Source organism: Streptomyces sp. GbtcB7, from assembly GCF_019091445.1.
GTDB classification, from domain to species: domain Bacteria; phylum Actinomycetota; class Actinomycetes; order Streptomycetales; family Streptomycetaceae; genus Streptomyces; species Streptomyces mirabilis.
The window spans coordinates 1-57023 of the sequence record NZ_JAGXJM010000015.1 but is presented as its reverse complement, the minus strand read 5'-3'; the positions used below and the strand labels follow the sequence as shown (position 1 = coordinate 57023).

51 protein-coding genes and 2 pseudogenes (1 of these 53 running past the window's edge) are annotated in these 57023 nt (G+C 69.7%); 22 read left to right on the top strand and 31 right to left on the bottom strand.

Annotated features, from left to right (window positions below; genetic code table 11):
• Positions 1-112, top strand: the 3' portion of a protein-coding gene (locus KVT44_RS24460; RefSeq protein WP_217568541.1) for a LysR family transcriptional regulator. 821 nt of this gene lie to the left of the window's left edge; the window shows 112 of its 933 coding nt (coding positions 822-933); its start codon lies off the left edge, out of view; it ends in the stop codon at positions 110-112.
• A gap of 19 nt (positions 113-131) precedes the next feature.
• Here KVT44_RS24460 and KVT44_RS24455 read toward each other — a convergent pair whose 3' ends face one another.
• From KVT44_RS24455 to KVT44_RS24435, 5 genes are all read right to left on the bottom strand, one after another.
• The gene (locus tag KVT44_RS24455; protein WP_217568539.1) at positions 132-2480 is read right to left on the bottom strand and encodes an FdhF/YdeP family oxidoreductase; all 2349 of its coding nucleotides are present in this window, start codon (positions 2478-2480) and stop codon (positions 132-134) included.
• A 151-nt stretch (positions 2481-2631) separates the two neighbouring features.
• On the bottom strand, positions 2632-4356 hold the full coding sequence (locus KVT44_RS24450; protein ID WP_217568537.1) for an FUSC family protein: 1725 nt from the start codon (positions 4354-4356) through the stop codon (positions 2632-2634).
• A gap of 79 nt (positions 4357-4435) precedes the next feature.
• The gene (locus tag KVT44_RS24445; RefSeq protein ID WP_308314097.1) at positions 4436-5062 is read right to left on the bottom strand and encodes a DUF1345 domain-containing protein; all 627 of its coding nucleotides are present in this window, start codon (positions 5060-5062) and stop codon (positions 4436-4438) included.
• Between the two features lie 197 nt (positions 5063-5259).
• Positions 5260-5565 (bottom strand): hypothetical protein, encoded by a 306-nt coding sequence (locus KVT44_RS24440; RefSeq protein ID WP_217568535.1) that lies wholly within the window; start codon positions 5563-5565, stop codon positions 5260-5262.
• Positions 5566-5688: 123 nt separating this feature from the next.
• Complete coding sequence (locus tag KVT44_RS24435; RefSeq protein ID WP_217568533.1) at positions 5689-6069, bottom strand: NUDIX hydrolase; 381 nt, start codon at positions 6067-6069, stop codon at positions 5689-5691.
• Between the two features lie 173 nt (positions 6070-6242).
• Between KVT44_RS24435 and KVT44_RS24430 the strand changes: the two genes are divergently transcribed.
• Positions 6243-6386 carry a hypothetical protein gene (locus KVT44_RS24430; RefSeq protein WP_180292698.1) on the top strand — a complete coding sequence of 48 codons (144 nt, stop codon included), beginning with the start codon at positions 6243-6245 and terminating at the stop codon, positions 6384-6386.
• A gap of 53 nt (positions 6387-6439) precedes the next feature.
• Here the strand turns inward: KVT44_RS24430 and KVT44_RS24425 are convergent, their stop codons facing one another.
• The 6 genes and pseudogenes from KVT44_RS24425 to KVT44_RS24400 form a co-directional block, all read right to left on the bottom strand.
• Entirely contained in the window at positions 6440-7237 is a 798-nt protein-coding gene (locus tag KVT44_RS24425; RefSeq protein ID WP_190170667.1) for a family 1 encapsulin nanocompartment shell protein, read from the bottom strand.
• A 22-nt stretch (positions 7238-7259) separates the two neighbouring features.
• Complete coding sequence (locus KVT44_RS24420) at positions 7260-8243, bottom strand: Dyp-type peroxidase (RefSeq protein WP_217568531.1); 984 nt, start codon at positions 8241-8243, stop codon at positions 7260-7262.
• A gap of 278 nt (positions 8244-8521) precedes the next feature.
• A pseudogene (locus KVT44_RS24415) lies at positions 8522-9704 on the bottom strand (SMI1/KNR4 family protein).
• A 95-nt stretch (positions 9705-9799) separates the two neighbouring features.
• A complete protein-coding gene (locus KVT44_RS24410) occupies positions 9800-10558 on the bottom strand; it encodes an SDR family NAD(P)-dependent oxidoreductase (RefSeq protein ID WP_217568529.1) in 759 nt (252 codons plus the stop codon).
• Between the two features lie 125 nt (positions 10559-10683).
• Positions 10684-11652 (bottom strand): alpha/beta hydrolase, encoded by a 969-nt coding sequence (locus KVT44_RS24405; RefSeq protein WP_217568527.1) that lies wholly within the window; start codon positions 11650-11652, stop codon positions 10684-10686.
• Positions 11653-11745: 93 nt separating this feature from the next.
• Complete coding sequence (locus KVT44_RS24400) at positions 11746-12063, bottom strand: putative quinol monooxygenase (protein WP_099918661.1); 318 nt, start codon at positions 12061-12063, stop codon at positions 11746-11748.
• A gap of 197 nt (positions 12064-12260) precedes the next feature.
• On the opposite strand from KVT44_RS24400, the gene KVT44_RS24395 reads away from it, so the two are divergent.
• Positions 12261-13166, top strand: a complete 906-nt coding sequence (locus tag KVT44_RS24395) for an AraC family transcriptional regulator (protein ID WP_190170448.1) — start codon at positions 12261-12263, stop codon at positions 13164-13166.
• Positions 13167-13468: 302 nt separating this feature from the next.
• Here the strand turns inward: KVT44_RS24395 and KVT44_RS24390 are convergent, their stop codons facing one another.
• Positions 13469-14422 carry a DUF3152 domain-containing protein gene (locus KVT44_RS24390; protein WP_217568525.1) on the bottom strand — a complete coding sequence of 318 codons (954 nt, stop codon included), beginning with the start codon at positions 14420-14422 and terminating at the stop codon, positions 13469-13471.
• Positions 14423-14583: 161 nt separating this feature from the next.
• On the opposite strand from KVT44_RS24390, the gene KVT44_RS24385 reads away from it, so the two are divergent.
• Genes KVT44_RS24385 through KVT44_RS24375 form a run of 3 tightly spaced genes read left to right on the top strand, consistent with a single transcriptional unit; the run spans position 14584 to position 17281 of the window.
• A complete protein-coding gene (locus KVT44_RS24385) occupies positions 14584-15282 on the top strand; it encodes a response regulator transcription factor (RefSeq protein WP_217568522.1) in 699 nt (232 codons plus the stop codon).
• Positions 15279-16760 carry a cell wall metabolism sensor histidine kinase WalK gene (locus tag KVT44_RS24380; protein WP_217568520.1) on the top strand — a complete coding sequence of 494 codons (1482 nt, stop codon included), beginning with the start codon at positions 15279-15281 and terminating at the stop codon, positions 16758-16760. Before KVT44_RS24385 ends, KVT44_RS24380 begins: the two co-directional genes overlap by 4 nt.
• Positions 16757-17281 carry a hypothetical protein gene (locus KVT44_RS24375; RefSeq protein WP_217568518.1) on the top strand — a complete coding sequence of 175 codons (525 nt, stop codon included), beginning with the start codon at positions 16757-16759 and terminating at the stop codon, positions 17279-17281. Before KVT44_RS24380 ends, KVT44_RS24375 begins: the two co-directional genes overlap by 4 nt.
• A gap of 54 nt (positions 17282-17335) precedes the next feature.
• Here KVT44_RS24375 and KVT44_RS24370 read toward each other — a convergent pair whose 3' ends face one another.
• Together KVT44_RS24370 and KVT44_RS24365 are read right to left on the bottom strand one after the other, a co-directional pair.
• Complete coding sequence (locus tag KVT44_RS24370; protein ID WP_180292697.1) at positions 17336-17524, bottom strand: bleomycin resistance protein; 189 nt, start codon at positions 17522-17524, stop codon at positions 17336-17338.
• A 30-nt stretch (positions 17525-17554) separates the two neighbouring features.
• Positions 17555-18040: a VOC family protein gene (locus KVT44_RS24365; RefSeq protein WP_308314083.1), complete on the bottom strand. Its 486-nt coding sequence runs from the start codon at positions 18038-18040 to the stop codon at positions 17555-17557.
• A gap of 258 nt (positions 18041-18298) precedes the next feature.
• On the opposite strand from KVT44_RS24365, the gene KVT44_RS24360 reads away from it, so the two are divergent.
• From KVT44_RS24360 to KVT44_RS24335, 6 genes are all read left to right on the top strand, one after another.
• The gene (locus KVT44_RS24360) at positions 18299-19087 is read left to right on the top strand and encodes a metalloregulator ArsR/SmtB family transcription factor (protein ID WP_217568516.1); all 789 of its coding nucleotides are present in this window, start codon (positions 18299-18301) and stop codon (positions 19085-19087) included.
• Positions 19088-19170: 83 nt separating this feature from the next.
• A complete protein-coding gene (locus KVT44_RS24355; RefSeq protein WP_217568514.1) occupies positions 19171-19656 on the top strand; it encodes a hypothetical protein in 486 nt (161 codons plus the stop codon).
• Positions 19657-19783: 127 nt separating this feature from the next.
• Complete coding sequence (locus KVT44_RS24350) at positions 19784-20713, top strand: DMT family transporter (protein ID WP_217568512.1); 930 nt, start codon at positions 19784-19786, stop codon at positions 20711-20713.
• Entirely contained in the window at positions 20706-21695 is a 990-nt protein-coding gene (locus KVT44_RS24345) for a LysR family transcriptional regulator (protein ID WP_217568510.1), read from the top strand. Before KVT44_RS24350 ends, KVT44_RS24345 begins: the two co-directional genes overlap by 8 nt.
• 116 nt (positions 21696-21811) lie before the next feature.
• A complete protein-coding gene (locus KVT44_RS24340) occupies positions 21812-23917 on the top strand; it encodes a xanthine dehydrogenase family protein molybdopterin-binding subunit (RefSeq protein WP_217568800.1) in 2106 nt (701 codons plus the stop codon).
• A 21-nt stretch (positions 23918-23938) separates the two neighbouring features.
• Positions 23939-24424 carry a (2Fe-2S)-binding protein gene (locus KVT44_RS24335; protein WP_217568508.1) on the top strand — a complete coding sequence of 162 codons (486 nt, stop codon included), beginning with the start codon at positions 23939-23941 and terminating at the stop codon, positions 24422-24424.
• Between the two features lie 30 nt (positions 24425-24454).
• Here KVT44_RS24335 and KVT44_RS24330 read toward each other — a convergent pair whose 3' ends face one another.
• From KVT44_RS24330 to KVT44_RS24310, 5 genes are all read right to left on the bottom strand, one after another.
• The gene (locus tag KVT44_RS24330) at positions 24455-24895 is read right to left on the bottom strand and encodes an OsmC family protein (RefSeq protein WP_217568506.1); all 441 of its coding nucleotides are present in this window, start codon (positions 24893-24895) and stop codon (positions 24455-24457) included.
• 88 nt (positions 24896-24983) lie between these two features.
• On the bottom strand, positions 24984-25208 hold the full coding sequence (locus KVT44_RS24325; protein ID WP_099918648.1) for a hypothetical protein: 225 nt from the start codon (positions 25206-25208) through the stop codon (positions 24984-24986).
• The gene (locus KVT44_RS24320; protein ID WP_229889014.1) at positions 25205-25840 is read right to left on the bottom strand and encodes a ParA family protein; all 636 of its coding nucleotides are present in this window, start codon (positions 25838-25840) and stop codon (positions 25205-25207) included. The genes KVT44_RS24325 and KVT44_RS24320 overlap by 4 nt, the downstream gene beginning before the upstream one ends.
• A 120-nt stretch (positions 25841-25960) precedes the next feature.
• Positions 25961-26434 carry a hypothetical protein gene (locus KVT44_RS24315; RefSeq protein WP_099918647.1) on the bottom strand — a complete coding sequence of 158 codons (474 nt, stop codon included), beginning with the start codon at positions 26432-26434 and terminating at the stop codon, positions 25961-25963.
• Between the two features lie 65 nt (positions 26435-26499).
• Positions 26500-27003 (bottom strand): ATP-binding protein, encoded by a 504-nt coding sequence (locus KVT44_RS24310; RefSeq protein ID WP_217568504.1) that lies wholly within the window; start codon positions 27001-27003, stop codon positions 26500-26502.
• Between the two features lie 288 nt (positions 27004-27291).
• Here KVT44_RS24310 and KVT44_RS24305 point away from each other — a divergent pair, with 288 nt between their 5' ends.
• Positions 27292-27522, top strand: a complete 231-nt coding sequence (locus tag KVT44_RS24305) for a DUF397 domain-containing protein (protein ID WP_225900678.1) — start codon at positions 27292-27294, stop codon at positions 27520-27522.
• 98 nt (positions 27523-27620) lie between these two features.
• Positions 27621-28541 (top strand): helix-turn-helix transcriptional regulator, encoded by a 921-nt coding sequence (locus tag KVT44_RS24300; protein ID WP_099918645.1) that lies wholly within the window; start codon positions 27621-27623, stop codon positions 28539-28541.
• An 81-nt stretch (positions 28542-28622) separates the two neighbouring features.
• On the opposite strand, the gene KVT44_RS24295 is transcribed toward KVT44_RS24300, so the two are convergent.
• Entirely contained in the window at positions 28623-29441 is an 819-nt protein-coding gene (locus tag KVT44_RS24295; protein WP_099918644.1) for an SAM-dependent methyltransferase, read from the bottom strand.
• Positions 29442-29673: 232 nt separating this feature from the next.
• Here KVT44_RS24295 and pgm point away from each other — a divergent pair, with 232 nt between their 5' ends.
• The gene (gene pgm, locus KVT44_RS24290) at positions 29674-31314 is read left to right on the top strand and encodes a phosphoglucomutase (alpha-D-glucose-1,6-bisphosphate-dependent) (protein ID WP_217568502.1); all 1641 of its coding nucleotides are present in this window, start codon (positions 29674-29676) and stop codon (positions 31312-31314) included.
• Between the two features lie 95 nt (positions 31315-31409).
• Here pgm and KVT44_RS24285 read toward each other — a convergent pair whose 3' ends face one another.
• Entirely contained in the window at positions 31410-32621 is a 1212-nt protein-coding gene (locus KVT44_RS24285) for an NAD(P)/FAD-dependent oxidoreductase (protein ID WP_217568500.1), read from the bottom strand.
• 143 nt (positions 32622-32764) lie between these two features.
• Between KVT44_RS24285 and KVT44_RS24280 the strand changes: the two genes are divergently transcribed.
• From KVT44_RS24280 to KVT44_RS24270, 3 genes and pseudogenes are all read left to right on the top strand, one after another.
• Positions 32765-33343, top strand: a complete 579-nt coding sequence (locus KVT44_RS24280; protein ID WP_217568498.1) for a TetR/AcrR family transcriptional regulator — start codon at positions 32765-32767, stop codon at positions 33341-33343.
• Between the two features lie 111 nt (positions 33344-33454).
• Positions 33455-34771, top strand: coding sequence for a hypothetical protein (locus KVT44_RS24275; protein WP_217568798.1), 1317 nt, complete (start codon positions 33455-33457; stop codon positions 34769-34771).
• 44 nt (positions 34772-34815) lie between these two features.
• Positions 34816-35197: pseudogene (locus tag KVT44_RS24270) on the top strand (alpha/beta fold hydrolase); the annotation flags it as partial.
• Between the two features lie 31 nt (positions 35198-35228).
• Here the strand turns inward: KVT44_RS24270 and KVT44_RS24265 are convergent.
• Positions 35229-35828, bottom strand: coding sequence for a TetR family transcriptional regulator (locus tag KVT44_RS24265; protein ID WP_217568496.1), 600 nt, complete (start codon positions 35826-35828; stop codon positions 35229-35231).
• A 96-nt stretch (positions 35829-35924) separates the two neighbouring features.
• On the opposite strand from KVT44_RS24265, the gene KVT44_RS24260 reads away from it, so the two are divergent.
• Entirely contained in the window at positions 35925-36971 is a 1047-nt protein-coding gene (locus KVT44_RS24260; protein ID WP_217568494.1) for an NAD(P)-dependent alcohol dehydrogenase, read from the top strand.
• Between the two features lie 177 nt (positions 36972-37148).
• Entirely contained in the window at positions 37149-39239 is a 2091-nt protein-coding gene (locus KVT44_RS24255; RefSeq protein ID WP_217568492.1) for a SpoIIE family protein phosphatase, read from the top strand.
• A gap of 13 nt (positions 39240-39252) precedes the next feature.
• On the opposite strand, the gene KVT44_RS24250 is transcribed toward KVT44_RS24255, so the two are convergent.
• The 4 genes from KVT44_RS24250 to KVT44_RS24235 all read right to left on the bottom strand — a co-directional run bounded on the left by KVT44_RS24250 (position 39253) and on the right by KVT44_RS24235 (position 46203).
• Complete coding sequence (locus KVT44_RS24250) at positions 39253-40383, bottom strand: substrate-binding domain-containing protein (protein WP_217568796.1); 1131 nt, start codon at positions 40381-40383, stop codon at positions 39253-39255.
• Between the two features lie 103 nt (positions 40384-40486).
• A complete protein-coding gene (locus tag KVT44_RS24245) occupies positions 40487-41596 on the bottom strand; it encodes an ABC transporter permease (protein WP_217568490.1) in 1110 nt (369 codons plus the stop codon).
• Positions 41593-43140, bottom strand: a complete 1548-nt coding sequence (locus KVT44_RS24240) for a sugar ABC transporter ATP-binding protein (protein WP_217568794.1) — start codon at positions 43138-43140, stop codon at positions 41593-41595. Before KVT44_RS24240 ends, KVT44_RS24245 begins: the two co-directional genes overlap by 4 nt.
• A gap of 198 nt (positions 43141-43338) precedes the next feature.
• The gene (locus tag KVT44_RS24235) at positions 43339-46203 is read right to left on the bottom strand and encodes a SpoIIE family protein phosphatase (protein ID WP_217568488.1); all 2865 of its coding nucleotides are present in this window, start codon (positions 46201-46203) and stop codon (positions 43339-43341) included.
• A gap of 530 nt (positions 46204-46733) precedes the next feature.
• Between KVT44_RS24235 and KVT44_RS24230 the strand changes: the two genes are divergently transcribed.
• Positions 46734-47447 (top strand): SDR family NAD(P)-dependent oxidoreductase, encoded by a 714-nt coding sequence (locus KVT44_RS24230; RefSeq protein ID WP_217568486.1) that lies wholly within the window; start codon positions 46734-46736, stop codon positions 47445-47447.
• A gap of 382 nt (positions 47448-47829) precedes the next feature.
• On the top strand, positions 47830-49896 hold the full coding sequence (locus KVT44_RS24225; RefSeq protein WP_308314096.1) for an RICIN domain-containing protein: 2067 nt from the start codon (positions 47830-47832) through the stop codon (positions 49894-49896).
• A gap of 43 nt (positions 49897-49939) precedes the next feature.
• Here the strand turns inward: KVT44_RS24225 and KVT44_RS24220 are convergent, their stop codons facing one another.
• The 5 genes from KVT44_RS24220 to KVT44_RS24200 all read right to left on the bottom strand — a co-directional run bounded on the left by KVT44_RS24220 (position 49940) and on the right by KVT44_RS24200 (position 56751).
• A complete protein-coding gene (locus KVT44_RS24220) occupies positions 49940-50983 on the bottom strand; it encodes a LacI family DNA-binding transcriptional regulator (RefSeq protein ID WP_217568484.1) in 1044 nt (347 codons plus the stop codon).
• 132 nt (positions 50984-51115) lie between these two features.
• Positions 51116-53482, bottom strand: coding sequence for a glycoside hydrolase family 3 N-terminal domain-containing protein (locus KVT44_RS24215; protein ID WP_217568482.1), 2367 nt, complete (start codon positions 53480-53482; stop codon positions 51116-51118).
• Positions 53483-53597: 115 nt separating this feature from the next.
• Positions 53598-54527, bottom strand: a complete 930-nt coding sequence (locus KVT44_RS24210; RefSeq protein WP_308314081.1) for a carbohydrate ABC transporter permease — start codon at positions 54525-54527, stop codon at positions 53598-53600.
• On the bottom strand, positions 54524-55375 hold the full coding sequence (locus tag KVT44_RS24205) for a carbohydrate ABC transporter permease (protein ID WP_099925105.1): 852 nt from the start codon (positions 55373-55375) through the stop codon (positions 54524-54526). Before KVT44_RS24205 ends, KVT44_RS24210 begins: the two co-directional genes overlap by 4 nt.
• A gap of 74 nt (positions 55376-55449) precedes the next feature.
• Positions 55450-56751: an extracellular solute-binding protein gene (locus KVT44_RS24200; RefSeq protein ID WP_217568480.1), complete on the bottom strand. Its 1302-nt coding sequence runs from the start codon at positions 56749-56751 to the stop codon at positions 55450-55452.
• Between the last annotated feature and the right edge of the window lie 272 nt (positions 56752-57023).

Here is a 57023-nt window from a genome sequence, read left to right as displayed (position 1 = left end):
GCGTCTGTTCCTGGCCCGCCTTCCTCACCCGCCGAGCGAACCGATCACGCGCGTGGCAGCCGCCCTCCGTGCCGCGGCCCTCGACGGCGACCCACCGGGCTCAGACCCGTGACGATCTCGCTTCCCACATGTCACTGCCGGCTCGGGGCGACACGGACGTTGACGTTCTTCATCAGTGGCTGATCGCTTTGCGTGCTGTAGTCGGCCGCACCGATGAGGGCGTTCATCTCGGGCATGTACCCCGCCGCGCAGCCACGGGGCATGTCGTAGCTCAACGCCCGGTATCCGGTGAGGGAGCGCTTGCTGCCGTCCTTGGAGGTGGCCGTGATGTCGACCAGGCTGCCGGGGGTGATGCCACGGGAACGCATGTCGGCGCGGTTCATGAGGACAAGTGTGCGCAGGTTCTTGACACCCCGGTAGCGGTCGTCGTCGGAGTAGATGGTCGTGTTCCACTGGTCGTGGGAGCGCATCGTCTGCAGCACCAACATGTCGTCCTTGGGCACGACATCCGGCAGTACGGCGGCGGAGAACTCGGCCCGGCCGGACGGGGTGAGGAACACGAGTTCGCGGGCCGGTTGCTTGATCCGGAACCCCAGCGGCAGCCGGACGCGGCGGTTGAAGTCCTCGAAGCCGTCCAGGACTTGGGCCATGGTGTCCCGGATACGGTCGTAGTCCTCGATGTACTGCTCCCAGGGGACGGCGCTGTCGGGAAGACTCGCCCGCGCCATGCCGGCGATGATGGCGGGTTCGGACAGCAGATGTGGCGACGCCGGGCGCTTCATGCCGAGCGACAGGTGCACCATGCTCATGGAGTCCTCGACGGACGTGGCCTGCGGCCCACGGCGCTGGTGGTCCTTCTCCGTCCGGCCGAGACACGGCAGGATGAGTGCCTTCCTGCCGTGGATCACGTGGCTGCGGTTGAGCTTCGTGCTGACCTGGACCGTCAGTTCGCAGCGCCGAAGTCCTTCGGCGGTGTACGTGGTGTCGGGCGCGGCCATCGCGAAGTTGCCGCCCATTCCGACGAACACCTTGACCGTGCCCCGGTGCATCCCCTCGACCACGCCGACCGTGTCCAGCCCGTGCGCACGGGGAGGGTCGATGCCGCAGACGTCGGCGAGCCGGTCGAGGAACTCGGCTGTGGGCCGGTGGTCGATGCCGCAGGTACGGTTCCCCTGCACGTTGCTGTGCCCGCGTACAGGTGACGGCCCGGCACCCTCGCGCCCCAGGTTCCCGCGCAGCAGCAGGAGATTGACGATCTCCCGAACGGTGTCCACACCGTGTTCGTGCTGGGACACCCCCAGACACCAGCTGATCAGGGTCCGGTCGGACCGCGAATACACGTCGGCGGCCTTCAGGATGTCCGCGCGCGTCAGCCCGGACTGGCGCTCCAGCTCCTGCCACGGTGTCGCCTCGCACAGGGCCCGGTACTCCTCGAACCCCTGGGTGTGGCGGTCGATGAACTCGCGGTCGAGTGCCTTCGGGTCCGAGGCCGACTCCTCGATCACCGCCTTGGCCATGCCGCGCAGGAGCGCCATGTCGCCGCCCGCACGGACCTGCAGGTTGAGCGTGCTCGTGCGCGTCGACTTGAACAGGGCCATGTCGACGAACTCGTGCGGGACGATGGTCCGGGTGGCTGCCGCCTCGATGAGTGGATTGACGTGCACGATCTGCGCACCCCGCCGATATGCCTCGGCGAGCGCGGTCAGCATGCGCGGAGCGTTGGAGGCCGCGTTGACGCCCATGATGAACAGGGCGTCGGCACTCTCCCAGTCGGCGAGGTCGGCGGTGCCCTTTCCAGTGCCGAGCGACGCCTGCAGGGCGCGTCCGGACGCCTCGTGGCACATGTTGGAGCAGTCGGGCAGATTGTTGGTGCCGTACTCACGGGCCATCAACTGGTACAGGAACGTCGCCTCGTTGCCGAGGCGTCCCGAGGTGTAGAAGGCGGCTTCGTTCGGGTCGTCGAGGGCCCGCAGCTCGCTTCCGACGAGCTCGAACGCGGCCTTCCAGGTGATGGGCTCGTAGTGGTCCGTCTCCTCGTTGTAGACCAGCGGCTCCGTCAGCCTGCCCGTGCCCTCCAGCGCGAAGTCGGTCCATGTCGCCAGCTCCGAGACGGAGTGCGCGGCGAACAGCTCACGTCCGGCACGCTTGGGCGTCATCTCCCAGGTGACGTGCTTGATGCCGTTCTCACAGATGTCGAGCTTGAGACCCTTGGTGTCGTCGGGCCACGCGCACCCCGGGCAGTCGAACCCCCCGCTCTCGTGGTTCATCTTGAAGATGGCGCGTGGCCCGTCGATCAGCGTGTGTTCCCGCAGGAGGACGTGCGTGACGCTCTTGGCGGCACCCCAGCCGGCGGCCGGATGATGGTAGGCCCGCTGCGACGGGTGCTTCTCGGTGGTGGGGCCCTCGCCTCCAGCCGGTGTCTCCGCGCCGTGCGGCGATTCGTTGTCCGCGACAGCCTTGTCGGCATCCGAGGTAGTCATGCTGGTCAGCCCTTCGTATCTGCCGCCGAAGGAGTATGTGGAAACGCTACAACCATCCTGTGGCTCCCTCAAACGGGCCACAGACGCATACGCACCCCACGGTCGTCATGCGGCGCCCGCGGGTCGTCCGCGTCGGTCGTATGTGCGGGATTCATGTGGTCCGATGAAGGCGCTCGAGCAGCACATAGGCACGCTGCTCCGCGGCTGCCAGTTGGGCGGGGTCGACATCCGCCGCGTACAGCTCCCCGGCGGCGGCGTCGTCCGCCTCGCGCAGTTCCACCACTGCCACGGCCAGCTGTGTCTGAACGGCAGGGTGCGGTACGGCGGCGGAGTCGGCCAGTGCCTGTTCGGCGCGTTCGGATGCTTCGCCGCACGCGGCCAGCGCTCGTTCCACACGTGCTGCCGGACGCCCGTGGACCACCAGCAGGGCACAGGCCAGACCGATGAGGATGCCGAGGAGACTGCCCAGCGTCCGGTCGTGGACGAGCGTTCCCACAGGGGCGGGGGATGCCAGGTCGCTCATCAGCAGTGCGAGCGGCGTGAGGAAGACGACGCCGAGGCCGTAGTTCCGGGCCACGGTGTATTCCAGCAGGAATTCGAAGACCACGATCAGGGCCACGAGAGCCGTCGGCGCCGGGTGGGTGGCCAACACGCCGAACGCGATCAAGAGCCCGGCCGCCGTACCCAAGGTGCGTTGGAGGGCACGCTCCAAGGTGGAGCGGACGTTGACGGAATGCAGGACGGCGGCCGCGGAGAGTGCGGCCCAGTAACCGTGTCCAAAGCTCAGGAACGCAGCCAGGCCACCTGCCAGGCCGGTACCGAGAGCCATCCGGAACGCGGGGACGACAAGGACCGCGACATGGCCCGGGCTGCCGGCACCGGTCCCCACGGTCAGTTCGGCGGCGCGCCGGGCCGCGGGACCGGCCTCGTCCGGATGGCCGGGTGCCGTATCTGCGGACGGGGCGGACGGGGCGGACGGGAACATCGGGTGCGGCAGCGGGGCTGGGGGACGACGGTACCTGACGGTCAGGTACCGAGCCTGCACACGCAGGTACCGCGCTGTCGGGGCGTCGGGAGTCTGTCGGCATGCGGAGGTGATCAGGAGCGACCAGGCGAGGTCGGTCAGGAAGACACATGTCCCGCTCCGCTCGCCGTGCCGCTGATCGGTTGTCAGGGGGCTCAGGCCGAGCGACTGATACGCCCGGAGGACGGCGGCGGTTGCCCGGTGCCGTGTGTGCCCGGATTCGTCGGCTCCTCCGCCTGCTTCCAGCAGGTCGGCGAGTTCGCGGAGGGCCACGGCCACCGCGAGCCGCTGCGGGCGGTCCGGGTGCACGACCCAGCCCACCAGTGCCAGTGCCCAGGCCGTGGCCGCGCCCGTTGCGGCGAGCCCTGTCTGGGCGAGCACGTCGGTGACCCTGTCGGCCGGGCCGTTGGCCGCCACGGCGAACGAGAAGAGCATCAACACGGCACCGAGGCCACTCAGCCGTGTCGCGTCGCAGAGGAACTTCGCCAGGCCAGCCGTGCCCGCCATCGCGGCAATCACCACGGCAGCGCCGAGACCTCCCGCTTGCGGATCGGTCAGCGCGGCGAGCGTCGCACCAAGCCCGACGCACATCGTCATGGCCACCGCGGCCACGGCGAGGACGCGGGCGCGACGGCGATAGGGCAGGTTGCGCCCGAACGTGGTGGTGAACGCGCCCAGCATGGGAAAGACGGCGAGCGCGGTTCGTCCGGAAAGCACCAACGGCACCGCGGGCAGCGCCATGGCCAACGCCGCGCGCAGAGCGAAGAGGAGCGCTCCGTCCACCGCGTGCAGGGTGAGCGCGCCGCGCGGCGAGAGTACGCGCGTCACATGGGTGCGGTGATGGTGGGGCATAGTACCGAGACCGTCCGGAACACCATGATAATTGCGCGACCCACCCGTGGAATTGCCACATCGGCCCACTTCTTCGAGATCAGTGAACGAGGATTCCTGCGAAGAGGTTGATGGCGGTAGCCAGAATGCTCGTGCCGAAGACGTACGACAGCAATGTGTGCCGGAGCACCATCGAGCGGATCACCGCATTGGAGACGTCGGTGTCGGAGACCTGGTAGGTCATGCCGAGGTTGTAGCTGAAGTAGAAGAAGTCCCGGTACGCCGGCGGCTGGTCGGAGTTGAAATCGATCCCGCCCCCGGAATCCACGTAGTAGAGGTACGCGTAGCGGGTTGCGTACATCAGATGCAGTGCCGCCCAGGCCATGAACACGCCGAGCAGCGCCGTCGCGGCATGGCCGCTGTCGGAGTTGCCGAGCAGGAATACCACGATGCCGACCAGACCGCACAGAGCGACGGTGACGACGACGATTTCCTCGAGGACGGGGCGCAGGTCCTCGCGTCGAGCGTTGCGTCGGGTCGAGGCGGCGTCCATCGGCCACAGCACGATCCAGCCGACCACCACGAAGAATGTCTGGGTCGCGGCGATACCCGCGAGAATGGCCAGCGGTGTGTCGCTGGACAGCGCGACGGCCACGCCGACCGCCGCTCCGACGGCGACCGCGATGGCAAGCCGTGGGACTGCGGAAAGCGACAAACGGATGCTCACGCTCACAAGCCACAACGGTAGTGCTTCGTGGCTGCTCGGCACGGCGAGAGCGGGACCAGAGGGTGACGGTATCCCGCCCACAGCCGGGCCTACGGGACGGCCCCGCGTCGTGATCGCGTCACGAGCTCCTACGGGACCGGAACTCCTTACCGGTGGCGGGGCCGCGACCGCGGTGTCGGTGGTATCCGGCATCGCGCTCATGGCGTGAGCACACGGCCTCTGACCTGGCGGTTGTGACGGCGGCGCATCACCTCGAAGGGGAGTACCGTGGCCCCGCAGTAAGCGGCCGCTCCCATCCAGATCGGCAGCATGAAAATGAGCGTGAACGAGCTGACGATCCAGCCCGTCGTGAACGTCACGTCGGCCCATAGGGGAAAAAGCGCGAGCCGGGTGGAGAACAGAGGGATCGGTCGTCCTGGGCTGCGTGACGCGGCGTACTGCACATAGGTGATGCTGGACAATGCCCCGACGATGACGGCGGCCGTGATGGTGATGATCTGCATGAGAATCTCCTGATCTGAGAAATTCTGCATCCAGAAAAGTTCACCGAGGGGCTTCGCGTCATGTCACGGAACAGCGTGACTTGAAATCAGGAACCGATCCTGATAAATGCCGCGCCCGCATCCCTACACGGGTGTATGGCCCACCAGGTAGTCCCGCACGGCTTCGGGCAGCCCCGCGTCGATGGCTTCGGCGAACGGAGCCCAGCGGATCTGTTCCGGGCCGAGTCGCGCCTCCGCCGAGGGGGCCTGGCTCAACAGCTGGCACACCACAGCGGGCCGTGCGTCCTCTCCAGCCGTCCCCTGCGGCCGCAGCACCGATGTGCCGTCGACCAGGTACCCGGTGAGCTCGTACACCAGGCGCGCCGCGCCGGCCTGCGCCGACTCGGCGGGCTGCGGGGCGCCCGACGGCAGCCCCCAGCTGTCCTGCGCGGCCACCATCAGCAGACGCCCGTCGTACACGACGACCGCGTCCACCACGCCCCGGGCAGCCTGCTCCAGCATCATGGCTCAACCGTCCCTTTCCTCCTCGCGCGACCGGCCGACCGGCCGCGTCCGAGCCCCCATTTCCTACCCGGGGCACATCGGTTCACGCGGCGCGGCGAGCTCGCGACCATGGTCGCAAACAGCTGAATCGCCCACCCTCACCCAGCTGTTCCCCCTGCACAACGGGAGCAGGAATGACCAGCGAAGCCGGGGCGATCAGCGCCGAAGCCCGTCGGGCGCTCGAACAGGAGCTTGCGGATCTGCACGCCGAACGCGACGCGGTCGCGGCAACCCTGGGCGGCGCGACCGTGACGGTGCGGTCCCTGGGCGCCCCGTAGGACCCGTGTCGCCGTCTCCCGGAGCAATTCCCGTCCGCACGGGCGCCGTGCGGTCACGAGCCGAGTGCCACCACAGCCTCGTCGGTGTACACCAGGAAGGTCAGGCTCTGGCGGAAGTACAACTCGATCTCGTTCGCGTCATGCGCGGTGTAGCCGATCGCGAGGTCCTCACCGAGCCGCAGTTCGAAGTCCCCACCGCGGGTGGACAGCAGAAAAGCGCCGTCGACCGCGGGCGCCCAGATCGGCGGGGCGTCCAGCATCCGGCTGAGATGCTCCGTGATCGGATAGCCGTGGTCGGACGTCTCGCTCACCAGGGTGTACGCGTCGGCGCCCAGCAGCAGCGAATACGGGCCGGCTACTCCGGCCAGGCGCAGGGTCGTCAGCGCGCGGCTGACGGCATCCGGGTAATCACGTGTCTCCGCCGGCAGACCGTGCACTGGATGGGAGGTGCGCCTGCGCAGCCCGTCGATGCCCGCTGCCTCGTATCCCTCGAAGACGGCCCGGTCTTCGGTGAACGCCATGGCGCGCGCCGCGTCCTTGACCGGTTGCCAGTCGGAGTCGTTCGAGCCGCGCTCTACGTCGTCCACCGCATCGCGACCGACCTTGAAGGGGACGCGCAGTTCGACCAGGGGCTGTACTTGGCGCAGGAGAGCGGTGACGCCCGGTCCGGGCCCTTCGATGCGGGTGAGATGGCCGGTGCCGACCGAGGCAAGCGCGGGACCGTCGGGTCCGGTGACGTCCACGACACGACGGCCCCCCACGTTGCGCTGGAAGGTACGGCGGGCTTCCTCCTCGATCTGTGCCCATGCCTCGGGCGTGATCGGCGCGAGTTCGCGGTGCAGGTTGTTCATACCGTTGGGCGTGGACACGTGATCAGGCTCCTTTGAGACTGCCGATGCCCAGGGAGCCCTCGGTCGCCGACGCTCCGGTGGGCGCGGCGGGTGGGTCGTCGAGGAAATCGGCGCTCGGTACGTAGAACAGACAGCCGGTGACCGCCGTGGAAAAGTCGAGGATTCGGTCGTGGGTATGGGGGTGGTCACCGAGGAACATGTTCCTCAGCATCTGTTCGGTCACCTCGGGAGTGCGCGCATAGCCGATGAAGTAGGTACCGAACTCCCTTTGCCCGATGCTGCCGAACGGCATGTTGTCACGGACGATCTTCCGTTCGTTTTCGTCCGCGTCGGTGATGGTGTTCAGTGCTACATGCGAGTCCGCGGGTTTGATGTCGTCCGGCATTTCGACGTTCGCCAGCTTTGTGCGGCCGATGACCCTTTCCTGTTCCTGCGTGGGCAACGCGTTCCAGGCGGCAAGGTCGTGCACGTACTTCTGCACGATCACGTAGCTGCCGCCCGCGAAATCGGGGTCCTCGTCACCGATGAACACCGCGTCGACCGCGACCTGACCCTCGGGGTTCTCGCTGCCGTCGACGAAGCCGAGCAGGTCGCGCTCGTCGAAGTACTTGAAACCGTGCACCTCGTCCACCACGGCGACCGCTCCGTAGAGGCGTTCGCCGATCAACTGGGCCAGTTCGAAACAGAGGTCCATGTGGTGGGCTCGCAGATGGAAGAGCAGGTCACCTGGGGTGGACGGGGCTCGATGCCGGGAGCCCGTCAACGCGACGAACGGATGCAGATCGTGTGGGCGGGGTCCTGCGAAGAGCCGGTCCCAGGCGGCGGAGCCGATGCCGACGACGCAACTCAGCTCCGCGTCCGGAGCGCGGAAACTGACCGATCGTCGCAACCCGGCCACATCCTGGAGCAGATCGCGAACAGCGGGCTCGCCGCCAGGTGCCATGGTGCACACGAGGAACAGGGCGGCTTTGGCGGGCGGGGTGATCACGAACTGCGACTCAACCACGGAGCCTGCCTCCTACTTGTCGTGGCTATGGCGCTACGCACGGCAGGATAACGTGAGGAAACAAAATAAATACTAGGATTGGGTTACGGCGATGTCGACCGGTGCGGGTACACAGGGGCCTGCCTGCGCGAATCGCACCCGACCCCTGGTGGTCGAGGATTAGCGCCCCATCCATTGCGCCTTCTTCACGAGGGAATCCTGGAGATCCGTAAAAAAGGGTCGCGAAAGGGTTGTGGCGGACAGGACTTCGAGGCGAAGACCCGCCGGGGCGAACCGGTCTACGCCACGCGGCCGAGGTTGCCTTCGAGGGTCGTCCGAGTGATCGGAGGGCGGTCCCAGAGGGCGAGGAGTTCGTTGGCGAGGGCCACGATCGGGAGCGGGTGGCGGATGCCGTGGATCTCGATGGAGGCGGCCGACAGGCTACGCGGGACGGCTCCGGCATCGAGCAGGACACGCCAGTCCTCCGGCCCGAGTTCCAGGAACTCGAGCCCGGTCAGCTCGGCGATCTCCAGCGGGTCGGCGAGCGTACCGGGGTAGGCCGTGAGGGTCCGCAGGCGGGGGAGCCCGATGACGGGGGCGAGGCTGAGCGGCTCCCCATGATGATCTGTCCCGTGTGTCCGCGCGGGCCCGGTGTCAGGTCCACCGCGATGCGGTCGCCGCCGCCGTTGTCGCCGAAGACGATCCAGCCGGGGGAGCCGACCAACCCCTGCACCGCGGCGTCGGGCCGCGTGCCGACCGCCTTCATCGCCGCGAACTTCCAGGGGGACGGACGGGACGGAGCGTCCGCGATGTACAACTCGTCCAGGGAAAAGAGCTCGCAGCCGACCGCATCGGAGACGCGCTCCGCCGCCTCGTGGTCGTCGCCCCAGTCCTCCCACCGCGCCCGGGTCACGCGGTAGAGCACCTTCAGCTCGTCGGGCAACACGACGCCGAGGCGCGCTTCCGCGGCGGCGATCTCCGCCTCGGTGGCGCCGATGGCATCGGGGATCCGCTCGCGGAGCGTCCGCTCCAGCGACGCCAGATCCACCGACGGGGCGGGCACCGCTGCGGGGACCGGTTCGGGAAGACGGCGCCAGGGCTCGGGGACGGCATCCTCGACCAGGATGAGTGAACCCGGATGCGCATTGCCGATACCGGGCTCCGCGGCGGGGCTGGGGTGGAGCAGGTGGAGAGTACGGCACTCCCGTCGCGCGAGATCTCCGCCGCGAACGAGATGTCGTCGACACCCGCGTCCGCGAGTGCGCCCCGCACCCGCTCCACCGCGTCGAACTCGTCCTGCATGTCCTCGATCTGGAGGGCTCGTCCGGGCTGCGGGCGCCGCCGCGGCATGGGCAGGCTCGACCCGTGTCGGCCGATCCGTCCCGCCACGTAGCCGCCCGGTGCGGCGATGCTCTCCGCGTCGACGGTTCGCAGAAGCCGCAGCACGGGCTCCCAGGTCGCGAAGTCATGTAGCGAGGGCAACGGCGGTCTCCGGTCGCTCTGGTGAACTGGCCTCGCGCTCTCGCGAGTACGGGTGGGCCGTGTGGTGGCGCAGGCCGTTGTCGGGCTGCTCATGGCTACAAGTTGTAGCCTCCCGACACCTCGATGTTCTGAGCGGTGACCCAGCGGCTCTCCTCGGAGAGCAGGGCGGCGATCATCATGCCGATGTCATCGGGTTCGCCGACCCGGCCGAGAGCGGTCTTCGCCGCGAGGGCCGGGACGACTTCGGGAAACCGCTCGAAGGCGTCGTCGGCGATCCGGGTGCGCGTCGAGCCCGGCGAAAGGGAATTGACGCGGATGCCTCGCGCGCTGAACTCCTTGGCCATGTAGCGGCTCAGCACGTTGAGGCCGCCCTTCATCGACGCGTAGGCCGAGTATCCGGGCTCCAGGCCGGACCCCATCGCCGAGTTGCTGCTCGTGTTGACGATGGCCCCACCGTCTTCCATCAGTGGCAGCAGGCGTTGCGTCAGGAAGTACGGGCCCTTGAGCAGAACCCGCATCAGCCTGTCGAACGCCTCCTCGGTCGTATCCTCGATGAGCGACGTGTGTGCGAAGCCGGCGTTGTTGACCAGGTAGTCGAACGTGTCGCGCTGCCAGGTGTCGCGCAACACGTCGACCACGGACCGGCGGAAGGCCGGGAAGGCGCCGGTCTCACCGACGTCCAGCGGCAGCGCGACGGCAGTGCCGCCGTCCTTCTCGATCGCGGCCGCCGTCTCCAACCCTCCCTGGGCATTGTTGCCGTAGGTCAGAATGACTCCGGTTCCTCGCTTGGCGATCTGGATCGCCGCGCTCTGCCCGATACCGGAGCTGGCGCCAGTGATGATTGCTACCTTCATGATGGTTCTCCTGGGGTGTGGTTGAGCGTCTGCCGAGGCCCGGCGCGGGCCTCGGCAACACGGGTGTCACATGGGAAATGCCGTGACTGGCGCGGTAGTCGGCCGGTGTGGCGTCGCCGGCTCCGCTATGCGACAGAGGCTGGGGACAGGACTCGGGCGAGCCAGTCGTTGCGTGTGCGGCGGGCCTCGGTCGAGACACGCGCCTGCGGGTACAGGGCGTCGAAACCGTGGAAGCCTCCTGCCCAGACGTGGAGTTCCGCCTGGCCGCCGGCCGCCCAGATCCGGGTGGCGTAGGCGACATCCTCGTCGCGGAAGACCTCGGCCGAGCCGGCGTCGACGTAGGTGGTCGGCAGGCCCGAGAGGTCGTCGGCCACCGCGGGGGAGACATGGCCGGGCACCCGCTCGTCCCGGAGGTCACCGAGCACCGAGCGCCAGCCGAACTCGTTCATCTCACGGGTCCAGACTCCGGGATCGCCGGAGTACTGCCGGCTCGAGGTGGTGATGTTGCGGTGGTCGAGCATGGGACAGATGAGCACCTGGGCGGCGATCGGCGGGGTGCCGCCGTCGCGTGCCATCAGGGTGACCCCGGCGGCGAGGCCACCGCCGGCGCTGGCGCCCGCAACGACGATGCGGGCGGGGTCGATGCCCAACTCGTCGGCGTGCTCGGCGATCCACAGCAGCCCCTGGTAGCAGTCGTCGACCAGAGTCGTGCCGCTGACTTCGGGCGCCAATCGGTAGTCCACGGAGACCACGACGGCACCGAACAGGTCGAGCCACTCCAGAGGGATGTCGATCTGCGAGAAGCGATCTCCCATGACCATCCCACCGCCGTGTATCCAGAAGACGCACGGCGCCCCCGCGGAGTGCGCGGTCCCGGCAGGGCTGAAGACCGACAGGGGAATCCGCGCACCGTCCTCGCCTGACACGGTGACCTCGCGCCGGTCGACCGAGCGGCCTTCGAGAAGGGGCTCGACCGGTGTCGACGGGAGCAGACGCAACTGCACGAGCAGTTCGGGGCCGAGGTGGGTCATGAGCGGCATGTCGGCGAGCAGCGCAGCCAGTTCGGGGTCCAAGGCGGGTCGTGCGAGAGTCACGGTGACTACCTTTCGTCGGGTCGTACGGGATGGTCAGAAGTGGAGGGCGCCTGCCCACCGGCGTGGCGAAGGTCTGGGGATCCAACAGCGGCCTCAGAAGGCGGCCTTGCCGTGAACCGGTACGTAGTCGGTGTACTCGGGGTCCTTCGCCAGCAGCCCGTCGAACCGCTTCACGATGGCCTGAGCGGCTTCGCCGGCGAAGACCCGGTGGTGGTCCTCCTCGCTGGTCCAGCCCTCGGTGACATGGACGACGTCGGGGTTGGACGCCGAACGGCAGACGAGATAGACGAGGCAGTGTTCACTCGTGCCGGGGTTGCCGTCGCTCAGACCGGTCAGCAGCAGGTCGGCCAGCTGGTCGCCCATGCCGGGCCTGGCGGTCAAGGTGGCGTTGAATCCGTAATTGACGATCATGACTACCTTCTTCCGCGATGGACGGATCGTGCAGGTGTGCTGGTCCTGGAGCGGAGGGCCCTTTGGCTCTCCGCTGGACTCCAGTGACTCCATTCAAGCGGCCTGACCTGCGGAAACGGTAGAACGATGCTGTCGGCTCCTTGCACAATCCTCTTCCGTGCAGGAGTCGACGACAGGGCGTGTGCTGCAATGAAGGCATGTACCTCGAAGAGCTCCGCACCTTGCTGGTCCGACACGCACGGCCGGAGTGGACCACCGCCATCGACGGCGTCCTCATCTCGAAGGTCGAGCGGTCCGACCCGCCGGCGCCGTCGATGACCGGCACGGTGCTGGCGGTCATCGCACAGGGCGCCAAACGCCTCGCGCTGGGCGACCGGGTGTACGAGTACCGCGCTGGGCAGTACCTCGTCGCGTCGGTGGACCTGCCCGTCACCGGCCAGTTCACCGACGCCGACCCGGAGCACCCTGCACTGGGCTTCGGTCTCACGCTGGAGCCGTCCGTCGTCGCCGAACTGCTGCTGCAGGCGGGGCCCGGAGATGCCCCTCGTGCCGGCGGCAGCGCGTTGCCGGGCATCGCCGTCAGTGACGCTCCGGATCCGCTGCTCGACGCGGTGGTCCGGCTGCTGCGCCTGCTCGATGAACCCCGCGACCGGACGGTGCTCGCGCCGCTGGTCAAGCGCGAGATCCTGTGGCGGCTGATCACCGGCGAACAGGGCGGTATCGTGCGTCAGCTCGGCCTCGCCGACAGCAGCCTCAGTCACGTCGCGCGCTCGGTGCGGTGGATCCGCGAGCACTACGCGCAGCCGTTCAAGGTCGAGGACGTGGCGCAGTTGGCCGGCATGAGCGTCTCCGCCTTCTACCGCAACTTCCAGGCGGTGACGGCGATGAGCCCCATCCAGTTCCAGAAACAGATCCGGCTGCAGGAGGCCCGACTGTTGCTCGCCACCCACCCCAACGACGTCACCGCGGTCGGCCACCGCGTCGGTTACGACAGCGCCTCACAGTTCAGCAGGGAGTACCGCCGCCAGTTCGGCGCACCCCCCAGCCAGGACGCCGCCCGCCTGCGTCACACCGCGCACACCACCGCGGGCGCTCTTCCCTGACACGACGAGACATCGACCGGGCCTCTTCCGCCGCCCCCGGATCGTCGGACCCGCCACCCGGGCGAGCCGGGAGCTGCGCGGGCCGTCGCGGCCCACCAGGTATCGGGCGGTCACCCGACACGGCCCGTCCGGGCCGCACACGTCCGCAGTCACCGTGGCGTCGTCCTGGCCGACCCCGACCCCGACCCGGTCCTCGACAACAACACGCGCACTTCGCTACTCCCGTTTCCGCAGCACGCGAAGTCTCTTCGCCCCCTCCAGCAAGCCCAGTTGGTGGCCCCTCCGACGGTGAGGGTGGCAGGTCAGGGCACGGCAGGTCCCGTGATGAGCCGGCCCTCCCTGTCGTACGGCCAGACGTTGGGGACGCAGCCGTGCATGCCCTTGATCTGCTGCATCATCACGGGGGCCGGCTTGCCCACGCCGGGGCAGGTCACGTGGTTGTGGCCGAGGAAGTGGCCGACCTCGTGGTTGATGATCAGCGCCCGGTAGGCGGCCACGTCGTGCGCGTACACCGGAGTCGCCAGCAGCCACCGCCTGAGGTTGACCACGACGTCCTTGCCCACGCTGCAGTTGACCTCACCGCCGGTGTCGAGTCCGTACCGGCCGCAGATCTTGTCCACCGTTCCCGGCGTGGCGAGCCGTATGACGAAGTCGGGCGTGCCGCCGGTGACACGCCGGAACGCGCTCTCGCCGTCGGCCGTCCAGCCGCGCGGGTCGGCGAGTATGCCCTCCACCTGCTTGGCGACGTCGGCGGCCGACTGCTTGAGGCCGTCCTCGACGACGACCTCGTAGCGCAGCAGCCGGCTGCCTCGCCCCACGGTCCCGCTCCCGCCGCCCGCGGTGGTGAACGTGCCGGGGCCCGAGGACGGGACGGAGTCCGGGGAGGAGGCCGGTGCGGAGGAGCCCGAGGACGGCGCGCCCATCCCGCTGGTCCTGGCGCCGGGTTCCTTGCTGTGCTCGGCGCCGGCCGCCGTACTGCTCGGCTTCGCAGACCGGTGCGGTGTCTTCGAGGGCTCGTCCGGCGCCGACCGGGAGGGCCGTGCGGCGGCAGCGCGCGGGTCGTCGCTTCCGGAGTCCGTGGGCGGCGTCCGGTTGATGGCGAGGGCGGCGACGGAGACGAGGACGGCGAACGCGGCGACGCCCCCCAGCAGAGGCCCCTTCCGTTTCCGGCCGCGCCCGTCGGCGTGCGCGGGGCCGCTGCGACGACGATGGGATCGCGGGGTCGGGGGCTTCGCACGGTGGGCGGTCGTGGTCATGGCCGTCAAGGCTGTGCACACGATGTGATGGGACCTGGATCGGAAGACAACGAGACCGTAACGCCCGATCGTGGGTGGGGCTATGTGATCGTCCCGTAACAGTTCCCTGGCCGGACGCGGTCTCCGCGTCAAGTCCCTTGATCCGTACGGATACTGAGTGCATGCCACGTGTCCTGCTCATCGAAGACGACCGCGCCGTACGGGAGGGCGTCCTGCTCGCGCTGAGCCGCCAGGGACACGACGTCGCCGCCGTGGGGACCGGCGAGGACGGGCTGGCCCGGCTGCGGTCCTTCCGACCGGACGTCGTCGTGCTCGATCTCATGCTGCCCGGCCTGAGCGGTCTCGAGGTGTGTCGCCGGATCCGCACCGAGGACCAGGTGCCGATCATCATGGCGACCGCCCGGGGCGACGACACGGACATCGTGGTCGGCCTCGAAGCCGGAGCGGACGACTACGTCGTGAAGCCGGTGCAGGCACGTGTCCTGGAGGCCCGTATACGTGCCGTCCTGCGCCGGGTCGGTGGAGCGCCCGCCGACGGTGGCATACCGAAGATCGAGACCCACGGGGAGAACGGCGAACTGGCCATCGACCGGTCCGGGTTGGCCGTCACCCGGCAGGGTGTGCCGGTCTCCCTCGCCCCGTCCGAACTGCGGCTCCTGCTGACGCTCTCGGCCTCGCCCGGCCAGGTGTTCTCCCGGCAGCAGTTGCTGGAGGCGGTCTGGGAGCACAGCTACCACGGCGACTCGCGGCTGGTGGACGCCTGCGTCAAGCGGCTGCGCACCAAGATGGGCGAGCCGGCGGGGCAACCGCGCTACATCCAGACCGTGCGCGGTTTCGGCTACCGGTTCCAGTCCCGGTGAAACCACCGCTGCGCGGCCTGCGCGGCCGACTGCTCGTGGCGTTCGTGCTGGTCGCCGCAGTCGCCACCCTGACCACAGGCGCCCTGACCTTCCGGGAGGCCCGCACCGGGGTGCTCCAGCAGAGCCAGGACAACGTGATCAAACGCCTGCGGTATCACGTCAACGCCCTGGCAGCAGGGGTCAGTTACCCACCGACCCGGCCCGACCTGGAGTGGATCGCCGCTGAGGTGGCCCGCGCGGAACCCGCGCAGAACTGGCGTGTACTGGCCACCTATCGCGAACTGCGGGCCACCTCCACACCACAGGACAGGTTCACCGAGCTGACACCTGCCATGCGGTCGGCCGTAAGCTCCCGCCGGGCCGCCGTCTTCCAGCGGGTGTCGACGCACGGCGGTTCCTCGCTCGTTGTCGGCCTGCCGGTCACCTTCGAGACCCCCAGCGAACACCCGGCCTCCGGGGTCGCGGTCTTCCTGACGGTGCCGCAGACCGGTGAACAGGGTTACGTCGACGCCCTGGTCGCCGCCATCGGTCGCGCCGTCCTGCCCGCCCTGGGCCTGGCCGTCCTGCTCGCCCTGCTGGCCGCCCGGGGTGTGCTGCGTCCGGTACGGGAGTTGCGCCGCGCCACTCGCAGGATCGCCGAGGGCCACCTGGACACCCGGCTCGCCATCAACGGCTCCGACGAACTCGCCGACCTTTCCCACACCTTCAACGAGACCGCGGCCGCGTTGGAGGGGTCCGTGGCCGAACTGCGCCGCATGGAAGCCCGTGCCCGCCGTTTCGTCGCGGATGTGTCGCACGAGCTGCGCACCCCGCTGGCCGCGATGTCGGCGGTCACCGACGTCCTCGACGAGGACGCGGCCGGGCTGACCCCGGACACCGCCACGGCCGTACGGCTCATCAGCGAGGAAACCGTGAAGCTGGCCCGCCTGGTCGACGACCTGATGGAGATCTCCCGCTTCGACGCGGGCGCGGCGGCCCTACAACTGGACGACATCGACCTCGCCGAGTCCCTCCGCCGCACCCTCGCCGCCCGCGCCTGGCTGGACACGGTGGACACGCTGCTTCCCGAGCCCGGCGAACTGCGGGGCCGGGTCGACCCGCGCCGCCTCGACGTGGTCGTCGCGAACCTGGTCGGCAACGCGCTCCGCCACGGCGCACGCCCCGTACAACTGCTCCTGTACGCACGGGAGTCGCCGGACGCGGACGACATGGGGTGGGCGGTCATCGAGGTGCGGGACAGCGGGCCGGGCATCCCCGCCGACGTCCTGCCGCACGTCTTCGACCGCTTCTACAAGTCGGACACCGCCCGGACCAGAACGGAGGGCAGTGGACTCGGGCTCTCGATCACGGCCGAGAACGTCCATCTGCACGGTGGCACGGTCCAGGCGGCGAACCGCGCGGAGGGCGGTGCCGTGTTCACGGCCGGGATCCCCCTGGGACGGTTCTCGGGACGGCCTCTGGAACAGGAGGGTTCATGAGCCGCACGCGCCGGCCGTCGCGGACCGCGCTGCTGCTCACGACCGCCTTCCTGCTCTCCTCGTGCGGCATCCCCGAGACCGGCGTCGTCGAGGCCGGAGAGCCCGCTACCGGCATCCGGCCGACCTACGTCCTCTACTTCGTCGGTGAGGGCACCCTGCTCGCCGTGCGCCGCCATGTCTTCGGCCCGGGCGGCATCGAGACGGCCGTGGCGATGCTGTTCCAGGGCCCGGACGCCCAGGAACGCCGTAAGGGCATGACCACCGAGCTTCCGCCGATGAGGGAGGCCCCAACGGTCCGGACGGACGACGGGCGGCTGTCGATCGAACTGCCGGACCGGACTGCGCCACTGACCGAGACAGCACTCGCCCAGCTGATCTGCACAGCCGCCGACGCCCGCCTCGTCGAGACCCCGAACGCCGACACCGCATCGACGCACGTGACCGTGACCGTGACGGGCCCTGGCGGCCGGCGCGCCGAAGGCTCCAGCGCGACGTGCCCATCCATGACGGGGGCCGGCTGATTCCGCGAGGCCCACCCTCTACGCCTCACCGTACGACGACGCCACGGTCGGCCTTCACCGCCGCAGTGTTTCCATGTGGAGCGCGGCGTCGTCGGCCGCCTCGTCGGGAGCCCGGCCGTTCTCACGGGCGACGATGTACGCGGCGTACCAATCCGACCAGTGGTGCTCGGGGGCGCTCGCCTCGTACGGGCCGTGGTGCTCCTCGGTCTCACGCAGGAGCTCTGCCAGCGTGGGGATGTCCATGGCGAAGCCTCCTCGGTCGGGCGTGACTCGTCACCGCCCCGGCAGTCGCACCTGGACCTCTTGCAGCACCCACCCGTTGCCGTCCGGATCGCTGAACGAGGCGAACGAGGCGTAGCTGCGGCCCTCTGGATCGGGGCCGTCCGCCTGATCCTGCACGCCCGCGTCGTAGACGTTGTGGTAGATCTCGCTCACCTCGACGCCTCTGCTGATCAGGTCGGCACAGGCCTGCTCCAAGTCGGAGACCACAAGGTAGTTGTGGGCGGAGCCCGGCGCCGCAGGGGTGATCCCGCGGCCGAAGTGAATCGAGCATTCCGACCCCGGTGGCGTGAGCTGCACGAGCCGGAATCTCGGACTGGCCTCGAAGTCCGCGTCGAGCCGCCACCCGAGGCTTCGATAGAAGTGCAGGGCGCGACTGACGTCGGTGACCGGGATGACGGCGACCTCGAGCCTCATGCTCATGGTCGGCTCCTTGACGACGTCCGTTGCGCCGTCCTGCTCTCTCTGCTGGGTGCTCATGGCGATCTCCCATGACGGCCGCCCGGTTCGGCTGTGGCCCCTGATAGGCCTCCACCGGCGGGAACCCGAGCACCGGCTCCGGGTCACCCATGGACCGACTACGCGGTAGTTGTCGTACGACCGATGATATTGGCGATGCCGCCCGACGGCGCGCCGAGCTCATCGTTCCCCGGGTGAATCAAGGCTGCCGAGGATCCGACATTGACATTATGCAGGTAAGTACCTGCATAATGGAGTGTGAGCCTCGAAGCTAGAGCGATGGACTTGGTCTTCAAAGCGCTGGCCGACCCCACCCGGCGACTTCTGCTCGACCGTCTGCGCGAGCACAACGGCCAGACGCTGAGCGAGCTGTGCGAGCGGTTGGACATGACCCGCCAGTCGGCGACACAGCATCTCGACATCCTTGGGCAGGCCAACCTCGTGACCGTCGTGCGACGGGGACGGGAGCGACTTCACTACCTCAACCCGACACCGATCCACGAGATGGAGGAGCGCTGGATATCGGGGTTCGACAAGCCCCGCCTGCGAGCGATCAGTGCCATCAAGAACCAGGCAGAGGAGTACGCCATGACCGACGGACCCACATCCGTACCGACCTATGTCTATGTCACCTACATCCGCGCGAGCGCGGAGCAGGTGTGGCAAGCCCTGACGGACGCGGACCTGACAGCGCGCTACTGGGGACACGCCAACATCTCGGACTGGCAACCCGGTTCGAGCTGGGAGCATCGACGCGTCGACGGCTCAGGCGCCGTCGATGTCGTCGGTCAAGTGATCAAGACCGAGCCTCCGACGCGCTTGGTCATCACCTTCGAGGACACCCCCGACGCCGAAACGCCGAGGGAACCGTCGGTCGTCACGATCCTCGTCGAACCACACGAGGACATCGTCCGCCTCACCGTGACCCACGAGAATCTCCCCAACCAGGAGATGCTCAACGGCATCTCGCGCGGCTGGCCGGCCGTGTTGGCGAACCTCAAGTCGCTGCTCGAGACCGGCGATGTCCTCCCGCAGGCGCCATGGGAGATGTCTCCCGGGCACGCCTGAGACGGCACCCGCCATCACCCTTCCCGTACTCACCCTCGCGCACGTCCGCAGAAACCCACGCACGGCCGCAGAAAGAAGTCGACATGATGGACGCCTCCCCGCTGCGGGACGCCTACCGCTCGCTGCTGGACGCTGCTGCCACCGTGGCCGGCTCCGGCGACAGGAGCCCCGCCCCGCCGGCCGGTGAATGGAACGCCGAGCAGATTCTTGCGCATGTCGCCCTCGTCAACGCCGCCACCCTCGCCGCGGTCTCCTGTGTCGCCGCGGGGTCGAACACGACGTACGACAACCGCATGGCGCTCGACACCTGGACCATCGAACGCCTCATCGCGCTCGCCGGCGGCAACACGGGGCTTCGAGACCGCATCCGCCTCCAAGGGGACGCCCTGTGCGCCCTCGGCGGACCGATGCTGAGCGACGCCGAACTCGACACGCCGGTGCCGACCCGTCTCCTGTCCAAGGACACCGTCCTGGTCGATCAGCCCATGCCGCTGAGAGACCTCATCACCGGCCTCGCGGAAGTGGAGCTGCCCGGCCACACCAAACAGCTCCTGGCCCTCCTGGGCTGAGCGCCCCCGAGTTCTCCCGCAGGAGTGGTCCGCCGGGCGGCCGGCGAGTAGACCAGTAAGTAGAACTGAAGCTTCCTGAAACAAAAGCTAACTGGAACTTCTCAATCTGGTCGGCGATGGTGGAGTCATGTCCGCACGCGTCGCCTCTCCCCGCTTCCTCGCCCTGGCCGGCACCGTCGTGCTGTGGGCGTCGGCCTTTCCCGCCATCCGGGTCGGCATCGACGGTCTGGGAGTGGCGGCGCTGTCGTTCCTGCGGCTCCTGATCGCCGCCGTCGCGCTGCTGGCCGTGGCGCCCTTCGCGAAGGTACGGCTGCCGCGACGCGGCGACCTGCCGCTGATCACCCTGTGCGGGGCCACCGGCATGACCGCGTACCAGGTCCTGCTCAACTGGGGTGAAGTGCATGTGGAGGCCGGGACCGCGAGCCTGCTCATCGCGATCGCCCCCGTCTTCAGCGTGCTGCTGGGAAGCCTGTTCCTCGGCGAGCGGCTCACTCGCAACATCGTCGTCGGCAGCGTCGTCGCGCTCGCGGGCGCGGCCGTCGTCAGCCTGGCCGAGGGCAGCAGCGGGTTCTCCGTCTCGGCCCTCGTCATCCTGGCGGCCGCCGTGGTCCAGGGGGTCTACCACTTCGCGAGCAAGCCGCTGCTGCGCCACTACACCGGTCTGGAGGTCGCCACCTACGCGATGGTCGCGGGTACGGTCTTCGCGCTGCCCCTGATCCCCGCCACCTGGCACGCGACCGTCCACGCCCCGGTCGCCGCACTCGCTTCCGCCGCCTACCTGGGCCTCCTGCCCTCCGCCCTCGGCTTCGTCATCTGGGCCTACGCCGTTGCCCGGCTGCCGCTCGCCGTCTCCACCGCGGCCCTGTACCTGGTGCCGCCGGTGGCCCTGATCGTCTCCTTCGTCTGGCTGGCGGAGGTGCCCCGCCCCATCGCGCTGGCCGGTGGAGCGATCAGTGTCGCGGGAGTGATCCTGATCAGCCGACACCAGCGGAACCACCACCCCACCAACGTCCCGGTCGTGGACGCGTCCGAGCCGCAAGGAGCCGCTTGTGCTTGACGTACGCCGCCTGCGCATCCTCCAGCACCTGGCCGCCTACGGAACCGTCGCGGCCACGGCGGACGCGCTGCACCTGACCGCACCGGCCGTCTCCCAGCACCTCGCCGCCCTGCAGAAGGAGGCCGGCACGCCCGTTGTCGAGAAACACGGCCGCACGCTGCGTCTGACCGCCGCCGGGGAACTGCTGGTGGCCCACACCGAGGTCATCCTGGCAGAGCTCGCGGCAGCCGAGTCCGGCCTGGCCGCGATGAAAGGCGGCCGCCGCGGGACGGTACGGATCAGCGCCTTCGCGTCCGCCGCCCGCACCCTCGTTCCGCCCTTGTTCGAACGTCTCACCGGCACCGACCCCGCCCCCGCCCCCGCCCCCGACAACGGCACCGGTGCCGCCCGGGATCTCTCGCTGCGGCTCTCCGTCCAGGAGCCCGACGAAGCCCTCGACGAACTCCACAAACGTTCGACCGACCTCGCCCTGGTGCACAGCTACACCGTGCTGCCGCGCAGTGTCCCCGCGGCGTGGGAACAGACAGTCCTGATGGAGGAACCGGTCCTCCTCGCCCTGCACCCCGACCGGGCCGGTCGGGAGGGCCTCACCGCCGGGCAGCCCGCGGACCTGTCCCGTCTGGCGCATCTGCCGTGGCTGACCCCCGGCCCGGAGACCTCCTGCTACGAGATGATCCAGCGGGCCTGCGGCGCGGCCGGCTTCGTCCCGGACATCCGGGCCTCCAGCAGCGACTTCTCCGTGCTGACGGCTCTGGCCGCCGCCGACGCCGGTGCCGTCCTGGTGCCCCGCATGGCTCTGCCCGACCACACCGCGCCCCTCAGCCTCCACCCCCTGGTCCGTCCCGTGTCCCGGACCGTCTTCACGGTCAGCCGCGCGGGCACCGGCAAACACCCCGACCTGCGGGCCGTACTGGACCTGCTGCACGAGACGGCCACGGCGCTCGACGACCGGACCGCCGGCCGGCCCGACCGGCCCCGTTGATTGCGACGACCGCCCCAGGCAACCTTGAAGAGCGCTGTCCCCTCATACCAGGGGAACCCACCGGGGTACTCGGAGAGGAGCGCCTGTTGGCCCGTCAGCTGTCCCGCCGGAAGTTCATGGTCTACTCGCTTGCGGCGTCCACACTGACCCTCGCGGCGCCCGTCGGCTGCGACACGTCGTCGGCGGAGGGTGTCGAGCCCACCGCGGCGGAGGCGCACGGGCCCTCCCGGGTCCTGGTGACCGGCGAGGACGAGGAGATGCTGGTCCTGGAGGTCACCGCGGCCAACAAGGTGGTCCTACGGCTGCCGCGCGTCGAGGTCGGGCAGGGCATCACGACCGCGGTCGCCATGATGATCGCCGAGGAACTGGACGCCCGGCTCGTCGACGTCGACATCCCGCTCGCCGAGGCCCGCACGAAGGGGAACCAGTACACCGGCGGCTCGAGTTCCGTCCGTTCCCTGTACGGTCCCGCCCGCGCGCTGGCCGCCACCGCCCGGGCCCGGCTGGTGACCGCGGCAGCCCGGCGCTGGCACCTGCCCGCCCGGAGCCTGCGTACCCGGGACACGATGGTGGTCGCCCCCGACGGCCGTACGGCCACCTTCGGATCGCTGACGGCGGCCGCCGCCCGGATCCACCGGCCCGACGTGTCGAGCAGGCCCAAGCCCGCGTCCGAGCACAAGGTGATCGGGCGGCCGACGGGCCGGATCGACGCGCGGGACATCGTCACGGGCAAGGCGAAGTACGCCGGGGACCTGGAGGTGGCCGGGGCGAAGCCGACCGTGGTGGCCCGGCCGCCGACGCTCGGTGGGCACCTCGTCTCGGTCGACGACCGTGCGGCCCGCGCGATGCCCGGCGTCCACGCGGTGGTCAAGGTCGGCGGCGGTGTCGCCGTGGTGGCGGAGTCCTTCCACCACGCTTTCAAAGCCCGCGACGCCCTGCGCATCACCTGGAGGCCGGGGCCGCTGGGGTCGTTGTCCGACGCCGCCATCCGGTCCCGGTTACGGGCCGCCGTTCCCTCGGTCGGGGCGCCGCCGCGCGGATCGGCGCAGGTCGAGGGCGAGTTCGAGTTCGCCTTCGTCAGCCATGCCCCGATGGAGGTGCTGACCGCGGTGGCGGACGTACGCGGCGACCGGGCCGAGATCTGGTTCTCCTCCCAGACACCGATGGACGCGCGCGAGAGCATCGCCTCGGCGATCGGACTGCCGAAGTCGAAGGTCCGCGTCCATGTCGTGCGCGGCGGCGGCTCGTTCGGACGGCGGCTGAACTACGATGCCGCGATCGAGGCCGCCCTGATCTCGAAGGCGGCACGCCGACCGGTGAAGCTGATGTGGAGCCGCGGGGACGACATCCGGCGCGGCCGGATGCGCGGGGCCTCGCATCACCGGATCCGGGCCAGCCATGCGCGGGGCAGGGTGGTGGCCTTCAGCCATGCGATGGCCTCGGTGAGCGAGTCGTACGAGCGGCAGGGCCTGACCGCTCAGGGCGGCGTGGCCGTTCGGGGCGGTGTGACCACGGTGGCCGCGGGACCGCTGCCCAGCGACAGCGGCCTCTACAACTTCGGGCGCGTTTCGGGGAATTCGGGCTCGGTCGAGCTGGCGATGCCGCTCGGGGCCTGGCGGTCGGTGGACTCCGGGACCATGCGCACCGCGGAGGAGATCGTCGTCGACGAGGTCGCCGCCGAGCTGGGCAAGGACCCGGTGGCCTTCCGGCGCGGCACGCTCAGGAACAAGGCCGTCAAAGCCGTACTCGACAAGGTCGCGGCGGCCGGAGACTGGGGTCGGCCCCTGCCGTCCGGCCAGGCGCAGGGTGTGGCCGTCCACGAGGAATACGGCTCCTGCGTGGCCTGCCTGGTCGAGATCGACGCCACCGACCCGAAGAACCCCCGAGTGACCAAGGTGGTGATGGCGGCCGATGTCGGAACGGCCGTCAACCCGCGTGGACTCGAGGCCCAGCTCATGGGCACCGCCGTCGACGGCATCTCCACCGTGCTGCGGGCCGGACTGCACATCGACCGGGGTGCGGTGCGCGAGGGCAGCTTCGCCGACTTCCGCTATGCCCGTCAGCAGCACGCCCCATTGCGCTTCGAGGCGCACATCATGCCGTCACGGCGCGAGCCCGGCGGGGCTGGCGAACTCGGGGTGCCGGCGGCGGCCGGTGCCGTGGCGAACGCCTACGCCCGTGCGACCCGTACCAGGCCCCGCCGCTTCCCGATCAACTTCTGATCGCTGTCCGAGAAGGTGCTGATGCCCTCCTATTCCTTCGTTCTCAACGGAAAGCCGGTCACCGTCGAGGCCCCCGCCGACATGCCGCTCCTGTGGGTACTGCGCGACCTGCTGCACGTCACCGGGCCCAAGTACGGCTGTGGCGTGGGCGTTTGCCGTGCCTGCACCAGCCACCTGGACGGGGCGGAGATCCAGCCCTGCGTCGTCCCGGTCGCCGACTGTGTGGACCGCGGGGTCACCACCATCGAGGGCCTGGCCGACGGTGACACCCTGCACCCCGTACAACAGGCGTGGCTCGACTGCGATGTCGCTCAGTGCGGCTTCTGCCAGCCGGGCCAGATCATGGCCGCCGCGGCCCTGCTCAAGAAGACGTCCCGGCCCACCGACGACGACATCGACCGTATCGAGAACGTCTGCCGCTGCGGCACGTACTCCCGGATTCGCGAGGCGATCAAGAAAGCCTCCGCCGCCGACGATGTCACCCGCCCTGGTCAGAGCAACCCTTGAGGCACGCCGTCGCGTTCGGTCCCGGTGAGGTCAGGCGTCCGCGACCGTCGCCGTGACGGGCGTGCCGATCTCGACCGTACGGCTGACCGTGCAGAGCCGGTCGTGGGAGGTCTTGACCGCGCGGGGGAGGATCGCGCGGGCGCGGTCGCCGAGTTCGCCGTCCGGGAAGGTGACGGAGAAGGTGACCACGAGGTCGGTCATCCGGTTTCCGAACTCGTCACTGATCTTGTCGCCCGTGACGGAGACGGTGAACCCGGTGGGCTCCGCGTGGCGGGCGGTGGCGACATCGACGTCGGCCGCGGTGCAGCCCCCGATCGCGGCGAGCAACAGCTCGACCGGGGTGAAGTCGGTGCCGCCGTGGGGATCGGAGCTGGTGCCGAAGCTGATCGTGCCGCCGCGAGGGTTCGTCGCGGTGAAGTGGCCGGTGCCGGTCCGCTCGACGGTGACGGAGCGCAGGGTGTGTTCGGTCATGCCGACGACACTAACGCGCAGGTTGCGAGACCTGGCCCTGCCGACGGTGCGACGCGAAGAAACGGCGCCCGCGCATCCCCGTCCCGGCCTACGGGGTGCTTCTCAGGGGCTGCAGTACGGCGGCGCCGACCCGCAGGAGCGCGGACAGGGGTGGCTCGACCCAGCGGGTCAGTTCGCGCTGCAGGGCGGGGTCGAGCTCGATGGTCACCCGGACGTATCGGGTGTGCAGGTGAGTGACCTTGACGGGACGGGGTGCGGCGACCTCCGGTTCGCGCTGCAATGCCGCTCGGTAGGTGTCCTTGCGCTGGTTCACGCTTTGTCCTGACGTTTGATGAGTTCGTCTGCGAGGTCCATGTACGCCGAGCCCTTGACCTCGACCTGGCTGCCGAACGACTGGGCGTACAGGTCGAGTCGGGGAATGTGGGTGGACAACACGTCGAAGCCCCGCTCGGTGAGGGCTTCGCGAGCGTCGGCGTCGGGTCCGGTGCGCGTGGCATCGGGACGATTGGTGCGGTTCAGCAGGACAGCGGCACGGGCCGGCTGCGCCCGCAGCGACTGCACGTCGCTCATCTCGCTGCCGATGGGTGCCATGCGATCCAGCTCGATCGGGGCCGGGGTCAGCGGCACGATCCACTCGCTCGCGTATCTCATGATGCTCCGGGCGATGTGGGCATGGTCCTCCAGCTGCGGGGCGTCGAACACCACGGCCTGTCGGTTGCCGAGAAAGTCGTTCACGCGCCGGTGCACGTCGCCCACCGGAAAGGCGATCACAGGAAACGGGAAGCCTCCTGCCAATTCGCTCCAGCGCAAGGCGGAGGAGGCAGGGTCACTGTCCACCAGCAGGGGTGAGAGGCCCGACTCGTGCAGGGCGTGGGCCAACCACACCGCACTGGTCGTCTTTCCGACTCCGGGTTTCAGATTCACAAAGGCATAGCTGAGCGACACGAGACGCAACGCTAACGGTCGCGGGCGGCCGACTGCCGTCGGCGCGGCACACGCTCTCCGTTTTCACCCTGCGGCGCCGTGAATCATTCGTAGGGGCTAACGCGGAAGGTCGACGGTGGGTCAGTCGGCCAGTGCGGAGGCCAGTTCCCGCGCGGCTTGCACGAGTTCCTTGTCCGGTTCGTCGAGCAGGCGCTGGATCGTCTCGCGGTGGGCGCGCACGGCTCGGCGTGCTTCGCGTTCCCAGCCCACGTAGTTCTCACGGCGATTGAGCAGCTTGGGGTAGGCGACGGCCGTACTCTCCCACTGCCGGGCGTCGGCGATGCTCTTCAGCAGCTGAAGGACCTGCACACGGCAGGGGACTTGAGGGAGCTGGGCGAGTTCCCACAGGAAGGGGACCGTGGCGGCGGTGGCCTGGTCCACGACGAAGCCGTACTGGCAGATGCGTTGCCGTAGACGCGCGAGCGCGGCGACGGCGGTGGCTTCGTCACCCGTGGTGATGGCCGCGAGCAGGAAGGGGATGCCCGTGGCGGACCCGGTGGAGTCCTGGAGCTCGCGCCACGGGACGTCTCTCAGGTTCTTCAGGGTTGTCTCCATGTCCGCTCCCACGAGAGGCGTTGCGTGATGCCGTGCGCCGGGCGGCTCTGCCGATGCGGCGGCTGTCATGTCGGACCCTGCCAGGGCGGTGTTGTCGGCCGAGACGGGGGAGTGGGCAGCATCGCCCAGACGGTCTTGCCTGCACGCGAGCGAGTCCAGCCCCAGTGCTCGGACAGTTCTTCGACGATGCGCAGCCCGCGGCCGTGGACTTCCAGCGGCGCGTCCGTGCGTGGGTAGACGGGCGGGCTCTCGTACTGATCGGTGACGGCGCACACGAGATGGGCGCGTCGAAGCGTCAGATTCAGTCGCACGCCGTTCTGCCCGGTGGCGGAGTGCGGTGCCGCGTGAAGCACCGCGTTCGTGGCCAGTTCATTGACGATGAGGACGGCGTCGTCACTGCGGTGGTCCAACTCCCAGTGGCCAAGGGTGCGGCGGGTGAAGGCGCGCGCCTGGGCGAGCCCCTGGCGGGTGTCGGTGATGCACAGGCTGGCGAATCTGGGTGAGTTGCACGCGGGATCGCTCCCCTCGGACCGCCCTTGCTCCGCGACGGAGGAGCGCGTTTCTTCCATGAGTGAGCCGGTCGGAGCGGCTCGACCCGACGATGGCGCAGCCCTGCCGCTTGCAAGGCTCGGTGCTTCGCGTGCAGGTAACGACACGACATCTCCCTGATGCGACGTCAGGTTCGGTGCGGCAACAGTGCGGTTGACTCCCGAGCTATTATCCATCCCGACAGCGCCCGTCGTGCAATTTCACGGGAAATTGCACGAGTGGGTGGCTGGGCAGGCCGCACGGGTTCGGTCCGCTCCAGTGGGCGGCCGACCTGTACACCGTGGTGGAACGTGAACAAGGAGAGTGCGGTGCCGTCAGTGCGAAACGGAATGCGGGCCAGTTCACTGGGTGTTCGCTGGGTGAAGAGTCGGCACAGCAACGCCGAGGGCAACTGCGTCGAGGTGGCGTCCCTGGCCGAGGGGGGCGTGGCGCTGCGCAACTCGCGCGACCCCGACGGGCCGGCCCTCATCTACACAGCGGCTGAAGTGGCCGCTTTCCTGGCCGGGGCGAAGGACGGGGAGTTCGACCATCTGGTGTGAAGCGGAGTCGAGCGATTCCACTTCTGCCGACGCGCGCGACAGAAGGCCGCGGGATGCGAGGATGGACTCCGTCGTCTGCCGTTCTACAGGGAGTCAGGATGTCCGCCGAGTCACCTCGTGTCTCCCGCCTCGAACCGTATCTGACGCGGACCGAGCCCGCTCCGACCTTGCTGAAGATGCTGGTCGGTGTCCAGCTCGCGGGCATCCGCGAAGACGCCGGCCTCGCGCAGGAACAGGCCGCTCGCGCCATCGGGTTCAGCCCGGCGAAGCTGTCGCGCATCGAAGCCGGCAAGGGCCGTCGGCCGCCCACGGAAGGGGACGTCCGCGCGCTGTTGGAGCTCTACAAAACCGATGAGCATGAGGCGTCGGTGCTGCTCCAGTTGCTGCGGCGTGCCGGTGAGCCGGGATGGTGGCAGCGCTACGACAAGCGGCTGATGCCCGAGTGGTTCGATCGGCTGGTGGGGCTGCAGGAGGCCGCTGCCGCCATCCGTACCTTCGAGATCCAGTACGTCCCCGGTCTGCTGCAGACTCCGGCCTACACCAGGGCCGTCGTGGAGCGCGGCCTGCCCACGGCACCGGCCGGTGAGGTGCAGCGCCGTGTCGAACTGCGCATGCGCCGACGTGAACTGCTGCGTCGTGAGGACGGCCCTCAACTGTGGGCGATCATCGATGAGTCGGTCCTGTTGCGCGTGCTGGGCAGCCGCGAGGTGATGCGTGAGCAGCTCGAGTACCTCGTGGAGATGGCTCAGCATCCCCAGGTGACGCTGCAGATCGTGCCCCTGGACGTGACGCATGCCTCCGCGCCCGCCATCCCCATCACCTACCTGCGCTTCGGCGGCCTCGATCTACCCGACATCGTCTACCTGGAACACATCAGGAGCGCGAACTTCCTGGAGGACCGGGACGAGACCGAAGAGTACCGACTGGCTCTGGACCGTCTGGGAGACGAAGCCCTCACCCCGCGCGATTCCCTGACGCTGTTGCGGGAGACGACCGCGGGGCGCTACTCGACCGCGTGACTGCCTCCGGCTCCACCGGCCGGATCCCGGTGGAGCCGACGGGAGCAGTCCCGTGCGGAGCAGTCCCGTGGTCTTACGGTCCTATCGGATCCGGCCTACGCCGCCGAACTCGACCCATTCCTGCGTGAGCTGACGGGGTGCGACCTCGTTGTCGGGCCGCCAGGTGGACACCTCCACCAGACCGGGCTCCAGGACGTCGAGGCCCTCGAACCACTCCGCCACGTCCTTCTCCTGACGGACCCTGCCCCAATGCCCCTGGGTCGCCTGATCCATGAAGTCGGTGACGAACTCCCGTACCTTCTCGTCCTCGCTGACCAGCTGGCACATCACCATGCAGCTGCCGGGCACGAGCCGCTCGGCCACCCGGCGGGCCACGGCGAGCGGACCGTCGGTCTCCCCGTCCGGAATGCAGTGGAAGACCGAGTTGAACAGCACGGCCACCGGCTGCGAGAAGTCGAGCAGGCGCTGGGTGTCCGGGTGGGAGAAGATCTTCTCCGTGTCCCGCAGATCGGCGTGGATGACCGTGGTGCGGTCATTCTGGTCCAACAGCGCCCGTCCGTGCACCAGCACCATCGGATCGTTGTCGACGTACACCACGCGCGACGAGGGATCGACGCGTTGTGCGACCTGGTGGACGTTCTCCTGGGTGGGCAGGCCGGACCCGTGGTCGAGGAACTGCCTGATGCCGTACTCGGCTGCGAGCGTCCCGACGACCCGCTGCAGGAAGCGCCGGTTGTTCAGCGCCAAGGCGCGCGTGCTGGGCACGACCTTGTCCAGCTCGGCGCAGGCTGCCCGATCGGCTGCGTAGTTGTCCTTGCCGCCCAGGTAGTGGTCGTACATGCGAGCGGCCGTGGGTACGGTGGCGTCGATCTTCGTGGACAACTGCTTTCCAGCCTGCATCGTTCCCCCAGCTCCAAGCTGCTTCTAGTGGCTTGGCTTGACAGACAATACATCCTAGGCAATGGGCAATTGGGGATACCAGCCTGTTGACCGAGGATCTCCGGGACAGCACCCGTGGGACCCTCTGGTCCGGCGCGTGTCCAGTCCTCGCCGTGGCACCGTGCGGCCGTGCCGCCCGGTGAGGAAACATGGGACCGCAAGCGATGAAAAACCGAGGTGGAGGTGCGGGTACATGCAGCACGAACGAGCGGGCACTCCGGCCGGTCCCGAGGACCTCGTCGACGTAGCCCGGCTGGTCACGGCGTATTACGCACTGCACCCCGACCCGGCGGAACCCGGCCAGCGCGTGGCCTTCGGTACGTCCGGCCATCGTGGGTCGTCACTGGCGACCGCGTTCAACGAGGACCACATCGCCGCGACGAGTCAGGCCATCTGCGAGTACCGCGAGGGCCAGGGCATCGACGGTCCCCTCTTCCTGGGCGCCGACACCCACGCCCTGTCGGAGCCCGCGAAGGTCACCGCGCTGGAGGTGTTCGCGGCCAACGGAGTGTCGGTGCTCCTTGACAGCGCGGACGGCTACACGCCCACTCCGGCGGTCTCGCACGCCATTTTGACCCACAACCGCGGACGGTCCTCGGGTCTCGCGGACGGGGTCGTCGTCACCCCCTCCCACAACCCGCCCGCAGACGGTGGCTTCAAGTACAACCCGCCGAACGGCGGCCCGGCCGGCTCCGAGGCGACCTCCTGGATCCAGGACCGGGCCAACGAACTCATCGAGGGTGGCCTCAAGGGCGTACGGCGCATCCCCTGCACGAGGGCGCTGGCCGCCCCCGGCACCGGCCGCTACGACTTCCTCGGCACCTATGTGGCCGACCTGCCGCACGTGCTGGACCTGGACGCGATCCGCACGGCCGGCGTACACATCGGCGCGGACCCCCTGGGCGGGGCATCGGTCGCCTACTGGGGACGCATCGCCGAACAGCACGCGCTCGACCTGACAGTGGTGAACCCGCTCACCGACCCGACCTGGCGATTCATGACGCTGGACTGGGACGGCAAGATCCGTATGGACTGTTCGTCGCCCTACGCCATGGCCTCGCTGATCGAGCAGCGCGACCGATTCCGGATCGCCACGGGCAACGACGCCGACGCCGACCGCCACGGGATCGTCACACCGGACGCCGGGCTCATGAACCCCAACCACTACCTCAGCGCCGCCATCTCCTACCTGTACTCCCACCGGGACCAGTGGCCCGCGGACACGGGGATCGGCAAGACGCTGGTGTCGTCCGGCATGATCGACAGGGTCGCCGCCGACCTGGGCCGTCAACTCGTCGAAGTGCCCGTGGGATTCAAGTGGTTCGTGGACGGGCTGGTCGGCGGCTCGCTCGGGTTCGGCGGGGAGGAGTCGGCCGGCGCGTCCTTCCTGCGCCGCGACGGTTCGGTGTGGACCACCGACAAGGACGGCATCATCCTGGCCCTGCTCGCCTCCGAGATCACGGCGGTGACCGGGAAGACCCCCTCGGAGCACTACACCGCGCTGACCGCACGCTTCGGCGCCCCCGCGTACGAGCGCATCGACGCCCCGGCTTCCCGCGAGGAGAAGGCCCTCCTCGCGAAGCTCTCGCCCGCACAGGTCAGCACGGACACCCTCGCCGGAGAAGCGGTCACCGCGGTGCTCACCCATGCTCCGGGCAACGAGGCGCCCATCGGCGGCATCAAGGTGACCACCGCCAACGCCTGGTTCGCGGCCCGCCCGTCGGGCACCGAGGACGTCTACAAGATCTACGCAGAGTCGTTCCTCGGAGCCGATCACCTGCGCCAGGTGCAGGAGGAGGCGAAGGGCGTGGTCTCGGCGGCATTGAGCGCCTGACGCCACGCGTGTGACCCGAGCGGATCCGGACAAGGGCTGTTCCCGCCATGGCCCTTGTCCGCCACGGCTCTTGTCCGCAACCGTCCTTCAGCCCGTCAACCGGCGTCCCTGCCACCATCACCTGCTGCTGCCACCGAACTGCCGCCTTCGGTCACGGTCGAGATGTCGATGTCCCACTCCAGGTGTCGGAGGAGGTCGCTGTCTCCGGGGCGGGGAGCGGGCGCTCTTCGACCGGTGCGTGACGGTGTGTGGAGGCCACGGGAGATCTTGCCGCTGGTCGTGATGTTGTGCTCCACGCGCGGGCGGCGGAGGGCCTCGTAAAGGGAGAGCGCGGACTCGGTGTCGGACGCGTCCCGCAGTGACTTCGCGAGGACGACGGCGTCCTCGAGCGCCATCGACGCTCCTTGCCCGGTCGCGGGGGAGGCCGCGTGGGCGGCGTCGCCGATGATCAGGGTCCGTCCGTGGTGCCATGGTGTGCCGGTCGGCATCTCGGTCGCGTTGGTGACCATGATGCGGTCGGTGGTGGCCGCCACCACGTCCGCGGCGGGTGTGGCGTCCCCGCGCAGCAACGGCACGAGCAGCTCACGCCAGTGGCCGGGCGTGCCGTGCGCGATGTCGTCGGCGGACAGCGGCTCACCGGCCACACGCGCGAACCAGTACGTCTCTCCGGCGGGCGACACCGCACAGCCGAAGGCGGCCGCGCCGCCCCTCACCATGGTGAGACGCCCGGTCTCCGCGACCAGGGGCGCCTCGCTTGCGTAGCCGTAGAAGACGCTCTCACCCGCGAAGCAGGGCTGCGTCCGAGGGGCGATCGACTCCCGGACGGTGGAGTTCAGCCCGTCGGCGCCGATCAGTAGGTCAGCGGTCGCGGTGGAGCCGTCGGTGAAATGTGCGGTGACGCCGTCCGGACCGCTCTCGACGGAGGCGAGCCGGGTGCCGCGCCGGAGCTCGATGCCGCGGCGTGCGGCCTCTGCCTGCAGGGCGGCGTTGAACTCGCCACGGCGCAGGCATCGGTACGCGAGAAGCGGGTCGTGGGCCTCTCCGAGCGGTATCCGTGCCACCTCGGTGCCCGCTGCGTCGAGCACGCTCATGGCACGAAGCGGGAAGCCGACCTCGGTGACCGCGGCGGAGGCATCGATCTGGGCGAGGGCACGCATGCCGTTGCTCGCGAGTGTGAGGAAGGCACCGATGTCCTCGGCCGATTCGGGGTGCGCCTCGTACACGGTGACGCCGAATCCTGCTTTGTGCAGGGCCAAGGCCGTGGCCGTACCGGCGATACCGCCTCCGATGACAATGATCTCCGTCATGTCGTTCCCCTGGCACCGTAGGCTCTCGCGCGATGTACCTGCGCAACTCCCAACGCGCGGGCGACTACGAGGGGTTCCCGACACAACGGTGTCGTCGTCCCCACTTTCTTGAGCGATCGATCCAGATAAGTTAGTGTGGGCGCATGGCAAGGACCCGGGAATTCGATACCGAGGCGGCGGTGAGCCGCGCGATGGAGCTGTTCTGGACGCGCGGATACGAGGCGACCTCGGTACGCGACCTGACCGCGCACCTGGGGATCGGGCAGGGGTCCCTGTACGCGGCGTTCGGCGACAAGAACGGCCTGTACCGGGCCGCGCTGGAGCACTACCGCACCACCCTCGCGGCGGCCGCCCTGCGGAACCTCGAAGAGGGGGCGGACGCTCGGTCCGCCATCCGTACGATGCTGGTCGAGCGGGTCCGGATCGCGGTCGAACGCGGCGGCCAGGGCTGCCTGTTGGTCAATGCCGCCTGCGAACGCCTGCCGGAGGATGCGGCGACCCGGCGCACCGTGCGGGACGTACAGGACGCCAGTCGCGACGCGCTCGCCGATGTGCTGCGCGTGGCGGCGGAGCGGGGCGAGATCTCGACGGGTCGCGACCCGCACACCCTGGCCGCCTTCCTTGTCACCTTCCTCAACGGGCTGCTCGTCTCGTCGAAGATCACGCCCGACGTCCGGGCCCTCGAACCCCTCGTGGAGGTCGCGCTGGCCGCCCTCGACTGATTTTTCATGCCCGGAATCTGTATCGGGCGATCCAGATAAATGGCCGACATCCAAGCCGTCGCGGGCGTCGGCGACACCGCTCGCTTTTTGATCCACGACACCGGAGGATCCATGCCCCCCGCGCAGACCTCGACCGCACCCGCCCTCGGCGGCTCCCGTTGGAACACCTTCCCGGCGGCCGGCACCATGACCGCCCGCCAGTTCTTCGCCGGTGCCGAGCCGCTGCTGCAGGGCGTCATCGATGACAATGCCCTGCAGAGCGTCGACGGTGAGGTGTTGGAGGCCCAGATCCACGCGACGCTCGGCCTCGGCACCCGGGAGACCTCCTTGCCGCTGGCCATCGGCCCCGACAGCGCCTCGGCAACCCGCGAACTGGGCGCGCAGGCCGAGGCCATCGGCCGGGAGATCGCCTCCTGGGCGACGGCGGCCCTGGACCGGCTGCTCACCCACCGGATACCGCTGCCTGCGGGCCCGCTGGTCGTACGCAGCCACTGCTACGGCCACCTGCTCACCCACGCCGCGGCCGACCTGCTCTTCGGCCGCCGCGGTGGCCCCGTCACGATGCAGCTCTACAACGAGTGGTTGCATCAGATGGTCCTGCTGCGCGACGCCCTGCTGCCCTTCACCAACTGGCAGGACGTCCCGCTCCTGGTCACCCCGACCGGACTGCGGCACATCGAGCCGGCCCGCGACGGTTTCCTCACCGAGGTACTGGTCCGGCAGATCCGGCATACGAGCGTGGTGGACTTCGCCCGCCACGTCGTCACCGGCACCTCGGGCCCGGCCGGGTACGGCTTCGACCACGACGGCGGAACCGTTCTGCCCGCCGTCCTCGGCACGCCGGCCCTTACCGCCCCCAGGTACCTGCTGACCTGGCGCCCCGACCCGGCCGTCGACGAAACGGCCACGTACGTCGCCGAGGCGCAGGACTACTACGCCGCACCCCGCACGCTCATCGAGCACCTGCCGCCCGCCACCGGAACACCGGGGCCGGTCAACGGTCGTATCGTCACCGGGTCGGTCGTCGACGGGAGCCGCACCGCCCGCATCGAAGTGACCCACGACGGCACCACCGCACACATCGACCTCGGCCAGGCCCTGCGCGGCCACCGCTTCGCCCACCGGGCCCCCACCACAGGTGACGCGACTGTCGGCGACGCCCGAACCGCCGACCTTTGGGCCGCGCTGCGCGCACCCGGGCTGGTGTGGACGGAGGACGGCGATGTCACCCTGGACGCCACCGGTCAGGACGAGTTCGTCGTGCTGGGACTGCTCGGGCGGCTCTACCCGGACAACGTCTTCCTGCGCCCCGCCGGCCGTCGCGGCGGTCCGACAACCGCGGGCCGCAACGGACCGAGCCGCCTGGTCATCGACCTGCCGGACCACGACGTCACAGACCGGCCGGACAGCCCGCCGAAGACACGGTGATCACGCGGCCGATGCAGTCAACGGTCCAACTGGCGATATTCTGTCCCGAGCTGACGGCGCGGTACACGGTCGTCGTGCCGGACCTTCGCGGTCCCGGCGACTCCGCCCGTCCTGCGGACGGATACGACTCCGCGACGATGAGCGACGACATCGCTGCGCTGATGGCCCACCTCGGGCACGAGTTCTACAGCGTGTTGGGGGAGGACTGGGGAGCGGTGATCGGCTACCAAGTCGCTGTCCGGCGGCATCTGCGCGATGCTCGTCGACGCCGAACAGAACCGGCAATCGGCACAGAAGAAGCTGGACATCCCGGTGCCGGCTCTCGACGTCACCGGTCACGTCTTCGACGGCGGCCACGATCTCGCCGATGAGGTGCCGGACGAGGTGGCCGATGTGGTGCCGCCGTTCCTGGCCGAGCAGTTGTAGACGGTCTGCGGTCGCCGGCCGCGCCGGTGTCCTAGTTCCCCTTGCGGTCGGCTGCCACGGCGCGGTGGACGCTCTCGCGGAGCAGGGAGCGACGCTGCTCGTGAACTTCGGGGGGCTCCTGGGCGGTTGCCGCGTAGACGTTGCTGACCGGTGACCAGGCCATGGACATGGCGATGACCAGGGCCATCACGTCGAACGGGTCTCCCTGGCGCACCAGTCCGGCGGCCTGGGCTTCGGCGATGGCCCGCAACTTGCGGTCGTCGAGGCGGTCGGGGTCGTCCACCAGGTGCCCGGTCGGGCGGCGCTCGAGACGTGCCCAGGTGGCCAGCCGGATCAGGTCGGGACGGCGGAGGTACTCGTCGTAGAGCCGTACGGCCCAGTCCGCGAGGTCGGTGGCGTCGATCGGGACGACATTCACGATCCGCTCCAGCGAGCCGAAGAAGATGGCGTCGAAGAGCCCCTCCTTGTTGCCGAAGTAGGCGTAGAGCTGTGCCTTGTTCGTGCGGGCGGCGGCCACGATCCGCTCGATGCGCGCGCCGGCGATCCCGTGCTCGGCGAACTCCTGGGTCGCCACATCGAGGATGCGCTGGTACGTCGCCGCTCCGCGCGAGGTCAGGGGCCGGTCCGTCATGACCGTCAGGGTACCAAACAGAACAGTTGGTTTGCCTGGCGCCGCAGGCGCGTCTACGCTGAGATAGACCGAACAGTCTGTTTAAGGAGATGCGCGGTGCGGACAACAACTGGCTGGCAGGCGGACGGCCCGACGGCGACGCTGCGACGGACGTCGCTGCAGCGGCGCGACCTGCGTCCGGACGACCTTGCGATCCGAGTGGACTACTGCGGTGTCTGCCACACCGATCTGCACGCCGTCCGCAGCCACGACGGCGAAGGGGGCCTCCCCTTGGTGCCGGGGCACGAGTTCACGGGCGTGGTGGCCGAAACCGGGCCCGCCGTCACCCGCTTCTCCGTCGGCGACCCTGTCGCGGTCGGCAACATCGTCGATTCCTGCGGGGAGTGCTCGATGTGCCGGGTCGGCCAGGAGAACTTCTGCCACGCGTTCCCGACCCTGACCTACGGCGGCGTCGACCGTCACGACGGATCGACCACCCTGGGGGGCTACTCCCGCGAGTACGTCGTCCGCGACCGGTTCGCTCACCCTCTTCCCGCCGGTCTGGACCCGGCCGCTGCCGCTCCTCTGCTCTGCGCCGGGATCACCGTCTGGGAACCGCTGCACACCTTGGGCGTGGGGCCGCACAGTCGCGTCCTCGTGGCGGGACTGGGTGGCCTGGGCCATCTCGCGGTCAAGTTCGCCGTGGCGCTCGGGGCCGACACCTCGGTCATCAGCCGCTCACCCGACAAGGCCGACGACGCTCGTCGTCTCGGCGCCCACGGCCTCATCGTCTCGACGGACCAGGAACAGATGGCCGACGCCCGTGACCGGTTCGACGTCGTCATCGACACCATCTCCGCCCCGCACGACCTGGGCCCCTACCTGCGCCTGGTCGCCATGGACGGGACACTCAGCCACCTCGGGCACCTCGGACCCGTCACCGTGGAGACCATCGACCTCCTCGTGGGACGCAAGAAGCTCAGCTCCGCAGGCAGCGGTGGGAGGCCCGCGACCACCGCCATGCTCGATTTCTGCGCCGAGCACGGCATCACCGCCGACATCGAACTCCTCCCCTCGGCGCGCGTGAACGAGGCCCTCGAACGCCTCGGCCGCAACGACGTCCGCTACCGCTTCGTCCTCGACATGTCCGACCTGGCAGCCTGAAGGAGGTTCCGACCGGCCGTCTCGATCATCCCTGGCGGGCCGCGTCGCGCGGTCGGGGTGTGTAGTCCGGCGGTCGTGGGGGACCATGGAAGGCGACGCGCCTGTGGAGACGGGCAGGCCGCGCTCCAGGCCGGCGGATGGCCTCGCGTGCCGCCGGCCGCGGAAGGAGTGCCTGTGATGAGCGAAGCCGAATGGCGTCCGTCGGGCATCGACTGGGATCGCCCCCGCCCGGACAGCGAACCGTCGCAGCCGAGCGGGCTGATGGACCTTCTCGGCGTCGCGGCGACACTGCTGGACGCGGACGGACGGATCGTCCTGTGGAGTCCCCAGGCAGAGGAGCTGTACGGGTACACCGCGGAGGAGGCGCTCGGGCAGTACGCCGCACTGCTGCTCGTGCGTGAGGAGGACTGGGACTGGGTGATCAAGAAGTTCGCCGAGGTCATGGAGACCGGCCAGGGCTGGGGCGGCACGTTTCCCATCCGGTGCAAGGACGGGAGCACCCGGTTGGTGGAGCTGCGCAACACTCGGCTGCTGGACGACCGCGGCGACTTCTACGCCCTCGGGCTCGGCACCGACTCACCCACGCTTCGCGAGGTGGAGCGGGATGTCGCCCTGTCCACCCGGCTGATCTCCCAGTCCCCCTTCGGGCTGGCGATCCTCGACACCGACCTCAGGTACTTGGCCGTCAACCCCGCCCTGGAGCGGATGCACGGCCTCCCCGCGAAAGAGCACCTCGGCCACCCCTACCGCGAGATCATGAGCCCCGACAAGTACGAGGTGATCGAGGTCGCGATGAGGAGGGTCCTTGAGACCGGGATCCCCCTGGTCGACGAGTCCACCATCGTCGGCTTCACCCCGGCCGACCCGGAACAACGGCACGCGTGGTCGATCTCGGTGTACCGGCTGGAGGACACCCAGGGCCGTGTTCTTGGGGTGGCCGAACTCGTGGTGGACGTCAGCGAGCGCTACCAGTCGGCCATGGAGGCCACCGAGACCCGGCGGCGCCTGGCCCTGATAGCCGACGGCTCCGCTCGTATCGGCACCACCCTGGAGGTCGAGGAGACAGCCCGGGAGCTGGCCGAGGTGACTGTTCCCGAGTTCGCCGACATGGTCGCCGTGGACGTGCTCGACTCCGTCCTCGACGAGCACCGCTCCGCCTCCGACAACGGCCCCGCGCTCTTTCGCGCCCTCGCCGTGAAGGCCGCCTACCCCACCGAAGCCGTCCTGGCCGCCGATCCGCCGGGCAACATCACCACCTACGAGGCCGATCGCGTGGCCACCCGATGTGTGCGCACCGGTCGGCCCATCCTGATCGCACACGCCGATGGGAACGACCTGAGTCGCATCGCCCGCGACGACCGCGCCGCCACGTTGCTGGCGCGGGCCGGGGTGCACTCCTACATGGCCGTCCCGCTGACCGCACGCGGCGCCGTCCTGGGCTTCCTGGGGCTTTCCCGCGCCCGGGATCCACGGCCCTTCGACGAGGACGACCTCGCCATCGCCACCGAGCTCGCATTCCGCGCCGCGGTGTGCATCGACAACGCACGCACGCATCAGAGCGTGCGCACCGCCGCCGAGACCCTCCAGCGCAGCCTGCTCCCCGACCACCCGTCCCGCCTTCCCGGCCTGCAGGTCTCTTCCCGCTACGTCCCGGCACAGGCCGCCTACGAGATCGGCGGCGACTGGTACGACGTCCTCCCGCTCGCCGGCGACAAGACGGCCCTCGTCGTGGGCGACGTCATGGGCAGCGGCATCGACGCCGCCGCGGCCATGGGGCGCCTGCGCACCGCCACGGCCGCCTTCGCCAGCCTCGACCTGGAGCCGGCCCGGGTGCTCGAGCAGCTCGACTCGATCACATCCGGTCTGGAGCAGTACATCGCCACCTGCCTCTACGCGGCCTACGATCCCCACCGCGGCGAGTGCCGCATCGCCAACGCCGGCCACCTGCCCCCTGTCCTCGTGCGCAGTGGCGAGCGTCCCCGGCTGCTCGACCTGCCCGCCGGTATCCCTCTCGGAGTCGGCGGTGTCCCGTTCGAAGCGACCGCCGTGGAATTCGGCCTGGGCGACAAGCTGGTCCTGTACACGGACGGTCTGGTCGAGACCCGCCATGACTCCATCGACGAACGCCTCGCCGTCCTGGTCCGCGCCCTGGAGGGGGCCGACTGCCCGTTGGGGGAGACGTGCGACCGCCTTCTTGAGGGTCTGCGACATCCGCGCGACCGCGACGACGTCGCTCTGCTGATCGCCCGCGCGGTACGTTCCTTGTGACGAGGACGCGGGGTTACTTGCCCCAGATCTTCCGGTACGCCTCCCGATAGCCCGACGGGTCCCAGGTCGTGGCCCCGTGGCTGTTGTCGGCCGTGGTGATGTGGACGGGAGCCACATATCCGCCGGCGGGCCGACCGGAGAAGGCGCGGTTGAACTCGTCGACGATCTGCCAGCCCTGCAGGGACAGCGGCTCGGGGACGGTGGCGGCCTGGTACTGCTCGGTGTTGATGCGCTGGAAGGCGGAGGGGTCGCCGTCACCCGCGCCGATGTTGAAGGGCGGGCCGGCGCCGATCTTGCCGGCGGCACGGAAGGCGGGGGCGGCATCGGCGAAGTACAGATCGTTGATGGCGACGGAGTGGGTCCACGTGTTCCCGAAGCGGGAGAGGAGAGAGGAGATCTCCCGGGGGATGCGGCTGCTCGCGTCCGAGATCGGGATGTTTTCGTACGACAGGAGCCGCACGCCCGAGCAGGTGGAGAGGTCCCTCCTGATCAGCTCGGACTTGTTCCTGGCGAAGGGGATCGAGGCATCGGTGATGAGCACGACCCCGGCGTGGCCGTCCGAGTGAGCGATGATCCACTGGGCGCTGATTCCGGCCACGTCCTCGACCCGGGTGGTGACGTTGGTGAAGAGCCGGGGTCTTCGGCTGGGGCCGGGGGCGGCGACCGCGTGCCAGCCGATGAGCGGGATGCCTGCCTTGTCGGCCTGGGAGACCTGCCGCGACGTCGAGTTGGGGTCGAAGCCGCCGATGACGATGCCCGAGGGTCTGAGCGCCAAGGCCGCGCTCATCGCCGCCTGGATGCCTACGGGTGTGCCCCCGCCGTCGATCACCCTGACGTTCCAGCCGATGACCCGTGCGGCTTCCCGCACCCCGTTCGCGGCGCCCGCGACGCCGGGATTGGTCATGGTCTGGGCGACGTAGACGATGGTCTTGCCGGGGACTGCCGTGGGGCCGCTGGTCGGCCCGCCCCAGGGGACGTCGGTCCTTTCCGCCTGTCTGACGGCGGTCTCGGCACGGTCCTGGATCGCGGGGCAGCCGCCAGGGCCCGTGGGGGAGTTTCCAGGGCCGTTCGACGAGCCGCGTTCGCAGCCCGCGAGGACCGTTGCCGCGATGACCACTGTGGTGACGACGGACCGCGCCCTCATGACGGCGGGAGTGGCCTTGCGGTTGCCGTGCACGGGAGCTCCTCGCGGAGGAAGGGGCGGGACGATGCGGCCGAGAACACACAGGTGGTACCCGTGGCGCGGGTCATGGAGCGGTGCCCGCCGCACCACCGTCCCGCGTCGGGGAGGAGGGTGGCGGAGGCGGCGCGTCGGGCGAGTCGCGGGCCGCCGCGGCACCGGTGCGAAGGCGGCGGGCGGAGTAGCCGGACAGACCGACGGCCACGAGCAGGGTGCCGCCGTAGAACAGCGGAATCGTCCAGAAGCCCGCGCCCATCTGACCGATGCCCGTGAGGCCGACGGCCAGGACGGCGACGGCGACGACGGTGCCCATGGCGTTGAGGCGGCCGGGTCTGATCGCGGTGGAGCCGAGGAGGGCGGCGGCGAAGGCGGGGAGCAGATAGTCGAGGCCGACGCTGGGGTTGCCGATCTGCTGCTGGGCCGCGAGCAGGACGCCGGCGAAGCCGACGATCAGTCCCGACGCGGTGAACGCGTAGACGGAGTACCTGCGCGTCGGGATGCCGATGAGGTCGGCGGCGCGCCGGTTCGCGCCGATGACGTACAGGTAGCGGCCGAGCGGCAGCCGTTCCAGCACCAGCCAGAGCACGACGGCGAGACCGAGCACGTAGAAGGCGGGGACGGGAAGGCCGAGGAACATCGAGTCGTAGAGGTCGGTGAAGGCGATGGGGAGGCCCTGCGGGCCGGGGACGATCCGACCACCGTCGGTGACCCAGCCGGTCACGGCGTACAGCATGCTGCCGGTCCCGAGCGTGGCGATGAAGGAGTTGATCCGGCCGAACTCGACGATGACACCGTTGAGGATGCCCACGACCGCCCCACCCAGGATCACCGCGAGGCAGGCGGGTGGCCAGGGCCAGCCGTTGTTGACGACGAGTTGCATCACCATGACGTGCGCCAGGCCGAGGCCGTAGCCGAGGGAGAGGTCGAACCTGCCCGTCACGATGGGCACCATGGCGGCGAGCGCGAGGACGGCCGGGATCGACTGGGTGGACAGGATCGCGTCGACGGTGTCCAGCGTGGGGAAGGTGCGCGGCAGGGCGAGGGAGAAGATCAGGAAGAGCAAGGCGGTGAGCGCCAGGAGGCCGTACCTGCCGACGAGGTGCCCGCCCGGTCGGCCGAGGTGGCGCAGCGGCCTCGGTCGCTGCGGCCGGGGTCGGGGTGGGGAGGAGTCCGTCATGGGTGGGTCGCGGTTCCGGAGAGGGGCATGGCCGACGCCGCCCGGGTGAGCCCGGCGACGGTGAGGTCCGGACCGCTCAGCTCGGTCGTCACGGACCCGCGGACGAAGACCAGGGCGCGTCGGCACACGCCCGCGACCTCCTCGAAGTCGGTGGAGATCAGCAGGACCGCGAGGCCGGCGGCCAGCCCGTCGTCGAGCAGGCGGTAGACCGCGGCCTTTGCGCCGATGTCCACGCTCGCGGTCGGCTCCTCGAGGATCAGCAGGCGCAGGCCGACCCGGAGCCACCGGCCGATCACGACCTTCTGCTGGTTTCCGCCGGACAGGGTGGCGAGGGGGGCCTCGCTGTCCTGGGGCCGCACCGAGAGCCGTTCGATCAAGCCGGCTGCCTCGGCACGTTCGCGGCGGGGGCTGATCCAGCTCAGCGCCGACAGGCCGCCCGCGGCGGGGTTGGCCAGGAGGTTCTCGCGTACCGTCAGCTCGGCGGCGCAGCCCTCCCGTTGTCTGTCGCCGCTCACGAAGCCCACCCCGAGGCGGACGGCGTCGGCGACCGTGCGCGGGCTGTACGGCTGACCGCCGAGCAGGACGCGCCCGTTGAGGACGGCCCGGGAGCCGGCGAGGGCTCGGCCCAGGTCCATGTGCCCGGCGCCCGAGAGTCCGACCAGGCCCAGGACTTCCCCGGGCTCGAGGTCCAGGCTGACGGGTCCCGCGCCGGCGGTCCGTACGTCGTCGAGGGTCAGGACGGCCGGTCCGTCGGCCGGAACCGTGGCGGGCCGGTAGCCGGCCAGTTCCTCGCCGACGATGTCGTGCACCAGACGGGCGGGGCCACGGCCCGCCAGGGGGCCGTGGCTGACGAGGTGGCCGTCGCGCAGCACGGCGAAGGTGTCGGCGACCTTGTACACCTCGTCCAGCCGGTGGCTGACGTAGAGAATGCCGTGCCCCTGGTCGCGCAGGGCGTGGAGCACGCGGAAGAGCCGGGCGCAGTCCGCGGCGGGGAGTCGGGCGGTGGGCTCGTCCAGGACGATGAGCTTCGCGTGTGCCGCCAGGGCACGGGAAATGGCGACCAGCGAGCGCTCGGCGGGGGAGAGGCGGGCGATCGGCGCGTCGGGGTCGAGATGTCCGGCGACGATTTTCAGGGCGTCGGCGCAGCGCTCCCGGGTCCGCCTCCAGGAAATCAGGCCGGCGCGTCGGGGATAGCCGATGCTCAGGGCGATGCTCTCGGCGACCGTCATCCACTCCACGAGACCGAGGTCCTGGTGGATGAAGGACATGCTGCGGGAGGCGGCACGACTTCCGAGCGGGTGCCCGTCCACCGCGATCTGTCCGGCATCGGCCTGGTGGACACCGGCGAGCACCTTGATGAGCGTGGACTTTCCGGCACCGTTTGGCCCCAGAAGGGCGAGGACGCTGCCGGCGTGGACATCGAGGTCGACCCCGGCCAGTGCGAGGGTCCCGCCGAACCGCTTGCCGAGCCCGCGGATGCGGACCAGCGGCGTCGCCCCCAAGGGCGGGACGTCCTTCGGGGAAGTGTCGGGAGCGTCGTGCACGGACACCTCCGAGGGGTCGTCTGGCGAGTTCTTCCCGACCTTCATCGCCGTCATCAGTGGGGCGAATCTGAGTATTTCAGACATCCTGCCTGCTGCTGTGACTCCAGCGGGTCAGTGGGCCGCCCGGGCGATCCGCGTGTCCCGCGCTCGCCTCTCCCCTGTCCACGGTCGTGTCCGCTGGACCGCGGGCGCGGTCCTTCAGGCGGCGTCGAGCTCGCATTCGGCCCAGATGACCTTGCCCTCGGGCAGATAGCGCGTACCCCAGCTCTGTGCCAGCTGCGCCACGAGGAACAGGCCACGGCCGCCCTCGTCGGTGCTGGCCGCCCGGCGCAGGTGCGGGGCGGTGTTGCTGGAGTCGGAAACCTCGCAGATCAGGGTGCGGGCGTGGAGCAGCCGTACCCGGATGGGCCCGGCACCGTGGCGGATGGCGTTGGTCACCAGCTCGCTGAGCATCAGCTCGGCGGCGAACGCGGCCTCGTCGAGTCCCCAGTCGGCCAGTTGCCGCAGGGCGGCGGCGCGGACTTCACTGACCCGGGCCGGATCGGCGGGCAGGTCCCAGGCGGCGATCCGGTGAGGGTCCAGCGCGTGGGTGCGGGCGACGAGCAGGGCGATGTCGTCGCAGGGGTGGGCGGGCGCGACGGTTTCCAGGACCGTCTGACAGGTCTGCTCCGGTGTGTGCTCGGGGTGGGCCAGGGCGCCGCGCAGCTGATCGAGGATCACGTCGACGTCGCGGTGCCGGTCCTCGATGAGTCCGTCTGTGTAGAGGAGCAGCCGGCTGCCCTCGGGGAGGTGGATCTCGGCGGATTCGAAGGGCAGGCCGCCCAGGCCGAGAGGGGGCCCGGCGGGCAGGTCGGGGAACGACACCGTGCCGTCGGGCCGCACCAGCGCGGGCGGAGGGTGGCCGGCCCGGGCCATGGTGCACTGCTGCGAGGTCGGGTCGTAGATGGCGTACAGGCAGGTCGCACCGATGACACCGACACCGGCGGCGGCGGGTTCCTCCCGGTCCAGGCGTCCCACGAGGTTGTCGAGGTGGGTGAGGACTTCGTCCGGGGGGAAGTCGAGTTCGGCGAAGCTGCGCGCGGCGGTGCGCAGCTGGCCCATGGTGGCGGCGGAGAGCATGCCGTGGCCGACGACGTCCCCGACGAAGAGGCCGATACGGGTGCCGGAGAGAGGGATGACGTCGTACCAGTCTCCGCCGACGTCGGATTCGGCGGGCAGATAGCGATGAGCGATCTCCACGGCGTCCTGGTCGGGCAGATCGTGCGGCAACAGGCTGCGCTGGAGGGTCAGGACCATGGTGCGTTCGCGCGTGTAGCGCCGGGCGTTGTCGATGGACAGGGCGGCACGGCTGGCGAGTTCCAGGCCCAGCGAGCGGTCGTCGTCACCGAAGGGGGCGGGGTCCTGCGCACGGTAGAAGCTGGCGATGCCCAGGATCACGCCGCGGGCGACCAAGGGGACCGCGATGAGGGAGTGGACCTGGGTGAGCAGCTGTTCGGTGTGCTCGGGGTCCTGGGCGAGCCAGCCCGCGGCGGCCTTCAGATCCGGTTCCAGTACTGCCTGCCCGCTGGTCAGACAGCGCATCTGGGGCGTGGTCGGGCCGAAGTCGACCTGCTTGCCGACCGGGCTGAACGGAAGGTCGTCGCGGATCCCGTGCACCACCGTGCGGTGCAGGTCGGTGCGGGGGTCGGCGGACTCCTCGCCACGCAGTACGGCCTCGGGCAGGTCGATGGTGACGAAGTCGGCCAGTCGTGGCACCGCCGTCTCGGCGAGTTCCTGGGCGGTACGGCGCACGTCCAGGGTGGTACCTATGCGGGCGCTGGCCTCGGACAGCAGCTCCAGGCGGCGGCGCGCGGCCAGGGCGTACGTCCCCACGCGCGGTTCCCCCACCATCACGAGCCTTCTTGTCCGGGGCGAGGCGTCGGGATGATCGTCCGCCACGCCACCCCTGCCGACGGTGCCGAACGGGCCGTAGGCGATGTCGGGAAGGTGCCTGGACAACGCGGCGACGGGCCGACGCCCGGCGGCCGCCGCGGCCGGAACCAACCGGGGCGGCCGGACGGCAGTGACCACGGCGAGCCGGCTGGAGAAGCCCGGCGGTACGTCGATCCGGGTCGGGACGGCGAGGGGCTCTCGCGGTGCGGGGCCGGGCAGGACGGCCTCGATGGCAACGCCTTCCACCCCTGAGCCACTTCTCATCGGACGGCTCACGAGAGTGACCCGCCGACCGTCGAACAGGGACACGACGACAGCGGCCCGCTGCCCGCGGGAGATCAGCTCGGCGGCCTTCTCCGTGAGGACCGCCCGGTCGCCGGGATGCAGTTCGAGGGCCAGTTCGTCCACGCCGACGGTGTGGTGAAGGCCGACGGAGGCCGCGGCTCCGGTGTCCAGGTACGCCCGCAACAGAGCGCGCTCACGCGCGGAACTCTGCCCCAGCAGCCGTCGCTCGATGGCCTGGGCCGCCTTGCGTATCGTGATCGCCAACCCCGGGTCTTCGGTGCTGCTCGGATAGCCGAAGCACAGGACGCCCTCGATACGACCGCTGAGCGGATCGCGTACGGGAAGCGCGCGGCAGGCGCTTCGCTGGGAGCGCTCGGCGAAGTGCTCGGCACCGTGAACCCGGATGAGTTGCCGCTCCGCCAGTGCGAGACCGATGCCGTTGGTACCCGCGACCCGCTCGGCGAACACGAATCCCGGAACGCGCTGAAACGCCGGAAGACTCCTGGCCAGCGACGCCTCTCCGAAACGGCGCAGAAGGACCGTCCCGCTCGCATCGGCTACGGAGATGTTCATCTTGCTGCCGGCGAACATGGCCTGCAGCCGGTCGAGCACGGGGACGGCCGCACGGACGATCCGGGCATCCCGGTCGAAGTCATCCCGGAAGGGCAGGTCGGCCTGCTCCGGCGAGAGGCCGAGGGAGCGGCTGCGCTGCCACGAACTCAGGATCGATGTGCGCACGCCCACCTCGACGGGCTCACCCTGAAGAAACCGCTCACGGGAACGGGCAGGCCCTGTGCCGCCTGTCGCGTGCCCCGTCGGCATCGGTTCCCCGCCGGACAGAACCACGCTTCGCCTCACTCGCGTCTTCGACAGTCCATTCGTCGAAAATCACCTGCTATGCACAAGAATACCGAGAATACGGTTATTGGGGATATGGGTAATGGTTTATGGGGACTCGCCCGCGCGATGACCGTGCGGGGTTGTACCGCAGGCGTGGACGGGATGGTGTCCGTCGTGGGCCAGGACACCGAGGATCTGGACGCCGTGTCCTACACGCCGACGGCACCCGAGTGGGCCAGGCACATCACTCGTCTGCTTTTCCGTGAGCGCGCGTGCGGCGCAGCCGGGGAAGGCTGGCGTACATCCCGCCGTCCTCCGAAGGTGAGCAGCTATGACGCCGTCCCTCCCTGCGTCACGGCCTCGACGACATCGAATACGCGGAACCGTCGCCACGCTGCTGAGCGCGGCGGCGTTCGCCGTCTCACCGCCCGCTGTCGCGGACGGCCGGCTCACAGACGCCGACGGCGACGGGCAACCACCCCAACTCTCGGCCTCGCCGGCGCCGCCGGCGCGATGAAGGAGGTGCTCCTCGCATCGTGAACACCGTGCAGAAGGTCGCCCTCATCACCGGCGCTTCGCAAGGCATCGGCGCCGCCCTTGTCACCGCCTACCGCGAGCTCGGCTACGGGGTCGTGGCGATCTCCCGCTCCATCGGCGATTTCAGCGACCCCGAGACACTGGCCGTGCGGGCCGATGTGACCGAGCGGGGCGTCGGCGCTCGCCTCGTCGAGGCGGCTCTCGAGCGGTTCGGCCGGATCGACACGCTGATCAACAACGCCGGAATCTTCATCGCCAAGCCGTTCACCGAATACAGCGACGAGGACTACGACGCTGTGGCCGGGGTGAATCTGCGCGGCTTCTTCGAGGTCTCCCGCAGCGCCGTGGCCGCCATGCTCTCCCGGGCCGGTGGGGGCCACCTGGTGAACATCTCGACCACCCTGGTCGACCACGCCGACTCGCGGGTGCCCGCAGCGCTCGCTTCGCTGACCAAAGGTGGGCTGAACGCGGTCACCAAGGCGCTGGCGATCGAGTACGCGTCCCGCGGCATCCGGGTCAACACCGTCGCGCTCGGCACCGTCCGCACCCCGATGCACCCGACCGCGGAGTACGAGGCTCTCGCCGCGTTGCAGCCGATCGGCCGGGTGGGCGAGATCGACGAGGTGGTCGACGCGGTCCTGTACCTCGAGAGCGCCTCGTTCGTCACCGGAGAGATCCTGCACGTCGACGGGGGCCAGAGCGCGGGGCGCTGAGCGGCGGTGTGCCGGGCCCCTGCCGGCACGTGTGCCGTCGATTGCCGCCACGTCAACAACCGGTGACGGCCGGTTCGCGAAATACTTTCGGAAACGTGCCGGTGACACAGCGGCGTCGCGTCCCAATACTGTCTCCATCCGGCTCACGCCTCATTGAGTGGAATGTGCATCCGTGAGCAATCGGGGCTGTCGGCCTCACACTCCGTCAATCGGCTGTTCTCGACAGGGACTTCGTGTCGATCCTTCCAGGGGAATTGCATTGATAAAGAAGTTGGTACGGAAGGCTCTCGCGTCGGCGACAGCCGTCGGCGTCGGCCTGGCGTTCGGCATCGCCTCCGCGGTGAGCGCGTCGGCATATCAGCCGAGCCCGTCGAACCTGTATGTGGCGGACAACCCCGCCGCGTGCAACAAGAACCCCTGCGTTCTGTACCCGAAGTCGGCCCAGCTTCCGAGCGGCCGGATCGTGGCGGCGTTCGAGAACGATCAGACCGCCCCGGTGGGCCAGACGATGCCCGTCTACAAGAGCGACGACGAGGGGACGACGTGGCAGAAGCTGGCCGATGTCAAAGCACCGGCCTACCTGTCGAGTGACGCCAAGTACGCGAAGTACACGAGCAATTGGACGAACCCGTATCTCTATGTGCTCCCGCAGAATGTCGGAAACCTGAGCGCCGGCACACTGCTTCTCGCGAGCGTGGTCTCGGGGGACGACTATTACTACGAAGAGCAGAAGGCCGCCAATTCCAGTTGGACGCCGTCCAGTGACGGCGACCGCAAGGACGTGGCGCTCGCGCTGTACTCCAGCACCGACGACGGCGCGACCTGGAACATCGTCAACATCATCGCCACCGGCGGCTGGCAGGGCGGCAGCGCGGGAAGCCTCGGGCGCGTCTCGACCGCCAACACCCACGCGCAGGTCGACCCGGTCTGGGAGCCGCACCTCGTCGCCCGGAACGGCCAACTCGTCGCCTACTACTCGGACGAGAACGACTACCTCGGCTACGACGCCGGCACCGGCGTGCCGGTCCTCGACCCGGACAACGACACCGCGCCGGACTCGGGCGGCCAGGTCCTCGTGCACAGAACCTGGGACGGCAGCAGCACCTCCTGGAGCGGACCGGTCGTCGACGTCCCGGGTTCCACCGTGGACCGCGGCAACGGCAAGACGGAGATCGGCGGCGGCCGCCCGGGCATGACGACGATCGCCCCGACCACCGACGGCAAATGGCTCCTCACCTACGAGTACTGGGGTGGCGGAACGAACGTCCGATACAAGATCGCGGACGATCCCCTGAAGTTCTACGCAGCCGCCGACGCCCCGATCACCAACCTGCCCGTGCCCACCGGCGGACACACGCTGTCCACGGGCGGCAGCCCGGTGCTCCTCCCGATGCCGGACGGACGGATCGTCTACAACGCGTCGGGCAGCGGCAGCGTCTGGGTGAACGAGTCCGGTCTCAGCAACGGGTCCTGGAAGGAGTACCAGACACCGATCGCTGCCGGATACAGCCGCAATCTCCAGTACGTGACGGGCACGGGACGCGTCCTCGTCCTCCAGGCATCCTGGAGCGGCGGAAGCGTCGGGCCCGTGCACTATGCCGAGGTCGACCTCGGCCGGTCCGACGGTACCTACGACACCCTCGTCAACCGTCTGACCGGTCAGGTCCTCAGCCCCGACACCGGGAAGACGCAGGACGCGAACCTCACCGGAAACGTCCCCGACCTCGTCCTCAAGGCCCGGAACGCCTCGGACGACGCGCAGCGCTGGCATCTCACGGCGAAGGGCGCCAACGTGACCCTGCTCAACAAGACCGGCGGCCGCTCGGTCGCCATCTGGACCGGCAGCGCGACGGCCGGGCAGAAGCTGGCCCAGTGGGTCGACGACGGAGCCACCGACAAGCAGTGGACCCTGGTCTCGTCGTCGACCAGCGGGTACTACAAGCTCCGTTCGGTCAAGAACACCAGCCTGTACATGAGCGGAGCGACCGCGGGCGGCTCCGTCACCGTGGCGGCGTCGGCCGACGACGGCTCACAGGACTGGCAGTTGGTCCAGGATCCCCTGCCCACGGACGCGGCCTTCACCCTGAAGGGCGCCAACTCCGGCCGCTGCCTCGACGTCCCGAACGGCCAGACGGGCGTCCAGGTCCAGATCTACGACTGCTCGGGCAACGCCAACCAGACCATCACCCAGACCACGGCCGGCGAACTCCGCGTCTCCGGCAACTGCCTCGCCGCGAACGGTGACGGCACCACCGCGGGTACCAAGCTCATCCTGTGGGCCTGCAACGGGAAGTCCAGCCAGAAGTGGTGGTTCCGACTGGACGGTTCCGTCGTCAACCGCTCCAACGGTCTCGCCATCGACGTCACCAACTGGGGGACGGCCAACGGCTCGCCCGTGGAACTCTGGACGGCCCTCGGCAACGCCACCCAGAGGTGGAGCCGGGGATAGCCGATTCGGGCGGGGTGCGTGCCGCACCCCGCCCGAACGGCTGTCAGCGGGACTTGTCCGCGTGTCGGGGAACGGACGTCGACGTCCGCAGTACCAGCTCCGTCGCCAGCTCGATCCGCGGGGACACCGGCGGTCGGCCCTCGGCGAGCTGCATGAGGACCCGAGTCGCCTCGTGCCCCAGTTCCTCGAACGGCTGGCGCACCGCGCTCAGGGGCGGACAGGCCATGGCCGCGACCAGGGTGTCGTCGAAGGACATGACGGCCAGATCGTCCGGTACGCCGAACCCCTCCTGGCGGGCGGCCTCCAGCACGCCGAGGGCCTGCGCGTCGCTGGCCGCGAAGACGGCCGTGGGCGGCTCGGCGGAGCGGAGGATCTGGAGGCTGGCGGTCAGCGCCTCGTCGTAGTCGAAGTCGGTGGAGCGGACGATCGACGGGTCGTAGCCGATCCCCGCTTCCTCCAGGGCCGCTCGGTAGCCGTGCAGGCGAGCCGCCCCGGCCAGGGAGTGCGAGCGGCCCGCGACCATGCCGATCCGGGTGTGCCCGAGTCCGAGGAGGTGCTGCATCGCGTCCCTGGCGCCGTTCCAGTTGGTCACCCCGATGCTCGGGATGTCCAGGGACGGCGCGCTGAGCGGGTCGATCAGCACCACCGGGAGGCGCTGCTCGACGATGCGGCGCTGGTCCTCCTCGGCCAGCATCGAGATCACGATGATCAGCCCGGCTGCACCGAGCGCCACGCACTCCTCCAGCCACCGTGAGATGGGCCGCCGACTCGTCGTCCCGGTCACCACGTTGATACCGAGTTCGCCGGCCGCGTCCACGATTCCGCGGGCGACTTCCAGTGTGTAGGGCCCGGACATGTCCCGGAACACCGCGATGATCTGCCGGGGTCGGGCGGGCTCCGGCTCCCACGGGCGGACGTACCCGTTGCGCGCCAGCAACTCCTCCACGCGGGCCCGGGTCGCCGCACCGACGTCACGGCGCCGGTGCACGACCTTGGACACGGTGCTGAGGGACACCCCCGCCTCGGCGGCGATGCCCGTCAGCAGCCCGTACTGCGTCTCCAGTTGAGCCTTGCCCTGAGCTGCCACCCGATGCCCGCCCCATTGCCGACACCGATGCGCCGAAAACGCATCGAATCCCTGGTCAGAACCTCCGCCGCAAGCTAACGGGACCGTGTGCCCAGGGGCAAGACCGGTGCCGCCGCTGCCGTGCCTGCCCGGCTACGCCCGCTCGACGGTCACCCGCACGGTGTGGTGTCGTACGACCGTCGCGTCCCGTTCCTCGCCGACGAGCCGGACCGTGCCCCGCGCCGGGGTGTCCAGACTCGACGATCCCGCGTACAGCAGGATCTCGCCGGGCTCGACGACGCGGTGCCCCGCCAGGCCGGTGAAGGCCAGCCGGTCGGTGTGCACGGCGAAGCGGACGGTGGCGCTCTCGCCGGGGGCGAGGTCGACCTTGGCGAAGGCCAGCAGTGCGCGAACCGGCCGGGTGACCTGGGCGACCGGGTCGACGGCGTAGAGCTGGACCGTCTCGGCGCCGGGTAGGTCACCTGTGTTCCGTACCTGCGCGGAGACGGTGAACTCCCCGTCTGTAGGCACCTGTTCGCGGTCGACGGCCATCTCGTCGATCTCGAAGGTGGTGTACGAAAGGCCGTGCCCGAAGGGGAACGCGGGGGTCGGATCGAGGTTGGACAGCCAGCTCTGCCGGTCGCCCAGCGGCGGGTGGAGGTAGGTGTGGGGCTGACCGCCAGGGGACATGGGGAGCTGTACTGGCAGTTTCCCGCTGAAGTTCCCCGTGCCGGCGAGGAGTTCGGCCACCGCCCGGCCGCCCTCCTCGCCGGGCAGGAAGACCTGCACCATCGCGGCGGCGTCAGTGGCGAACCGGCCCACGGCGTAGGGGCGTCCACTGCTGACCACCAGGACGACCGGCCTGTTGGTCGCGAGGACCGCCTCCACCAACTCCTCCTGTACGCCCGGCAGTCGAAGATCCTCGACGTCGCAGCCTTCGCCGGAGGTGCCGACGCCGAACATGCCGGCCTTGTCCCCGACGACCAGGACCGTCACGTCGGCGGTGGAGCAGGCCTCGACGGCGGCCGGGATGCCGGTGCGGTCCTCGTCGCGGATCGGGCAGCCCTGGGCGAACTGCCAGTCCACACCCGACAGTTCGGTGGCGAGCGCGGCGCGCAGGGACACGGCCTCCACCCCGTTGCCGAGGTCGTCGCGGTCGGCGAGGACGTGGTTGGGGAAGCTGTAGCAGCCGAACATGGTGCGGACGTCGTCGGCGCACGGGCCGATCAGAGCGATCCGGCCGGCCGGGGGGAGAGGTAGGACGCCGTCGTTCGTCAGTAGCACGGCGCTCGACCGGGCCACGGTGTGGGCGAGTTGCCGGTGCTCCGCCTTGTCCAGGTCAAGTGCGCCCGCGCGCAGGGCGGGCGGGCGCGGGTCCCAGTCGGGGTCGAGCAGCCCCAGCTCGATCTTCTGCCGCAGCACCCGGCGTACCGCTCGGTCGACCGCGCTCTCGGCCACCTGCCCCTTCTCCACGGCGCTCACCAGCGCCTCGCCGAAGCCGCGCTGGTCGGGCAGTTCGACATCCATCCCGGCCCGCAGGGCGAGCGCCCCGGCCGCGGGCAGGTCGGCCGCCACCCGGTGCGCGTTCACCAGGAACGGCAGCGACCAGTAGTCGGAGACGACGGTGCCCTCGAAGCCCCACTGGTCGCGGAGCACGGACGTCAGCAGCCACTCGCTCGCGGCGGGGGCCTCGCCGTCGATCTCGGCGTACGAGTTCATGACCGACCCCACACCCGCGGCGACGAGCCGTTCGAAGGGCGGCAGGATGACGTCGAACAGCTCCCGGCGGCCGAGCTGAGCGGGGGCATGGTTGCGGCCGCCCATCGAGGCGGAGTACCCCGCGAAGTGTTTGAGGGTGGCGACCACCCCCGCGCTCTGCACGCCCAGGACATAGGCCTCGGCCATCTCGCCGACGAGGTACGGGTCCTCACCGAAGGTCTCCTCGCAGCGGCCCCAGCGGTAGTCGCGGATCACGTCGACGACGGGGGCCAGACCCTGGTGGATGCCGGCCTCGGCCATGTCGGAGCCGATGGCCTCGCCGACCCGGCGGATCAGGGCGGGGTCGAAGGTGGCCGCCATGCCCAGGGAGGTCGGGTAGATCGTGGCGCCGTAGGCGGTGAAGCCGGTCAGGCACTCGTCGTGCGCCATGGCCGGGATGCCGAACCGGCTCTGGTTCATGACCTGTTGCTGGTGCCCGGCCAGCAGCCGGGCGTGTTCCAACGCGGGCCGGGGGAGGGTGCCGTAGGGGCGGGTGAGCTGGCCCAAGCCGTGCCGGGCGGTCTCGTCGAGGTCACCGACCCGGCCGAAGTGGTTGCTGCCCGGGGCGACTTCGGGGCCGTCGGCCTCGATGTCCTCCCAGGTGCTGCTCAGTTGCGCGACCTTCTCGGGCAGGGTGAGCCGGGCGAGCAGGGTCTCGACGCGCTCGTCGACCGGCAGTGCGGGGTCGGTCCAGGGGCGATCGGGCCCGGTGCTGTCTCCCGGGTGCGGGAGGCCGCCGTGGTCCGGCATGGTGGTCGTCATTCACGACTCCTCGGGGAGGTACGGGGGAACGCGTCGCGGCGGCCGGGCATGCCAACCCGGCCGCCGTCGCGGGACGCGTTGCTGAGACGAAGGTGGTGAGGCGGGCGAGGGCCCGCTACTTGGAGAATCCGGCGGTGAGGCCGGCGACGAGCTGGCGCCGCGCGAGCACGAACACCACGAACATGGGCAGCGTGGAGAGCACCACCGCGGCCATGGTCGCCGGAACGTCGATGCCGAACTGGCCCCGGTAGAGCGTCAGGGCGAGCGGCAGCACCGCCTTGTCGCCGCTCTGGGTGAGGATCAGCGGGAAGAGGAAGCCGTTCCAGACCTGGAGGCCGTCGTACACGGCGACCGTCACCAGCGCCGGGCGTGCCAGCGGCGCCGCGAGCGAGACAAGCATGCGCCAGTCCCCCGCGCCGTCGACGACCATCGCCTCGAACAGGGAACGGGGCACGTCCCGCAGGAAGCTCACCAGGATCATCACGGTGATGGGCAGCGCGAACGCCACCGACGGCAGCACGATCGCCGCCAGGCTGTCGTACAACCGCATCCGGATGATCAGCAGGTACACCGGGATGATGACCGCCTGCAACGGGATCGCCAGGCCCAGCAGGAACAGCCGGAACGTCACCCGCGACCAGCGGCTGCCGGAGTTGCGGACGATCGCGAACGCCGCCATCAGGGCCGCGACGACGGTGAACACGACCGTCGCCACTGTGACGACGGCGCTGTTGAGCAGATAGGTCGCGAAGTCGCCGTCCAGGACGGTTCGGTAGTTCGCCAGGGTGGGGTGGCCGGGCGGGGCCAGCGGACTCGCGGTGGTGAAGTCCGTACCGCTGCGCAGGCTGGTCACGACGAGCCAGTAGACGGGCACGACGACCAGCGCCGTCCACAGCAGCGCGGCGCCGCCGGTGACGGCACGGCGCAGGGTCGTCGCCGCCCGGTGCGGCCAGGGGGCCCGCCGCGCCGTCACCGGACGCCCGGCGGCGTCCGCCCCGTCGTCCTGGCCGACACCTGCGCGCGTCCGTGTCAGGGTGGTGCTCACAGGCCCTCCTGTTGGCTGTCCATCCGGGTGAACCCGGACAGGCGGGTGGTCAGCAGCGACAGACCGAGGCCGAACGCCACCAGCAGAGTGGCGACCGCGCTGGCCCGACCCATGTCGTGCGCCTGGAAACCCGTGATGTACATGGCCAGCGGCAGCACGCGGGTGGCGGTGCCGGGACCGCCGGTGCCGCCGGACAGCACGAAGATCAGGTCGAAGTACGTCAGCGAGCCCACCAGCATGAGCGTGCTGGACGTGACCATCGTGTACTTCAACTGCGGCAGCGTGATACGCAGGAACCGGGTCGCGGGACCGGCGCCGTCGATCGCGGCGGCCTCGTACAGCGCGGTCGGGATCTGCCGTATCCCGGCCTGGTAGAGCAGCGCGTGGAACGGCACGAACTGCCAGGCGATCACGAAGATCACCGTATACAGCGCCAGGTCCGGCGAGCCCAGCAACGGCCTTGCCAGCCAGTGCAGTCCGGGCGTGGCACCGATGCCGAACGAGGGGTCGAGCAGGGCCTGCCAGGTCAGTCCGATCGCCACGGCGGACAGCAGCAGGGGCAGGAACCAGAGCACCGCGAAGAGGGAGCGCAGGCGCCCGTGCGGCGCCTGGAAGACGCCGAGGGCGAGAGCCAGCGGTGTCTGGACCAGCCAGCTGATCACCATCACCTTGACGGTGAGCCACAGCGCCTGCCAGGTGGCACCGTCCGTCAGGACGGAACTCCAGTTGGCGCCGCCGGCCCAGCCGATGGAGCCCAGGCCGTCCCAGCGGGCGAAGCCGAGCGCCACCACGCCCACGAGGGGGACCAGACCGAACAGACCGAAGAGGATCAGGGCGGGGGCCGCCATGAGAGCGCCACTGAAGCGGCGCCCCCCACGGCCGGTCGTACGGGTCGTACGGGGGGTGCGGAGCGTGGTGGCCACTACGAGCCCGCCTTGCTCATGTTCGCGCCGAACTGCTCGGGCTTGATCTGCCGCAGGAACGACTTGTCGACGTTGGTCAGGAGCGGGTCGGCCTGGTCCGAGGGCAGGGCCTGGTCCCAGGAGAGCTGGAAGCTCGGGGCGTTCTGCACCAGGTCGTAGACGAACGTCAGCCACGCCTTGTCGGACGACTTCGTCGCCGCCAGCTTCGACTCCAGACCGTTGACCGGCGGCACGCTGCCTGCCGCGAGGTAGGCGTCGATCTGGGAGTCGTCGAGGACGTAGTTCTTCAGGTAGGCGATGGCCGCGGACTTGTGCCCGCTCGACGCGTTCAGCGACAGGAAGTTCGAGGGGTTGCCGACGATGCTCTTCGCGTTGCCCGCGCCTCCGGTCAGCGCCGGGAAGGCGACATAGCCCAGGTCCTTCTTGACGAAGTCCGGTGCGGCCTTGACGAGGTTGGCGTACTCCCAGGTGCCCATCACCTCCATGCCCGCCTTGCCGGTGTAGAGCAGGGCCGTGGAGGCGCCCTGGTCGTAGTTCACGGAGGAGGCGTTGTTCCCGAACGCGCCGGCCTTGGCCAGGTCCTGGAGGTACTGATTGGCCTTGGTGACCGTCGGATCCGTCCACGCAGTGGCGTCACCGGAAGCGATCTTCGAGAACGCCCGAGACCCGCCCGTGCGGTCGAGCAGGTACTCCAGGTACATCAGCGTGGGCCACTTGGAGTTCGCCGCGAGGGACATCGGAATCACTCCGTCGCCCTTCAGCTTCCCCACGGCCGTCATGAGCTCGTCGTACGTCTTCGGCGGTTCCGCGCCCGCGCTCTTGAGCACCTTCTTGTTGTAGTAGAGGACGACCGGGGCGAGGCCGTTGGCGGGAACGCCGTAGACCTTGCCGTCGAAGGTGGCGCTCTGCATCACGCTCGGCGTGAACCGGTCCGTCTTCACCTGTGCCGCCGTCAGCGCGTCGACCTTGCCCGCCTTGACGTAGTCGTCCAGTGCTCCACCGCCCCAGTTGAAGAAGATGTCCGGCGCCTGGTTCGCGCCGAAGGCCACCCGCAGCTTCTGCTTGTAGTCGTCGTTCGCGTACAGCCGCAGCGTGATCTTCTCGTCGGGGTGGTCCTTGTTGTAGGCGTCGACGGACTCCTTGAGGATCGTCTGGTCGTTCAGCGCCCACATCGTCAGGCCCTTCGCCGACGTCGTCGTGGACGGTCCCGAAGTCCCGCACGCGGCGAGGCCGAAGGCCGCCGCGACGGTGACGGCGGACGCGACGACGCGCCGGGCTCTGATGTTCCGGAATCCGCGCATGTTCTGCCTCATCTCTCTGCACGCCGTGGGTGCGTCAGGCAGATCGGAAAGCATTACGAAAGGCTTTCGGATGTCCCGCCGAGGCGGCCTGCCTGCTGGATCGGGAGACTGACATGTCCTTCACACCCGGGACAAGGAGGGGAAATGCCTCGGTTACGAAAGACTTTCGTGACGCGGACCCCCCCCCGGGGGAACAGGGGGGGCGCGGTGCCCCTCCCGCGGGGGGGGCCCCGCCCGGCCCCCTGTCCCGCCCCCCCGCGTCGGGGGCCGCG

What these genes read in the sequence shown, in the direction of transcription:
- KVT44_RS24215 (WP_217568482.1), bottom strand. Translation starts at nt 53,482, where the DNA reads ATGACGACCACCATGCCGGACCACGGCGGCCTCCCGCACCCGGGAGAC.
- KVT44_RS24355 (WP_217568514.1), top strand. Translation starts at nt 19,171, where the DNA reads ATGATGGACGCCTCCCCGCTGCGGGACGCCTACCGCTCGCTGCTGGAC.
- KVT44_RS24310 (WP_217568504.1), bottom strand. Translation starts at nt 27,003, where the DNA reads ATGGAAGAAACGCGCTCCTCCGTCGCGGAGCAAGGGCGGTCCGAGGGG.
- KVT44_RS24455 (WP_217568539.1), bottom strand. Translation starts at nt 2,480, where the DNA reads ATGACTACCTCGGATGCCGACAAGGCTGTCGCGGACAACGAATCGCCG.
- pgm (WP_217568502.1), top strand. Translation starts at nt 29,674, where the DNA reads ATGCAGCACGAACGAGCGGGCACTCCGGCCGGTCCCGAGGACCTCGTC.
- KVT44_RS24385 (WP_217568522.1), top strand. Translation starts at nt 14,584, where the DNA reads ATGCCACGTGTCCTGCTCATCGAAGACGACCGCGCCGTACGGGAGGGC.
- KVT44_RS24295 (WP_099918644.1), bottom strand. Translation starts at nt 29,441, where the DNA reads ATGCAGGCTGGAAAGCAGTTGTCCACGAAGATCGACGCCACCGTACCC.
- KVT44_RS24245 (WP_217568490.1), bottom strand. Translation starts at nt 41,596, where the DNA reads ATGACGGACTCCTCCCCACCCCGACCCCGGCCGCAGCGACCGAGGCCG.
- KVT44_RS24330 (WP_217568506.1), bottom strand. Translation starts at nt 24,895, where the DNA reads ATGACCGAACACACCCTGCGCTCCGTCACCGTCGAGCGGACCGGCACC.
- KVT44_RS24395 (WP_190170448.1), top strand. Translation starts at nt 12,261, where the DNA reads ATGTACCTCGAAGAGCTCCGCACCTTGCTGGTCCGACACGCACGGCCG.
- KVT44_RS24390 (WP_217568525.1), bottom strand. Translation starts at nt 14,422, where the DNA reads ATGACCACGACCGCCCACCGTGCGAAGCCCCCGACCCCGCGATCCCAT.
- KVT44_RS24275 (WP_217568798.1), top strand. Translation starts at nt 33,455, where the DNA reads ATGCCCCCCGCGCAGACCTCGACCGCACCCGCCCTCGGCGGCTCCCGT.
- KVT44_RS24375 (WP_217568518.1), top strand. Translation starts at nt 16,757, where the DNA reads ATGAGCCGCACGCGCCGGCCGTCGCGGACCGCGCTGCTGCTCACGACC.
- KVT44_RS24400 (WP_099918661.1), bottom strand. Translation starts at nt 12,063, where the DNA reads ATGATCGTCAATTACGGATTCAACGCCACCTTGACCGCCAGGCCCGGC.
- KVT44_RS24205 (WP_099925105.1), bottom strand. Translation starts at nt 55,375, where the DNA reads ATGGCGGCCCCCGCCCTGATCCTCTTCGGTCTGTTCGGTCTGGTCCCC.
- KVT44_RS24360 (WP_217568516.1), top strand. Translation starts at nt 18,299, where the DNA reads ATGGACTTGGTCTTCAAAGCGCTGGCCGACCCCACCCGGCGACTTCTG.
- KVT44_RS24365 (WP_308314083.1), bottom strand. Translation starts at nt 18,040, where the DNA reads ATGAGCACCCAGCAGAGAGAGCAGGACGGCGCAACGGACGTCGTCAAG.
- KVT44_RS24265 (WP_217568496.1), bottom strand. Translation starts at nt 35,828, where the DNA reads ATGACGGACCGGCCCCTGACCTCGCGCGGAGCGGCGACGTACCAGCGC.
- KVT44_RS24200 (WP_217568480.1), bottom strand. Translation starts at nt 56,751, where the DNA reads ATGCGCGGATTCCGGAACATCAGAGCCCGGCGCGTCGTCGCGTCCGCC.
- KVT44_RS24340 (WP_217568800.1), top strand. Translation starts at nt 21,812, where the DNA reads ATGGTCTACTCGCTTGCGGCGTCCACACTGACCCTCGCGGCGCCCGTC.
- KVT44_RS24250 (WP_217568796.1), bottom strand. Translation starts at nt 40,383, where the DNA reads ATGAGGGCGCGGTCCGTCGTCACCACAGTGGTCATCGCGGCAACGGTC.
- KVT44_RS24370 (WP_180292697.1), bottom strand. Translation starts at nt 17,524, where the DNA reads ATGGACATCCCCACGCTGGCAGAGCTCCTGCGTGAGACCGAGGAGCAC.
- KVT44_RS24430 (WP_180292698.1), top strand. Translation starts at nt 6,243, where the DNA reads ATGACCAGCGAAGCCGGGGCGATCAGCGCCGAAGCCCGTCGGGCGCTC.
- KVT44_RS24410 (WP_217568529.1), bottom strand. Translation starts at nt 10,558, where the DNA reads ATGAAGGTAGCAATCATCACTGGCGCCAGCTCCGGTATCGGGCAGAGC.
- KVT44_RS24350 (WP_217568512.1), top strand. Translation starts at nt 19,784, where the DNA reads ATGTCCGCACGCGTCGCCTCTCCCCGCTTCCTCGCCCTGGCCGGCACC.
- KVT44_RS24280 (WP_217568498.1), top strand. Translation starts at nt 32,765, where the DNA reads ATGGCAAGGACCCGGGAATTCGATACCGAGGCGGCGGTGAGCCGCGCG.
- KVT44_RS24300 (WP_099918645.1), top strand. Translation starts at nt 27,621, where the DNA reads ATGTCCGCCGAGTCACCTCGTGTCTCCCGCCTCGAACCGTATCTGACG.
- KVT44_RS24450 (WP_217568537.1), bottom strand. Translation starts at nt 4,356, where the DNA reads ATGCCCCACCATCACCGCACCCATGTGACGCGCGTACTCTCGCCGCGC.
- KVT44_RS24255 (WP_217568492.1), top strand. Translation starts at nt 37,149, where the DNA reads ATGAGCGAAGCCGAATGGCGTCCGTCGGGCATCGACTGGGATCGCCCC.
- KVT44_RS24315 (WP_099918647.1), bottom strand. Translation starts at nt 26,434, where the DNA reads ATGGAGACAACCCTGAAGAACCTGAGAGACGTCCCGTGGCGCGAGCTC.
- KVT44_RS24335 (WP_217568508.1), top strand. Translation starts at nt 23,939, where the DNA reads ATGCCCTCCTATTCCTTCGTTCTCAACGGAAAGCCGGTCACCGTCGAG.
- KVT44_RS24285 (WP_217568500.1), bottom strand. Translation starts at nt 32,621, where the DNA reads ATGACGGAGATCATTGTCATCGGAGGCGGTATCGCCGGTACGGCCACG.
- KVT44_RS24435 (WP_217568533.1), bottom strand. Translation starts at nt 6,069, where the DNA reads ATGATGCTGGAGCAGGCTGCCCGGGGCGTGGTGGACGCGGTCGTCGTG.
- KVT44_RS24440 (WP_217568535.1), bottom strand. Translation starts at nt 5,565, where the DNA reads ATGCAGATCATCACCATCACGGCCGCCGTCATCGTCGGGGCATTGTCC.
- KVT44_RS24425 (WP_190170667.1), bottom strand. Translation starts at nt 7,237, where the DNA reads ATGAACAACCTGCACCGCGAACTCGCGCCGATCACGCCCGAGGCATGG.